Consider the following 57,671-nt stretch of genomic DNA (forward strand, 5'->3'; position numbering starts at 1 on the left):
AATGGTAATCCCTATATCATATTTATCCATTAACGTCGACAGTAGCTCTCTGACACTTGCTTCTATTTCTGCTTTCCCAGAGGTTAATGCATCATCAATTTTGGAGCTTCCTATAATACTACGAAGAGAAGCTGAAGTGGCATCACGTAATATCTCTTCTGGATTATCCGCATTATATAGATATTTTGAAGGCGTCGTAATCTTCCATTGAACAACAAGATCTGCTAGAACGATATTTTCATCTCCAGTAATCATCTTTGTTTCATTATCGAATTCAACAATTTCTCCATCTTTTTCTTCATAACCAAATTGTAAGCTAAACGTTTCCTTCGAAAGCTTCTCTACATTTTGAATAGGCCAAGGCATTTTAAAATGTAACCCAGGTTCTGTTATACCTTCTTCTACCTTCCCAAAGGTTAATATTACAGCCTGTTCAGATTCATCAACGGTATACCACGTCGTAAAAACAACAAAACTTAATACTATGATTAAAAATATTATACCTACCAGTGAATAAATTCTTTTTAAGCTAAGCAACAACCTTCACCTCTTTCCCTTTAATAAGAACAGTTAATTGATATACGAAATGTACGTGAAAAAGGTTTCAATAAAAAAGAAAAGGTGAAAGCGGGGTTAGCTTTCACCTTTTCTTTAGGTCCTTGGATGAAGGGGTTTTCCCTTACGATATTACAGAACAATTATTAAGGAATATTATAATAAATGTAAATGTACTGTAAAATTTGTATCCAAGTCACCTGTATTACTTAGGAATCTCTTTTAGTAGTTCAATAATGAAAGTGGTCCCTCTTCCAACCTTACTTTCCACTCGGATATTCCCTCTATGAGCCTCAATCAAATGCTTCACTATGGCTAAGCCTAGACCAGTACCACCGGAGTTTCTACTTCTTGCCCGATCCACTCGATAAAAACGTTCAAAGATTCTTGGAATTTCCTTTCGCTCGATTCCAATCCCCGTGTCTATTACCTTTATTCTTATCTTGCTTGTCCTCTCACGAACTTCAACCTTTACCGAACCCCCTTCTGGAGTGTAGGAAATGGCATTGGTTATTAGATTAATAAACACTTGTTTTAATCTATATACATCACCTTCAACAAAGATCACTTCTTCCTCTGCTTCAAATTGAAGGTCAATTTTCTTTTCAAGTGCCTTACCTGCTAATATTGGAAGAACTTCGTGTAACACATCAACAATATTTATTTTTTGAATGGACAATTGAAAACCTTGCTTCTCCATCTTCGAAAGATCTAATAAGTCTTGTATTAATGTTTGTAAACGATCGCTTTCTTTCAAGATAATCGTTAGGAAAGCCTCTAAAGTCTGCTTGTCCTCCATGGCTCCATCTAACAGGGTCTCAGAAAATCCCTTTATAGAAGTAATAGGTGTCTTTAGCTCATGTGATACATTTGCAACAAAATCTTTACGCATTTGTTCAAGCTTTTTAATCTCGGTGATATCATGGAAAACTAATAAAATCCCTTTCCAAACATCGTTTAAGCCGATAATTGGGACACCATAAACTTCAAAGTGTCTTCTCTCAATCCCTACAGGTACAATTAGTTGTTTTCTAATTTTGTGCTCAGTCATAAAAATTTCTTCGATTAAATCACAAATGTCTTTTTGGTCAATCACTTCGTAGTAAAGTTTTTCTAAATATTCATTTGATTCTACTTGAAAAATTTCTTTATACGTCCGATTGACCAAATTAATATAGCCACGGCTATCGATTAATATAAGTCCGCTTCCCATATTTTCAATCAAGGTCCCTAAGCGATCTTGTTGAATTTCCTTTGACTTCATGAGCTCCTGTAGGTTTCGTGCTAAAACATTAATTGAACTGCTAAGCATACCTGTTTCATCAGCATGATCCTCGTACGTTCTAGCACGATAATTTCCTTTCGCAAGCTCAATAGCTACATTGGTAGCTGATTCAATCGGCTTTGTGTACATGGTTGTTATTTTATAACCCAATAAAATAATGACAAATAACGCGATCCCGAGTGAAATCGTTAATATCCACCAGATCTGTTCGTATGCATTTTTTATTTCTGTTAGTTTCGTGCTTAATACAATGATTCCCTCAGTCTCACCATCAAAATCTACATTGTCCCAATAGTAGTGAAGATTATATCCTCCACCTACTTCAATGATTTCATCTTCTTTTTCTAATTGATTTTCGAAGATGGACTTAAGGACACTTTCATGCCTCTTATTACTCGTATTTTCAAGGGCGCCACTATCATAAACGACATTTCCGTTTTTATCTAGTATAGTAATTCGAGAACTTAGCGTATCACTAAAATCGTTGATTCTATCTTTAGAAATATGACCTATGCCACCAGTATCTTGAATATACGTAGAGACTAACTTTGTTTCCTGCTTCATCCTCCCATCAAAGGAATCAATATAGTATCCTTTGAACAATTGTCCTAACAATAGGCCTAACCCAATAAGAACAATGAAAATAAGCATAATTAGGGCAAACAAAAGTCTCGTTCGAAATTTTATCATTCTCCCTTAGGCTCCTCCATCTTATAGCCTAAGCCTCGAATCGTTTTTATATAAACTGGTTTTTTCGTATTTTGTTCAATTTTCTCTCTTAAGTGGCTAATATGAACATCAACAATTCGCGTGTCTCCTGCAAAATCATAGTTCCATACCGCACTTAGAAGCTGATCTCGTGTTAGAACTCTTCCTTTATGTCTTGCTAAATAGAGTAATAATTCGAATTCCTTGGGAGTGAGCTCCAGTAATATATCTCCAGAATACGCCTCGTACTGTTCAGGATAAATTTTCAGTTCTGCCACCTGAAGCACATCTTTTTCCTCTTCTTGTACCACAACTGGTTCTGGTTGTACTTGGGTTCTTCTAAGAATTGCTTTGACTCTCGCTACGACTTCTCTTGGACTAAACGGTTTTGTCATGTAATCATCTGCACCTAGTTCAAGTCCGAGAACTTTGTCAAACTCATCGTCTTTTGCAGTCAACATAAGAATAGGCGTCAAGATTTTTTGTTGACGAAGATGCTTACAAACTTCAATTCCATCAAGCTTCGGAAGCATTAAATCCAAAATAATTAAGTCTAGCTCCTGTTCCAAAGCAATATTTCGTCCTTCTTCCCCATCCGCAGCAGTTAACACTTCATAACCAGCCTGTTGTAAATTGTACTGCAGGAGCGTTACAATTGACTGCTCATCATCGACTACAAGCACTCTTTTTTCCATAAAAGCCTCCAAATTCACTTATTACCCCATCATCCACATCCATTATAATACATATTCATTTAATAAAGATAACAAAAAATTCATAAAAAAGAGACGTACTCTTAAAAAGCACGTCTCTTTCCTGTTAAAAATTTTCCAAAACATTACCATCTAATGCCTCAAGTTGATGAGGAGGACAAACTAAAAGGAGTCCTTTTAGTACTTGTTCTCCCTCTTCATTTTTTCCTTCAACTGTAATTTCAATTGTATGATTGCTTATACTTACTTCGGACACTTCAAACATGAAATCAATCATTTCATAATGATAAACTGGTTTCATATATTCAATTTCCTGTTTTAGGATATGACTACCTGGTCCTGGCAAATATTTTGATACAGCAGAAGTAACGATTCCGGTGAGCATAATGCTTGGTACCAGCGGCTTCTTAAAAGGAGTTTGTGAAGCATAATCATGCTGAATATACAACGGGTTCGAATCATTCGTTAGTCCAAGATATAGTAGTAAGTCCTTATCTTCAATCTTTTCTGTCAGGGAAAGTTTTTCTCCTCTAGAAATTTCATTAATTTTCCGGCCCATTTTTCTCTTTTTACCTAACAACATGGTGACGATACCTCCAATAAATGAAATCGTTCTCATATCGAATCTTATACATTTATTATAGCAAAAGCATAGAAGAACAAAAAATTCGGGGGAAAACCCCCGAATTTTCGATTTTATTATACTAAAACGTCCATAACATTTCGTACAGCAGCTGCTGATTTATCTAAAGCACTCTTTTCTTCATCAGTTAACTCAAGCTCAATTACTTGTTCTATTCCGTTAGCTCCAAGGATCGTTGGTACCCCAAGGTAAATACCTTTATATCCATATTCACCCTCAAGGTAAGCAATAGATGGGAGAACACGACGCTGATCTTTTAAAATTGCTTCACACATTTCTACTAGAGAAGCAGCAGGTGCATAGTAAGCACTTCCATTTCCTAATAGATTAACAATCTCTCCTCCACCTTTTCTCGTACGTTCAACAATAGCCTCTAAGCGTTCCTTCGGAAGTAATGTCTCAAGTGGAATACCACCAGCATATGAGTATCGAACAAGAGGAACCATATCGTCACCGTGGCCACCTAGTACAAAGCCAGTTATGTCTTTAACAGATAAGTTTAACTCTTGGGCCACAAATGTACGGAAGCGTGCAGTATCTAGAACGCCTGATTGACCAATGACACGATTTTTCGGGAAACCAGTTTCTTGGAAAACAGTATATGTCATCGCATCCACTGGATTTGTCAAAACGATAATCGTACAGTTTGGTGAGTACTTAGCTACTTCAGAAGCAACAGCTTTCATAACCTTTTGATTGGTTTGAACGAGATCATCGCGACTCATTCCTGGTTTTCTCGCAATTCCAGCGGTGATAACAACAATATCAGAATCCTTTGTATCTGCATAATCTGCTGTACCTGTAATATTTGCATCAAACCCTTGAACCGGACTTGCTTCAAGCATATCTAGAGCCTTTCCCTTTGTTGGATTTTCCATTTGAGGTATATCCAGCAAAACGACATCTCCAAGTTCTTTTTGTGCAAGTAGAAAAGCTGTTGTAGCTCCAGTAAAGCCCCCACCAATTACCGAGATCTTTTTACGCTTCATTGACATAACCTTTTCCCCCTACATTTTAAAAGTCATTGCCCTAAGTCACTTTTCATAAAGGTAAACAATTATAAAAAGGCTGTTCTAGAAAGAACAGCCTCTAGAACAAAATTATCCCATGTTCTTAATAAGCACATCTCCAAATTCTGAGCACTTCACTTCTGTTGCTCCGTCCATCAAACGAGCAAAGTCGTAAGTAACCACTTTAGAAGCGATTGACTTCTCCATTGAATCGATGATTAACTTCGCTGCTTCATTCCAGCCTAGGTGTTCAAGCATTAATACACCAGAAAGAATAACAGATGAAGGATTTACTTTATCTAATCCAGCATACTTTGGTGCTGTACCGTGTGTAGCTTCAAAAATAGCATGACCTGTTACATAGTTGATGTTTGCGCCAGGAGCAATTCCAATTCCACCTACTTGTGCAGCAAGTGCATCAGAAATATAGTCTCCGTTAAGGTTCATTGTAGCAACTACATCAAACTCACGTGGGCGAGTTAGAATTTGTTGAAGGAAAATATCTGCAATTGCATCCTTCACGATGATTTTCCCTTGAGCTTCTGCATCTGCTTGAGCTTGATTTGCTGCCTCTGTGCCTTGTTCATCTTTAATACGGTCATATTGTGCCCATGTGAACACTTTATCGCCGAATTCTCTCTCAACAAGCTCATAACCCCAGTTTTTAAACGCACCTTCAGTGAATTTCATGATGTTACCTTTATGAACAAGAGTTAGAGATTTACGTCCCTCTTTGATCGCATACTCAATTGCAGCACGAACTAGACGAGCAGTTCCTTCTTCAGACACTGGCTTGATCCCAAGTCCTGATGTTTCTGGGAAGCGGATTTTATTTACTCCCATTTCATTCTGAAGGAAAGAAATAAGCTTTTTCACGTCATCCGAACCTTTTGCATACTCAATACCAGCGTAAATGTCTTCCGTATTTTCACGGAAGATTACCATATCCGTATCTTGTGGACGTTTAACTGGAGAAGGAACTCCTTCAAACCAGCGAACTGGACGTAAACATACATATAAATCAAGCTCTTGGCGAAGAGCAACATTCAGTGAACGAATTCCGCCACCAATTGGTGTTGTTAAAGGCCCTTTAATAGCGATCAAATATTCGTTAATTAACTCTAACGTTTCGTTTGGTAGCCATTCTCCAGTTTGATTGAACGCTTTTTCACCTGCAAGTACTTCTTTCCATACAATCTTCTTTTCACCGTTATAAGCTTTTTCAACAGCAGCATCTAGCACTCTAGAAGCTGCAGCCCAAATATCAGGTCCCGTGCCGTCTCCTTCAATAAAAGGTACTACTGGATGATTTGGTACATTTAAAACTCCATTTGTTACAGTAATTTTTTCACCTTGCATAGTATAATTCTCCCTCCATTTTGTCTAACAAGATGTGCTCCACTTAAGGTCAATCAATATGTATAAAAGATTTCTATCCATAGCGGGCATCATCAGAATCAAAGGTTAGAGCCAAATGCCTCTAACCTCTCCTCTCTATTACAGCAATATTTTAGCTAAAAGTAAAATGCTGTATTCTATTTAATTTTATCCTCTTTGCTCAACCGCTACATATTTTTGCATTCCAGGACCAGTATAATCTGCTCTTGGACGAATCAATCGATTATTTTCATATTGTTCAAGAATATGAGCTAACCAACCCGAAACGCGGCTTACTGCAAAGATTGGAGTAAATAAATCGTGGTCAATTCCTAAGCTATGATATACAGAAGCAGAGTAGAAGTCTACATTTGGTGGAAGATTCTTTTCACCGGTTACAATGTTTTCAATTTTTGTAGACATTTCAAACCAATGTGGTTCGCCTGTTAAGTTAGTAAGTTTCTCTGCCATAAGCTTTAAGTGTTTTGCACGAGGGTCTCCTTTTCTGTAGACACGGTGACCAAAGCCCATGATTTTTTCCTTGTTCGCTAATTTGCCACGAACATAAGTATCAACATTCTCTAAGGTTCCAATCTCAGTTAACATCTTCATTACAGCTTCATTTGCTCCACCATGTAAAGGACCTTTTAATGCTCCAATAGCTGATGTTACACCAGAGTATACATCCGATAAAGTTGCTACACATACACGTGCTGTGAATGTAGATGCATTTAATTCATGATCTGCATGAAGGACAAGTGCCTTGTTAAAGGCTTCCACTGCAATTGGCTCTGGCTCTTTTCCTGAAAGCATATAAAGGAAATTAGCTGCAAAGCTTAAGTCTGTTCTAGGTGGAATTGGCTCCAACCCTTTTCGAATACGCGCAAATGCTGTCACAATTGCAGGCATCTTAGCTTGAAGACGAACTGCCTTGCGATAGTTTGCTTGCTCTTCCATTACATCGCTTTCTTCATCATACAAGCCTAATAGCGAAACAGCCGTTCGAAGTGCAGCCATTGGGTGTACTTCATTAATTGGATATAACTTAAAATGCTCAAGCACTTGTTTTGGTAGCTCTGCATTTACCGACAATTGGCTTTTTAACTCTGCTAGTTCTTGCTGTGTAGGAAGTCTTCTATGCCAAAGAAGATAGATTACTTCTTCAAAGCTGGCATTCTCTGCTAAATCATCAATATCGTACCCTACGTATGTTAGTGTATCATCAATGATTGAACTTACAGAGGAAGTCGTAGCTACTACCCCTTCAAGACCACGTGTTGCTGTCATATTGACCCTCTCCTTTACAAAGTGATTCGCTAACCCTTCTAAACTCTCTGAGTTATTAAAATATTAACATTATAGATAACTATAAGACTATAAATTTTTTCACACCCATAAAAAGGATGCGCTTACAAGTCCTATTATAAACAATTATCTGACATTTGTGAACGAAAACCGCCTAAAATGTGAAAAAATTAATATTTTATTAGAAAAACTTAAGCCTAGTAATTCATAATACTTATCACCTTTTAGAAGAGTTCAAAAAATTTCATTGCTAAATACGCGATACCCGCACCAATTAAAGGTCCTACAGCTACACCCTTAAAAAGAGAAACAGCTAAGATCGTTCCCAGCACAAGAGCGGTGGTAATGTGGGGATCCTTTGCTAAAAGTGTTATGCCACCTTTGGCTATTAACGCTACCGCCATCCCAGATATTAAAGCAATCCATGCATATGGCGATTTAAAGGCAGCCGTTAGGTCTTTAAAACCTATTTCACCACTTGCAATAGGAGCTAATACGGCGAAAGTGATTACCGTTACTCCCCAGTTAATTCCTTTTGATTGAATATAAGAAAATATTTTTGAATCCACACCAATTATTTTAAGTAACAATAGTACCCCAACGGCAATTATTAAAGATTGGTTTTTTGCGATCAAACCAATTAGTAATAAAATGAGCAAAAATAAGCTAGCTTGTGTTAGCAATCTCAAGGCCTCCTTCATATAGACGTTATTTTACCATAGGAAAACTCAGCAAATAAACAATCGAACCTCCTTGCTGAAAAGTCACTAGATTTGTCGAAAAATAAGTAAAACATTATTCTCCATAAACAAAACTTTCCATAATCTTCATACGTAGGTAAAATAAAGAGTAAGCAAGTCTACCATTCATTCTACTATTAGGAGGACGATTAATCTGAATCTCACCTATTTATTTAGAACTATGCGCTTTATGATCGTAATTGTTAGTGTACTTTTATCCGCTTTTATCCTAATCCAAATTTCAAAGGTTACATACCCTTTTATCATCGGCCTTTTAATTGCTTTTATGCTAAATCCATTTGTAAATTTTTTAGAAAGCAAAGGTCGGTTACCTAGAGCACTTGCTGTTTTAATAGGGATTATCTTTATTTTTGCTTTATTTGCAGGATTCATTACTCTATTAATTGCAGAAATTGTGTCTGGTGCAGACTATTTAGCTGATGTCGTTCCAAGACATTTAGATACTCTTATTAATTTTATTGAGGACTTTATCGCTGGTCAGATTATTCCTCTCTATAACCAATTAACAAGCTTATTTAATTCATTAGATACTGGTCAGCAGGACACTATCTTAACTAATATACAAAATGTAGGAAGAACAATTGGATCTACGATTGGAGATTTTGTACAAAGCTTCTTTGGAAATATTCCTAATATCCTATCTTGGTTTCCAAATGCTGCAACCGTAGTCATATTCTCCTTGTTGGCAACTTTTTTCATTAGTAAAGATTGGTATCGCCTGTCACGGTTTAGCAATAAGATCATTCCAAACCGTGCAAAAAGTAGCACAAAGAGGGTACTTGAAGACTTAAAAAAAGCACTATTCGGCTTTATAAAAGCTCAACTAACTTTAATTTCTATTACAACTGTGATCATCCTTATTGGGCTTTTGATATTACGTGTAGATTATGCGATTACCATCGCACTTGTAACAGGATTAGTCGATATTATTCCTTACTTAGGAACAGGTGCTGTGTTTGTTCCGTGGATTATTTATGAGGCAATTGCTGGAGAGATGAGTATAGCAATTGGTTTAGGAGTTTTATATATCATTGTGCTTGTCCAACGACAGGTCATGGAGCCAAAAGTATTATCTTCAAACATAGGTCTTGATCCTCTTGCAACATTAATTGCGTTATTTGTTGGGTTTAAATTAATTGGCTTTTTAGGGCTAATTGCAGGACCTGTTACCCTAGTCATCATCACAACCCTGCACCGAGCAAATGTATTTAAAGATGTTTGGTCCTTTATTAAGGGGAAAGAAGCATAAAAGTCCATTCTCCTGAGAATGGACTTTTCTTATTTAATAATCTTAATTCTTCCTTTATTCATCCAATTTTGGAATGCTTTGCTGAGTATGATTTTGAAGAATTTTCTTGTTGGAGGTGCTAGTAATAGGAAACCCGTTGCATCCGTTATAAAACCTGGAGTTAATAGGAGCGTACCTCCTATAATAATACAAACTCCGTCCAATAGTACATCGCCAGGCATTTGACCTGATTGTAGGAGATGTTGAGCCTTTCTAATCGTGTCTAGTCCTTGTTGCTTTGCTAGGTAGGCACCAAGCAAGCCGGTTAGAATGATAAGGGTTATGGTGGTCCAGATACCAATGGTTTTACCTGATAATAGCAAAAGACCGATTTCTGCTGCCGGTATAATAATTAAAAGTAAAACGATATAACGCAAAATAATCGCCTCCTAGTTGTCCTTTAATTATATGTGTATTCCTTACAAACAGCAAAAAAGAAGCAGCTATTAGGCTACTTCTTCTCTTCTTTTCTTTTACAGAACGCTTGCGTGACCGTTATAAATGACACCATGTGAAGCGTCAATTGTAATTTCTTGTCCATCCTTTAAGCTAGCAGTTGCACCTTCAGCGCCTACAATTACTGGAATTCCAAGGCTAAGTCCTACTACTGCAGCATGGCTTGTTAAGCCACCTTCTTCCGTAACTAACGCACGGCATTTCTCAATTGCTGGAACCATATCAGCATCTGAGCCAATCGTAACAAGGATAGAACCTTCTGTTACTTTTTCTAATGCTTCTTTCGCTGAGTTAGCAATCACAACTTTACCAAAAGCTGTTTTTCTTCCAATTCCTTGAGCTTTTAATACTACGTCACCAACAACATGGATTTTCATTAAGTTTGTTGTACCTTTAACATTTACCGCTCCAGCAGTAATTACTACTAAATCTCCGCGAGAAACGATACCACTGTTTAAGCTTTCCTCTACTGCTGTATCAAGCATTTCATCAGTAGTAGTGGCTTGTTTTCCGATTTGAGGATACACACCCCAAGCTAGTGATAAGCGACGAGATACACCGTCATCAGATGTAACAGCCACGATTGGAGCTTTTGGACGGTATTTGGAGATCATTCTAGCCGTATGACCACTTTCCGTAGGAGCAATGATCGCATTAGCACCCAGATTTAATGCTGTGTGTGCAACAGATTGTCCAATTGCATCTGTAATATTATGTTCATTGTCTTTGCTACGGTTAGATAAGATTTCTTTATGATCTAATGCAGATTCTGCACGAGATGCAATATTATGCATTGTTTGAACCGCTTCTACAGGATACACACCAGCAGCAGTTTCCCCTGAAAGCATAATAGCGTCTGTTCCATCAAAGATAGCATTTGCTACGTCACTTGCTTCCGCTCTTGTTGGACGAGGGTTACGTTGCATAGAATCAAGCATTTGAGTAGCCGTAATAACTGGCTTCCCTTGTGCGTTACATTTTTTAATTAAGCTTTTTTGAACAAGAGGTACCTCTTCTGCAGGAATTTCTACTCCAAGGTCACCACGTGCAACCATTAACCCGTCAGAGATTTCAAGAATTTCGTCGATTTTATCAACACCTTCTTGATTTTCAATTTTAGGAATAATGTGGATATGTGTTGCATTATGTTCCTCTAATAAACGGCGAATTTCTAATACATCTGATGCACGACGTACAAAGGAAGCAGCAATAAAATCAATTCCTTGCTCGATACCAAAAATAATATCGTTTGCATCCTTTTCTGTTATACCTGGCAGATTTACAGAAACACCTGGTACGTTTACACCTTTTTTATTTTTAAGTGTTCCCGTATTTAAAATTTTCGTATAAATTTCTCCAGCATTACGGTCAATCTTAGTTACTTCCAAGCCAATTAAACCGTCATCTAGTAAAATTTTTGATCCTTCGTGTACATCATCAATTAATCCAGGATATGTAATCGAGAATTTATCGACCGTTCCTTCTACCTCAGTCATAGAAACAATCACATGGTTTCCTGCAACTAACTCAATTGCACCATCTACCATATTATTTGTACGAATTTCTGGACCTTTTGTATCTAAAAGAATAGCAACCGTTTTTCCTGTTTTCTTTGCAGCTTCACGGATATTTCTAATACGAGCACCGTGTTCTTCATGGTCACCGTGAGAGAAGTTTAGACGAGCAACATTCATCCCAGCCTCAATCAACTGTGTTAATTTTTCTACGCTTTCACTTGCTGGGCCTATAGTACAAACAATTTTCGTTTTACGCATACACTTTTGGACCTCCTAATATTTTAAAAACGTTAAATGGATAGCTCTTTTGACAAGTTGAACATACTTTGATTTACCGTATGCTTTCTAGTTAGAATTTCAATGATATCGTGGTCAACGAGCTCATTCTTTTCAATACCTACTGCTCTTCCACCCTTGCCTTGTAACAATAACTCAACTGCAAATGCCCCTAGACGACTAGCAAGTACTCTATCTGCTGCAGTAGGAGACCCACCACGTTGAATATGTCCTAATACAGACACACGAGTGTCAAGGTCGGTTGCATCCTTGATTTTCTTACTGAATTCATTACCGCTACAAACACCCTCAGCAACAATGATGATACTGTGTTTTTTGCCACGCTCATGACCACTTCTCAAACGAGCTGCAATCTCATCCATGTCATACCCAACTTCTGGAATAATGATTGTTTCGGCTCCTCCTGCTAAACCAGCCCAAAGAGCAATATCGCCTGCATCTCGACCCATAACTTCAATGATAAAAGCTCGATCATGCGATGTCGCCGTATCACGAATTTTGTCAACTGCATCAATAACTGTATTTAGAGCAGTATCAAATCCAATTGTATAATCTGTACCTGGTATATCATTATCAATTGTTCCTGGCACACCAATACAAGGGAAACCTTGCTCTGTTAATGCTTTTGCACCTCTGTAGGAACCATCGCCACCAACGACAACTAAGCCTTCAATACCAAATTTCTTTAATTGCTCAATTCCTTTTTGCTGACCTTCTTTTGTTTTAAACTCCTCACAACGAGCAGAATAAAGCATGGTTCCTCCACGATGAATAATATCACCAACAGAACCTAGCTCTAATTTCTTGATATTTCCGTTAATTAAGCCTGAGTAGCCATTATATACACCATAGACTTCCATATCATGAAAAATTGCCTTACGAACGACCGCACGTACAGCTGCGTTCATACCTGGTGAATCTCCACCACTTGTTAACACACCGATTCTTTTCAATGCAAATCACCTCTGTATTGGATTGTTGAAGTATTATGTATAGTTAGAAGATGAATAATACGACATGTGATGCACTACTATTATTTACAGAATACCCGGGAATATTTCTAAAATACCATGAAGAAACAATGTTCTCAACTCTATCATAAACATAAAATCAATAGACGAAATAGTTTTTTTATTGAAAGCGCTTAATACGCTCGTTTTTTTCTAAAAAAGTTCATAATTCTATTTTTACTGTCATTTAATTGGAATTCTCGCTTAAAAAATAAGAAAGAGTGTGTCGAAACACACTCATCCATTTACACCTATATATTCGTGCAAAAATGTATATTTACCCATGTTCTTGTATTTTTCATATCTTAATGCAAGTAGTTCATCTTCATTTAGTTGTAACAACTGCTTTAAAGACTTTTGGATCGTCTCCCTAATGCTTTCGGCTTGAGCATTTACGTCTTTATGTGCTCCACCTCGAACCTCAGAAATAATTTCATCAATTACTCCAAGTTCCTTTAAGTCTGGTGCAGTGATTTTCATCGTTTCCGCTGCTTGTTTCGCAAGAGAGGCATCCTTCCACAGAATAGCTGCAGCTCCTTCAGGGGAAATCACTGAATACGTTGAGTTTTCAAGCATATGGATATGATCACCCACACCAAGAGCTAGAGCTCCACCACTTCCACCTTCTCCAATGACAATACAAACAATAGGTACGGTTAAGCTTGCCATTTCAAAAAGGTTTCTCGCAATCGCTTCGCTCTGACCTCTTTCTTCCGCAGCTTTCCCAGGATACGCCCCCTTTGTATCTATAAAGCAAATGATCGGACGATTGAATTTCTCCGCTTGCTTCATAAGTCTCAATGCTTTACGGTACCCTTCAGGATGTGGCATGCCAAAATTTCTGCGGATATTTTCCTTCGTATCTTTCCCTCGCTGATGACCAATAATAGTAACAGGCAACCCTTGGAATTTTGCTACTCCTGCTACAATGGCTTCGTCATCTCCAAAAAAGCGGTCCCCATGACATTCAATGAAATCAGAAAAGATAATGGATAAATAGTCAAGAGTAGTTGGCCTTGCAGGATGTCTCGCAATTTGCACTCTATCCCATGGCTTCATATTGTTATAAATATCTTTTTCAAGCTTTTGAAGTCTTGCCTCAAGCTTTTCAATTTCATCTGACAAATCCACGTCAGCACTCGCAGTAAATTCTTTTAATTCTGCAATTTTCTTTTTCAGCTCAACGACTGGTTTTTCGAATTCTAGTTCTCCAACCATTCTATTTCACCTCCAGGCGTATGAATATCAAGCAATGTTGAAATTTTCTCCCTCAAGTCACCTCTGGAAATAACCGCATCTAGCTGACCATGCTTTAAAAGAAATTCTGCTGTTTGAAAATCCTCAGGAAGCTCTTCTCTGATGGTTTGTTCAATAATTCTTCTTCCCGCAAATCCAATTAAAGCACCTGGTTCAGCGAAATTATAGTCACCAAGAGAAGCAAAGCTAGCAGAAACTCCACCTGTAGTTGGGTGTGTCATGATCGATATGATGAGATTCCCTTCGTCGCTAAACTTTTTAAGCGCAACACTCGTTTTGGCCATCTGCATTAAGCTCAATACTCCCTCTTGCATCCTTGCTCCACCTGATGCAGTAAAAATGATGAATGGAATCGATAGCTCACCTGCTTTTTCAATCGCTCTCGTAATCTTCTCACCAACTACAGAGCCCATGCTTCCCATTCTAAAAGTAGAATCCATCACGGCAACAACCGCGTCATTTCCTTCCACCTTACACACACCTGTAACAACAGCTTCATTTAAATTTGTTTTCTGACGATCTTTTTCAAGCTTTTCTATATAATCGGGGAATCCAAGCGGGTTCTCAGAAATCATATATCGATCAAGCTCAACGAAGCTTCCTTCGTCAACGAAGCTATTCAGCCTCTCTTTTGAATTCATCGGGTGATGGTATCCACAGTGAGCACAAACCTTAAGATTCTTCATTAGCTCCTTGGAATACATGATTTTCTTACAGCTTGGACACTTGGTCATTATCCCTTCTGGGACATCTTGCTTTGCAGCTTCGGTTGGTATTGTTGCATATTTTTTCTTCTTTGATTTTGTAAATAAGTCTTTAATCGGCAAGCTTAAACCTCCCCATATATTTCTAATAATCTCAGTGGTCAGACCACTATAACGAAAAATAATGCCTTATTATTCGAAGGCTCGTCTAGTTCTTTTTATCATGTTAGTATAATGTCACAGAAAATTCTGCAGATATTTGTCGTTAGTCATTCGACAGTTTTCGTAGTGAATAGTAGGCCCGAAGAACATCCGCCTCATTTCCACCTAGTAAGGCTTGAACGATTGCGGAGTAGAACGGATCCTTTCTCTCCATCTTCGGAAGCTTTAGTGCATCGTAATAATCATTTAATATCGACCAAATACGATAGAATAGATGATTATCTGCTAGCTCAACAATTTTTATAAAAAATTGATCGTCTGTAAACTCACAAGTTTCGATCCAATCTTTTAAATGTTCTAGTTGCTTTTCATTATTTCTTCGGAGAATAAGTCTTAAACAATCTAATTCGATTAAATATTTCGTTTCAATCACATCTTGTTTTGCTTTTGTATCTTGAAGCACAAATGTACCAAGAAGCTGCACAAGCTGGTTACTGCGAAAATCTCTTATAAAGGTACCTTCTCCTCGACGGGTCTCAATAAGTCCTAAAAGCTCTAAAGCTCTTAAAGCCTCACGAACAGAGGAGCGTCCTACATTAAGACGCTCACAAAGTTCTCGCTCTGATGGAATTTTATCACCCGGTGTTAAGCCATCTTGTTCAATCATATTGCGAAGCTGTTTAACAATTTCTAGATAAACCTTTGAGCCTCGTTCCACTGGTTCAATACTCACTTTAAGATCACTCGCTCTTTCCAATAACGGAAAGCTGGCTAGTTCTCGCCTTAATCTCCAGCGGGTCAACCTTCATTCTGGCTACACCTGTTTCCATAGCTGCCTTCGCAACTGCTGCTGCTACCTCAGGCGCTACTCTCGAATCAAATGGTGCCGGAATAACGTAATCAGCGCTTAGCTCATCTTCTGTAACAAGACTAGCAATTGCTTCTACCGCTGCCACCTTCATTTTTTCATTTATATGAGTGGCTCTTACGTCTAAAGCACCTCTGAAGATTCCAGGGAAAGCTAGTACATTATTTACTTGGTTTGGGAAGTCAGAACGTCCTGTTCCGATAACCTTCGCCCCAGCTTTTTTTGCTTCTTCAGGCATGATTTCCGGTGTTGGATTCGCCATAGCGAAAATAATTGGATCCTCATTCATTGTTTGAATCATTTCACCCGTTAAAGCACCAGCAACGGATACTCCAATAAACACATCTGCCCCTTTTAATGCGTCTGCAAGACTACCTGTTTCTTGATTACGATTTGTATATTTAGCTATTTCATTTTTAATGTCGTTCATTCCAAACGGTCTACCTTCATATATAGCCCCTTTAGTGTCACACATAATAATATCCCGTACACCATAGGTATATAGAAGTTTCATAATAGCAATCCCTGCTGCACCAGCTCCGTTAGCTACAACTTTGATTTCATTCATCGATTTGCCAACTAGCTTTAACGCATTCACTAAGCCAGCAACTGTAACGATTGCTGTACCGTGCTGATCATCATGAAATACAGGTATATTTGTTTCCTTTTTTAGCCTCTCCTCAATCACAAAGCAATTAGGAGCAGCAATGTCTTCAAGGTTTATTCCCCCGAATGTTGGTTCTAATAACTTGACGGTCTCAATAATTTTTTCGACGTCGGTTGTACCTAAGCAGATTGGAAATGCATCAACTCCTGCAAAGCTTTTGAACAAAACAGCCTTTCCTTCCATTACCGGAAGTGCCGCTTCTGGACCGATGTTTCCTAGTCCAAGGACAGCTGTTCCATCAGAAACAACAGCAACCATATTCCCTTTCATCGTATAATCATAGACCGTTTCAGGCTTGTCATAAATTTCTTTACAAGGCTCGGCCACTCCTGGCGAATAGGCAAGGCTTAGATCATTTGCATTCCTAACTTGAACTTTTGATTTTGACTCGAGCTTACCCTTGTTTACTCTGTGCATATGTAATGCTTCTTCACGTAAAGTCAAAATGCATTCCACCCCTTAGTTAAAATAACTTTCTTTTCTCCATCCCCATTTAGTGGTCAGACCACGTATACTTACAACAATACAACAATATAACATAATACAAAAGGATGTAAAGGCTAATTATTTCAAAATGACATTATCTGAACCTAGGAGCGATTGGATTTCACTTAAGAGTACCGTTGTGGGTTGTACATAATCCTCTTTACCAAGCCTGATACTTTTCCTAGTTTCTTCGTAGTAAAGAATAACAGGTGTTCCTCCACTATATCTGTTTAACAATTTCTTTAATGTGTGCAAGAATTCACCTTGTTCTTGATGCTTTTGTATTTTTAGGTATAGTACGTTTTTACCTTCCACCGCTTCTTCGTTTTTAACTACTTCCTTGGCCGATGATATAATGAGTTGCTTTCCTCCATTTCGTTCTTCGATCTTCCCGTCAAAAATCACAATATTTCCTTGTTGTAAGAGAATCGAATATCTTTTAAGAACAGTAGGAAACACAACCGCCTCCATATCACCACTTTGATCCGATACAGTCAAGAAAGCCATGGTTTCTCCCTTTTTTGTACGGATTTTCTTCATTTCAGTAATATAGACCAAAACCCTTACATTTCTTCCTTCGTTCGAAATGGTGGAAATCGCCATTGCTTGTTCCAACTTTGCTTCTCTCTCATAGATCGAAACGGGATGGTCCGAAAGATATAAGCCTAGTGCCTCTTTTTCCTGTCTTAGTTTATCTTCAGCTCTTATCGGATCAACGTTTACATACTTTGGTTTCAGGAAAAATTCATCATCTGAAAATAAATCCCCTTGCTGAGCGTCATCCGGATTTACCAACTGTGCATGATCTAAAGCAACGTCAAGGCTAGCCAACAGTACGGCACGGTCTTCTCCGAATTCATCAAAGCTACCGGAATGGATGAGCGATTCTAATGCCTTGCGGTTCACCGATTTAGCTGACACTCGAATACAAAAATCAAAGAGGTCCGTAAATTTCTTGCTCTTTCTAGCAGTGAACAAGCCTTTTAAAGCAGCAACACCTATCCCCTTTATGGCTGTAAGACTATATCGAATCGCATGATTTTCCACTAAGAAGGTATAGCCGCTTTTGTTAATGGATGGCGGCAAAATTTGAATACCCATTTCTCGACATTCTTTTATATATTGAGCAATTTTTGATTCATTCCCTATACTTGAGGATAATAAGGCCGCCATAAAATACACAGGATATTTCGCTTTTAGGTATGCAAGTTGATACGCAATTACACTATATGCAACCGCATGGCTCCTGTTAAATCCATAGTTTGCAAATTTTACGATAAGATCATATACCTCATTGGCAATGCTTGTCTCATACCCTTTTGTGATTGCTCCTTCAACGAAATGCTGTCTTTCTTTATCAAGAATTTCTTTTTTCTTTTTTCCAACCGCTCTCCTCAATAAGTCAGCCTCACCTAAGCTAAAGCCCGCCATCGTTGAAGCAATTTGCATGATTTGTTCTTGATACACGATGATTCCATACGTATTTTCAAGAATTGGCTTTAAATCTTCATGCAAATATGAGATATGTTCTTTCCCATGCTTTCTATCAATAAACATCGGAATATTTTCCATAGGTCCGGGACGATATAAAGCATTTACCGCAACTATATCTTCAAAATTTGTTGGCTTTAACCGTTTTAATACGTTTCTCATCCCTTCAGACTCTAATTGAAACACACCCGTCGTTTCTCCACGGCTTAACATGGAATACGTATCCTGATCATCCAAAGGGATCGTTTTTATATCGAGATTGATCCTTGCTCTCTTTTTTATCACATCAATAATAGATTCTATGAGAGTTAAATTCCTTAAGCCCAGAAAATCCATTTTTAATAGTCCAACCTCTTCCAGATCATCCATCGCATACTGAGTTAGATATACAGATTGACTGCCCTCACTTATGGGGACCGTGTTAACTAGAGGTTCTTCAGAAATGACTACCCCAGCTGCATGGGTGGAAGTGTGCCTTGGAAGCCCCTCTAACTTTACTGCTGTCTCAAACAGTCTTTGGTTTGTAGAAGATTCATTGACAAATGCACGGAGCCTTTCCGACTGAGCGTAGGCGTCTTTTAATGAAATTCCCAGTTGCGAAGGTACCGTTCTTGACAGACCTTCAAGCTCCTTTGTATTCAATCCAAAGGCTCTTCCAACATCACGAAGGGCCGCTTTCGCTGCCAACGTACCAAAAGTAACGATTTGAGCCACATGTGCTTCTCCGTACTTGTTAGCAACATACTCTATCACCTCATCGCGGCGATGATCTGGAAAATCGATATCGATATCAGGCATTGTGATACGTTCTGGATTTAAAAACCTTTCAAATAACAAATCGTATTTTAACGGGTCTACATCCGTAATGTACAACACATATGACACCAATGATCCTGCTGCCGAACCTCTACCTGGACCCGTTAATATATCCTGATCACGTGAAAACCTCATAAAATCCCAAACAATTAAAAAGTAATCAGCAAATTTCATTTTCTTTATTACGCTTAATTCGTATCGTAACCGATCTGTGTGTGAATCGGTTACATGGCTGTACCTTTCAGTAAGTCCTTTCATGCAAAGCTTTTCTAACAATCCTTCTGCGGTTTCACCCTCTGGTGTTGGGTACTTAGGAAGCTTTTGCTTATGTAGCTCAACCATAACATTACATTCTTCAGCAATTCGCCAAGTATTTTCTAACGCTTCAGGGAAATCTGTAAAAAGTTCAACCATCTCTGAGCTCGTTTTTAAATAATATTGGTCTGTCTCCAAACGTTCCCTGTCATCATCCTGTAACTTCTCCCCATTCTTTATGGCTAACAAACACTCATGGGCAAATGAATCAGATTGTTGTAAATATCTAACATTATTTGTAACGACTGTTGGTACCGAATGAGAGTTCCCTAGAGCAACCACTTTGTTTAAAAGACTTGTTTCAGCAGGAACGTTATGATTTTGTAAGGACAGATAAAAGCTATCTTCTCCAAATATATGTTTATATAACTCCACACATTTTTCTGCTTGTTCTTCGTTATTCTCTATTAAATACGATTCGATTTCTCCCTCACGGCCAGGAGAAATCGCAAATAATCCCGTTGCGTAATGTCTAAGCCATTTTAATGGAATACCTTCCTTTGACTTCGTTTGTACAACACTAGAAATTTTCATTAAGTTTTGGAAACCCACTTGATTTTTTGCTAAAAGTACAAGCGGGTACGCCCTATTGGAAATTATTTCACTTTGAACATCCACTGTAAGCCCAATGATCGGTTTCATCTCATGCTTTAAGCATTGCTTATAAAAGGTAACTGCACCATGCATGACATTATAATCAGTTAATGCGAGCATCGTAAATCCCTTTTCTTTTGCTCCCTTTACCAATTGTTCAACGGAAGCTGTGCTTGATAATAAACTAAACGCACTTTGCACTTGAAGGTGAACAAAAGACATATATATCACACCCTAACTGCTTCATTCTTCTTTTATTATATGGGCATAGACGAAAAAAAGAAAATATGTTCGCTTCATGATAGCTCATATTTTTTTAAGTTTGTCCATATGATGTATCAATACTTATATATTGTGAGGATGATTGTTGTGAGCGAACAACCGTATATATCGATTTTAATAGATGCCTATTTTATAGCTCTAGGTGTTTTATTAGGCGGGGCACTCATCGGTGGGCTATCTGCATTCTTGACCGGAAAACCAATGCTAACGGAAATTTACCGAATATCTACTTCGATACGGATTTGGGCAATTATTGCTGCGATAGGCGGAACATTTGACACGGTTTATAGCTTTGAAAAAGGTTTCTTAGATGGAGGTACGAAGGATATCTTTAAACAATTCCTGCTCATTCTTACTGCTATGGGTGGTGCACAAACGGGAGCAACGATCATTAACTGGTTAACTCAGGAGCATATTTAATATGAGAATCCCGCCTTTCTACCGACTTCGTGCTGTCCAGCAGTTTATTGCAGGAATGGCGTTAGGTGGAGTAATCAGTTGGTGTGTATTTCTTTATATTTACGGAGATTGGCAAGAAACCTACTCAAAAGAGCTGAAACAGCAAGAAGAACGTATAAAGGATTTAGAAAAAGAAAAGAATATTTGGCAAAATGATTACCGTGAACTAAATAAGAAAAACGAAGAACTTCTCATCGTCCAAGATATTAAAATTAAAATTATAGTGAATCAAAAATACGAATTAGATTCCTTTAGCATTTATGAGGTGGAAGAAGCCATTAAAGAGGATATCAATCCATTATTAAAGATGGATATAGATACTGCTTATAAAAGTAGTGATTGGGTTAAAAAGGTCATTGAAAATCGAACACACAAGATAAATGATAAAAGATACCAATTAAAAGTAAAGGAAATTGTGTTTTATACTACTTTATCCATTCAACTTGAGATGCAATTAGCCAATAATTAGGGTAGGAACAAAACTAAGTTCCTACCCCTTCTTTTACTTACAAACTTCTTCAATATCTTTCATGACATGTGGTACTTCATCCCATGAATAGATGGAGGCTCCAGCTGCGAGAGGATGGCCTCCACCTTTATATTTCTTTGCAATGCCATTAATAACCGGACCTTTTGAACGAAGGCGAACCCGAATTTGATCATTTTCCTCAATAAAGAAAGCCCATGCTTTAATTCCTTGTACACTTCCTAGAGCACTTACAAGAAGAGAGGCATCTGCTGCTCTTACATCGTATTTAGCAAGCAGTTCCTTTGGAAGGATCATGGATGCAACACCATTTTCGTTCATTTCAAAATTTTGAAGGACATAGCCATTCAACTTAACAACATTCATTGGTAGTTCGTACATTCCGTCATAAACTTCTGTACGAGAGAAATTATATTTTATCAACTCGCCAGCATATTGGAATGTTCGATCATTCGTACTTGGGTAAAGAAATCTCCCCGTATCTCCAACAATTCCTGCATACAATAATCTAGCTGCTTGATCTGACATTTGTAAGCCCTTTTCTTGACCATACAAATAAAGTTCATAAATCATTTCACTTGTTGAGCTAGAAGTCGTATCAACCCAGACAATATCTCCGTATGGATCCTCGTTTGGATGATGGTCTATTTTGATCAATTTGTCTCCAGAGAGGTATCTTTGGTCACAAATACGCTCTTGATTAGCGGTATCTGTCACAATAACTAGAGCCCCATTATATGTATCATCACTTATTTCATCAAGCCTTCTCAAATATTGTAAAGACCGCTCCTCTTGTCCAACTGTGTAAATCGTTTTGTCCGGGAAAGAAGCCTTTAAAACTTCTGCCAGTCCCCCTTGTGACCCATACGCATCCGGATCTGGACGAACATGTCGATGGATAATAATGGTATCGTACTGTTTAATCGTTTCAATTATTTGATCTTTCATTGCTAATCTCCTTTTTTCCTAATACTCTCTTTTTAACACAAAAAGAGAAAAAGTAGAAATTATTTTATATACAAGGTAGAATAATGGAAGAATGTCGAAGCTTGGAGGAATGATATGCCTATTTTTGTCATTATCATTGTAGTATCTATTATGTTTTATATCTTTTATAAAATCCAATTCTTTCGTTCCAACCGCCCGGCAGAAAAGAAATGGATTTCCGCAAAAAGCAATATTGCTCTAGGACTATTTATTGCATCCTTTGGAATGAATCGTATCATGATTTCTCAATCCACTGTAGTGTATATCATTGGAGCTATTTTTATCGCCCTTGGAGCATACAATATTTGGGGTGGAGTAAAAGCTTATAAGTATTTCCTTCCTCTTGCAGCAAAGGAAGCTACTGAATTAAAAAAGCATATGTAAGAAGGGGAGTTGTTCATTTATAGAACAACTCCTTTTTCCTAGTGTCGATCAATCAGCTGACACATCATCATCGCCTTACCAACTAATACATTTTCGTTATATACTTCCACATCGACCTTCCCGAATTTACGTCCAACCTCTAGCACTTTCGGATAAATTTCTAATACACTATCCATTTGAACTGGTTTTAGAAAATATATCGTCATATTTTCAACGACTAGATCACCTTTTTTATATCCTCTTAGAACACCATTAGCTGCCTCTGTCACAATAGTAGTGAACACACCATAAGAAATCGTCCCAATCGAGTTTGTCATTTGAGGACTTACTTCACAGCGGAGAACGTCCTCGTTCTTTGTTTTTCCTTTCGTGACTACAAGCTGATTTGTAACGATGTCATCAATCGTTTCTCCGACTTGAGGCTGTCGTTGAATCATTTGTAGAGCCTTTAGTACATCCTGTCTGCTAATGATTCCCTCTAGGCGATTATTGTCGTCAACAACTGGAAGGACCTCGATTCCTTCCCATACCATCGAGTGGGCACAGGAGGCAACACTCGTTTTTCCAGTAACAGTCATCGGATTTTTTGTCATGATTTTTTCAATGCTTGTAGTATCTGCAATTCCCATAACGTCCTTTGAAGTAACCATCCCTTGCACCTTCATTTGGTGGTCGACTACTGGAAAACGACTATGCTTTGTTTCACGATTTTTTTCATGCCAATCTTCAATCGTATCCGTTGTTTTTAAATAGATTGTCTCGTTAATCGAAGTTAAAATATCTTCAACAAGTACAATTTCTTTCTTTATTAACTGATCGTAAATTGCACGATTAATCATTGCAGCAACCGTGAAGGTATCATAGCTAGTTGAAATAATTGGCAACTGGAGATCATCGGCCAACCTTTTCACTTCATCCTCCGTATCAAATCCACCAGTGATGAGCACGGCAGCTCCAGCATTCAACGCATACTCATGAGCTTTTGTCCGGTTCCCTACAATGAGTAGATTGCCTGCACCTGTGTAACGCATCATTTGTTCAAGCTTCATCGCACCAATGACAAACTTATTTAACGTTTTATGTAAACCCGCACGTCCACCGAGAACTTGTCCATCAACAATATTTACTACTTCAGCAAATGTCAGTTTTTCAATATTCTCTTTTTTCTTTCTTTCAATTCGAATCGTTCCGACACGTTCAATGGTACTCACATAACCTTTATTCTCTGCATCCTTTATGGCACGATACGCTGTTCCTTCACTCACATTAAGCGCCTTGGCAATTTGCCTTACTGAAATTTTTTCACCTATCGGTAGTTCATCAATATATTGAAGAATTTGTTCATGTTTTGTAGCCAAGACCTTCACCCTTTATAAATTCTGTATTTTCTATTAGTTTGGTATTTATCCTTTTATTATAAAGCGTGAAGGGGCTTGATTACAATTTGATTTCTCTTTGCAGATGGGTAATTAGTAGGCTCGCACTTTTTTTCGAACCTGTTTTTTTGATAATTGGGCATGAGTACTGGCTTTCTTCTTAGGCGTATACATGATGGCCGACAAATTTCCAGCGATTACGAAGATGGCTAATAGTAACCATGCCATGGAGAACACACCTGACGAGCCTGTGTTATACGCTGATAATTGTGGTACTCCGTAATAGAGCATCACACCACATGATAGCAAACAAAATAAATATCGATTTTTTTTCATAGTTAGATCTCCTTTCTTGTCCAATTAGTAAAAATGTATGCAAAAAAATAAAAAGTAGTCGATGAATTCGCCTATGACGATTCACCGACTACTTTTTCTATAATTCTATTGACTGACCTACTTCAAGCACAACTCCAACTCCTGTTGGAAGCATGTTAACAAATGCTTGTGGATCTTGCTTAAGCAATGGGAAGGTATCAAAGTGAATGGGTACAACCTTCTTCGCTTGGAGAAGTTCTGCCGCATAAGCAGCATCGTCAGGTCCCATTGTAAAATTGTCCCCGATCGGCAGGAAAGCTACATCAATTTGATTTCGGTCTCCAATTAGTTTCATATCTGAAAATAGTCCTGTATCCCCAGCATGGTAAATTGTCTTTCCGTCAATCGTTAGAAGGACACCGGCAGGCATGCCAAGGTAAACGATTTCATTTTTCTCGTTTATGTACCCTGACCCGTGAAATGCCTGGGTTAGCTTTACTCTACCAAACTCGAAATTAAATCCTCCTCCGATATGCAATCCGTGTGTTCTTACCCCTTTTGAACTTAAATAATCTGCCATTTCTGCTGTTCCGATTACTAGCGCATTATTCTTTTTCGCCAGTTCAACGGTATCCCCAAGATGATCATTATGTCCATGAGTTACAATTATCACATCTGCTTTTACTTCCCCTACTTTTAAATCGGTTGCTGGGTTTCCATTAATAAAAGGATCAAAAAGAATTCTCGTTCCGTTTGCCTCAACTAAAATAACTGAATGTCCATGAAAGCTAATCTTCATTTCTCCACACTCCTTTTGACTTTTCAATTTCCTTATACCCATATTGTACTATCAATATAAGTTTACTTTCAAAAGTAATGTTGTTACTCTAAATTTATAGTAAAGGGGGAATAATTGTGACTAGTAAACTGAACACAATAGCTGAATGGCTTAAACAAGAACAAATTGACTTTTGCTTTTTAACTAACCCTGACAGTGTGTTTTATGTAAGTGGATTTTTAAGCGATCCCCATGAAAGACTACTAGGTGTAGGTATTTTCCAAAGTGGAGACCCATTCCTTGTTTGTCCTTCTATGGAGAAGGAAGATGCGAAGAAGGCAGGCTGGGGCTATGATATTATCGGATATACGGATATTGAAAATCCATGGACATTGATACATAAGCTTTGTAACGATCGAACGAATTCTGTAGAAAAAATTGCAATTGAAAAAGAACATATGAATGTGGAGCGCTACGAGCTTATTCGTTCCCTATTTCCACAAGCCACCTTTCTTCCTGCAGAGGAAAAGCTCCGCAAATTACGGATGGTAAAAAGCGAAAGTGAAATTGCTGCGATTCGCGAGGCATGTGCCCTAGCTGATTACGCAATTGAAGTAGGTTGTTCTGAAATTGCGGAAGGGAAAACAGAACTTGAAGTATTAGCAGCCATTGAATATGAATTAAAGAAAAAAGGTGTTTCAGAGATGTCTTTTTCTACCATGGTTTTGACGGGGGAAAATGGAGCTTCTCCTCATGGAAACCCTGGATTGACTAAAATGAAAAAAGGCGATCTTGTTCTTTTTGATTTAGGAGTCATTGTTGACGGATACTGCTCAGATATTACTCGTACCGTTGCTCTAGGTGATATTAGTGACAAGCAAAAAGACATTTATGATACCGTATTAAAAGCTCAAGCCGCAGCTATCGAAGCTAGTAAGCCTGGTGTCACTTGTCAATCGGTCGACCTTACTGCAAGAAATATTATTTCAAACGCCGGTTACGGTGAATATTTTCCTCACCGACTCGGTCACGGGCTAGGAATAAGTGTTCATGAATATCCATCTCTCACTGAAACGAATTCGCTTCTGCTTGAAGAAGGCATGGTCTTTACGATTGAACCAGGAATCTACGTTCCTGGAGTAGCGGGTGTCAGAATTGAAGATGACGTTCTTGTTACCTCCAATGGGGTTGAGATATTAACAAAGTTTCCAAAAGAATTACAAATAATAAGATAAAGAAAAGCTCCTTGAATATTTTTCAAGGAGCTTTTCTTGTATTCTATTTTTCTAATAGTTCACGAGAAGCTGCATATTCTAATCCATGAGCTTCCGCCACAGCTTCGTATGTAACATACCCTTCAAGGGTATTGATTCCTTTTAATAATGCTTCATTTTCAAGACAAGCTTTTTTATAGCCCTTGTTTGCAATTTGAAGTGCATAAGGTACCGTTACATTTGTTAAAGCCATCGTTGAAGTACGTGGTACTGCGCCTGGCATGTTTGCTACAGCATAATGCACAACGCCATGCTTTTCGTATGTTGGCTTATCATGTGTGGTAATACGGTCAGTCGTTTCAAAAATACCACCTTGGTCAATGGCAATATCAACTACAACCGAGCCTGGTGACATCGACTGAATCATTTCTTCTGTCACAAGCTTAGGCGCTTTCGCTCCTGGTATTAACACAGCACCAATGACTAAGTCGGAGCTTTTTACTTCTTCAGCGATATTGTAGTGGTTAGACATAAGAGTCGTCACATCACTGCCGAAAATATCATCAAGCTGACGAAGTCTATCAGGACTAAGATCGATAATCGTGACACTTGCACCTAGCCCAATCGCCATTTTTGCTGCATTTGTTCCTGCAACTCCACCACCAATGATGGTTACTTTTCCTCTATTCACACCTGGCACACCAGCAAGAAGAATTCCTTTCCCGCCATGTACCTTCTCTAGGAATTGAGCACCAATCTGTGTAGCCATTCGTCCAGCTACTTCACTCATTGGAGTTAATAGCGGAAGGCTTCCATTGGAAAGTTGGACCGTTTCATAGGCAATTCCAACTACTTTGTTTTCGATTAATGCCTTTGTTAATTCTGGCTCTGGAGCTAAATGTAAATATGTAAATAAAATCAATCCTTCTCGGAAATACTGATATTCCTCTCGAAGTGGTTCTTTAACTTTCATTACCATATCCATCGACCACGTTTCTAAAGCGCTTTCAACAATGATAGCACCAGCATCCACATAATCAGCGTCACTAAAACCTGATCCAAGACCAGCCCCTGTTTCAATATGTACTACATGCCCAAACTTCACTAAATTAATAACACCAGCAGGAGTCATAGCGACTCGATTTTCGTTGTTCTTTATTTCTTTAGGAACTCCAATACGCATGCCTTACCCTCCAAAATATGTAATCAGTGATCATGAAGCCGATAATAAATATACCACTTTTTTATTATAGGAATAAAGAGATTTCTGTCATCCTTTGACATAATTTCCTGTTATAATGGTCATAATTTCATTTTTAAAGGATAGGTAATCAATGGAACGATTCGAAATATTTCGTAATGCAATCATTCGGTTTTGGAGAAACACACATATTACTCAATTTTTATTATTACTTCTTCTAGTTTTTGTATTATTTGCTATTCTTTATTTTGCTTTCATCGCAAGCCAAGCAAATGTACAAACCTTAAAGGAAGGGTTAAAACAATCAACAGTTATTTACGACAAGGACGGAGACGTGGCTACAGAGATTAGCACTAATCGTAACAAAGGCGTGGAGATTTCAGATCTCCCTGATTATGTTGGCAACGCAGTTGTTGCTATAGAGGATCACCGTTTCTATAAGCATAATGGATTTGACCTGAAAGGTATTACTAGAGCATTCTTTAAAAATTTACTGGCTGGTCGTATTACGGGAGGCGGTAGTACATTAACCCAGCAATTAACCAAAAATGCCCTACTCTCCCCTGAGAGAACGTATAAAAGAAAAATTGAAGAATTATTCCTAGCCCTTGAAATCGAAAAAAAATACGAAAAAGATGAAATCCTTCAGATGTATATGAATCAAGTATACTTTGGACATGGGGCATGGGGGATTGATCAAGCAGCTGCCAAGTATTTTAATAAAAGTGCTAGTGAATTAACTATTAGCGAAGCCGCATTGCTTGCCGGACTTCTTCAGGCACCTTCTGCACGTAATCCATTTCAAAATTACGATGCTTCTATTGAACGCAGAGATGTTGTACTCGCAGAAATGAAGGAAAATACATTTATCACAGAGCAGGAGTATAAAGAAGCCATAGGAGAAAAGATTGTTCTTGAAGAAGGTGGCGACAGCTTTCTAGATCGAAAATATCCTTCCTATACGGATGCGGTTCTTGACGAAGCGATATCAAAATATGGTTTAACACAGGAAGAAATCTTAACTAGAGGGTACAAAATTTATACGGAAATGGATCAAAACCTTCAATCATCTCTTGAAACCATCTATTCAAATAACAACAATTTTCCAAGAGGCAAGAACGATGCGATTGTTCAAAGTGGTTCTGTACTTCTAGATCCCTCGACTGGTGGGGTAAGAGCCCTAGTTGGAGGACGTGGAGAATCCGTTTTCCGTGGATTTAATCGGGCGACCCATTTAAAGGCACAGCCAGGATCGACATTAAAGCCATTAGCTGTTTATACCCCTGCACTAGAAGAAGGATACACCTTATCCTCCGTGTTAGAAGATAAGCAGCAAGCATTTGGTGACTACCAACCCGAAAACTATAATAAAACATATGCAGGTGAAGTCCCTATGTATGTTGCGATACAGGAATCTCTGAATCTCCCAGCCGTTTGGCTTTTAGATCAAATTGGATTAAAAAAAGGAATAGAATCGTTAAATAAATTTGGCATTCCTCTCCAAGAAGAGGATGAACATTTGGCAATTGCACTCGGAGGAATGAACGAAGGTACCTCTCCACTCCGATTAGCGGCCGCTTATTCCGCCTTTGCCAATAAGGGAAAACGCGCTGATGATCATCTTATAACAAAAATAGAAGGTCCAACAGGGAATATTATCGCCGAACATAAAAAAAAGGTCGTACAAGTGACAACCAAAAAAGTCGCGAATGAAATGACCTCCATGCTTTTAAATGTTGTGGAATCAGGAACAGGTACCGCTGCACAGATTAATGGCTCACCTATTGCTGGGAAAACAGGTTCCACCCAGCTAAGCTTTTCAGGCGTTGATGGAACAAAGGATCAATGGTTTGTCGGGTATACTCCTGACCTAGTGGGTGCCATCTGGATTGGTTATGATCAGACCGACCAAGACCATTATTTATCCGGTTCAAGTTCAGAAACAGTCGTTCCAATTTTTAAGAAGATTATGGAGACGGCCATTCCATATACGGATCAAACCTCCTTTACCGTGAAGTCTGTTAATGCTAGAATGCAAGGCGAACAAGATGCGGAAGAAACTCAAGAAGCGATTAAGGAAAAAGCTGAAAAGATTGAGCAAGTAATTAAAGAAGAGAGCTCAAAATGGAGCCAAGTGATAGATAAAATGAAAGAAGATTTAAAAACAGCCGGACAATTGTTAAAAGAAAGACTACAAGAACTAAAGCAATAGTTTTGATTAAAAAAGGAAGCCAAAGGGCTTCCTTTTTTCATTACTACTCCGACTCATTCCCAATCATGCTATCATACTTTTCATTGTCAAACTGACCGTTAGGCTGATCAATGACACCACTATTATAGGCATCCATAATTTGTGCACTAACGCTGCTCTCGCCTTGCTGGTCGTAAATATAATGCGATTGCCCTTTAATCTCTTCCTTTTTCATTGATTATGAGCTCCTTTAAAGTGTATTTTCCCGCCTATATTATTTTTCGAAAATTTGCTACAGATATACATGAATTGGGTATTGTATAATAAAAGTAAAGGAGGAGATGAACATGAGTCTTACGTATAAGAAAATATTAGTTGCTGTGGACGGTTCTAAAGAAGCAGAGTGGGCTTTTAAGAAATCAATCGAAGTGGCCAAACGGAACAATGCAACTATTTTATTAGCTCACATCATCGACACTCGAACTTTTGCAACCGTTGAAGCATATGACCGTACGATTGCGGAACGAGCAGACAAGTTTGCTACGGAGCTTATGGAAAGCTACAAAGAGCAGGCATTGAATGCAGGCGTTCAACATGTAACCTACGAGATCGATTATGGTTCTCCAAAGGTGAAAATTCCTAAAGACTTAGCTAAAAAGCATGAAGTGGATTTAATTATCTGTGGAGCAACAGGATTGAATGCGGTAGAACGATTTTTAATCGGAAGCGTTTCCGAACATATTACCCGTTATGCACGCTGTGATGTTTTGGTTGTACGTACAGAAAAAGAATAAATAACGCAGAAAAGCACGCTATTAGTCATTAGCGTGCTTTTCTTGCTTTATCTTTGATTTTGCTTTAACGATGGCCTCTTCGACCTGAGCAAACCCTGTTCCACCTGCTGAGTTTCTACGTTTTACTGCAGTGACTGGGTTTAACACCTCATATATATCATTTTCGAATAATGGATTTGCTTCCTTATATTGTTCGAGTGGTAAGTCAGCCAAATAACATTGACTTTGAACGCATGTAAGCACTAGCTTTCCTACGATTTCATGAGCTTCACGGAACGGAATTCCTTTCCCTGATAAATAATCAGCAAGCTCTGTAGCATTAGAGAAGTCCTGCTTTGTAGCAACTTCCATTTCGTCCGCATTCACTTTCATGGTTTCAACCATTCCAGCAAAAATCTTCAATGAGCCAGTAATGGTCTTTACCGTATCGAACATGCCTTCTTTATCTTCCTGCATATCCTTGTTGTAAGCAAGCGGCAGACCCTTTAAAACCGTTAACAAACCAAAAAGATTGCCATATACTCTTCCTGTCTTCCCACGGATTAACTCAGCCATATCAGGATTTTTCTTTTGCGGCATAATGCTAGATCCAGTCGTAAAGCTATCATCAAGCTCAATAAAGCGAAACTCTTGACTTGACCATAAAATAAACTCCTCAGCAAGTCTTGATAAATGCATCATCAAGATTGAGCTTCCAGACATAAATTCCAATATAAAATCTCGATCACTAACAGCATCTAAACTATTCTCATAAATACTAGAAAACTCTAGTAGGCTAGCTGTAAGTTCACGGTCAATAGGAAATGTAGTTCCGGCTAAAGCACCTGCACCTAGTGGAGATTTATTAATTCTCTTAAGACTTTCTTGGAATCTCTCTTTGTCACGCTCAAGCATCCAAAAATAGGCAAGCAAATGATGAGCAAATGAGATAGGCTGCGCTCTTTGTAAGTGTGTATAGCCTGGCATGACCGTTTCCACATGCTCTTCAGCCTGTACTAACAGACTTTGCTGCAGTCCTTCAATCAGTTCAACAACATGCAAAGTTTCTCTTCGTAAGTACAAATGCATATCTGTTGCCACTTGGTCATTTCTACTTCTTCCTGTGTGGAGCTTTCCACCAACAGGACCAATTAATTGGATAAGCTGACTCTCAAGATTCAAGTGAATATCCTCTAATTCTACGGAGAATTCAAGCTCATCATTGATTGCCTTTTCTTGTAAAACCTTTAGCCCATCTGTGATTTGAGCTGCTTCCTCGTGCGATATAATACCGCACGAAGAGAGCATACTTACATGTGCTAAACTACCTTGAATATCTTCTAAGACTAGCTCTTTATCAAAGGAAATGGAGGCTCCAAATTCGTCTACCCATTCCTCTGCTGTTTTAGTAAAGCGTCCTCCCCAAAGCTTTTTCACACAGTCACCTTCTTTTGTTGCACTTGAGATTGTACCTTAGTTGGCAGACCCCATAGCTGAATAAAACCAACCGCAGATTGATGATCAAACTGATCTTCTGCTGTATACGTTGCTAATTTTTCATCATACAAGGAGTACTCTGACTTTCTTCCTTCAACAATCGCATGACCTTTAAATAGCTTCACACGAACGGTACCTGTTACATGCTTTTGCGTTTCCTTAAGGAATGCTTTTAAAGCAGTAGTTAGTGGAGAGAACCATAGTCCATCATAAATCACTTCAGCAATCTTTTTGCTAATAATAGGCTTAAAATGAGCTACTTCCTTCACAAGTGTTAAGTCTTCAAGCTCTTTGTGTGCTTTTAATAATGTCATTGCTCCTGGGCACTCATACACTTCACGTGATTTAATACCCACAAGTCTGTTTTCTACATGGTCGATACGACCAACACCATGCTTACCAGCCAATCCATTTAATTCTAATATAAGTTCAGAAAGTGGGTAGCTTTTTCCGTTTAGGCTAACAGGAACTCCACTAACAAACTCAATTTCAACGACATCCGCTTGATCTGGTGTTTGCTCAAGTGGCAATGTAATATCGTATGCACCTTCAGGTGGTGCTGCCCAAGGATCTTCTAATACACCACATTCAGCTGCTCTACCCCAAAGATTTTGGTCAATTGAATATGGGCTATCTAAGTTAATCGGAATTGGAATTCCGTTGTTCTTTGCATACTCAATTTCTTCTTCACGAGACCAGCTCCACTCACGTACTGGAGCAAGAACCTTTAAATCAGGGTTTAACGCAGAAATGGATACTTCAAAACGAACTTGGTCGTTTCCTTTTCCTGTACAACCATGCGCTACCGCAACTGCTCCTTCTTGCTCAGCAACTTCAACTAATTTTTTCGCGATTAGTGGACGAGATAGTGCTGATACAAGAGGATACTTATCTTCGTACATCGCTTGTGCTTGCAGTGCAATTAATGCATATTCATGCGCGAATTCTTCTTTTGCATCAATTACGTACGATGATACCGCACCCACCTGCAATGCTTTCTCTTTAATAAAATCTAAATCTTTACCTTCTCCTACATCCAAACAACACGCAACTACTGCGTACCCTTGATCTTGAAGCCACTTTACTGCTACTGATGTATCTAATCCTCCTGAATAAGCAAGAACAACTTTTTGAACTGACATGGTAATCCTCCTAATATCGAATAAATATTCAAATGATTTATATTTTTATACTTTAATAATATGTATACAAATGTAACAAGTTTTCTTCTTATTTTCAATACTTATTCTTAAAAATGTATAAAAATTTATTAAAATATTTATAGAGCTTCCTTCTGGAAGGCATGAATGGACTGTAGTAGAATGATTATTAGATGAAACGGAGGAGCTCTCAATGGAAAAACACTTTGAATTAAATGAGAGATTAGGAATCAAGCTCCCTACTTTGCATAAAAACTGGGAGGATTATACCTTTCATACACAGCAAAGCATTCTGTTGGAGTGGGAGAAAATAAGGGGACATATTCCTGATCGAATAGCAGAACTAGAAGAACATATTAATAAGAAGCAAGCCTCTTTATCAGATGAAAGTGATTTTCAGAAATCATGCCAATTAAATACCGAAATCGCTGAACTCGCTTCCATAATTAATGATTTATGGCTATGGTATCGAACAAACCAGGATATCGGTGGGAAAGCTCACCATTAAAAAGAACCTTCAGACGCCTGAAGGCTCTTTTATTCTTTATTATTTATTATATATTCTAGCGTGTTTGAATGATCGTTTCTCAATGCATCAATAATTTCCTCATCAGGCTGGACTAGAGGCACCTTTTCTTTTCCTGATTTTTTATAAATCGATCTCACCTCAGATCGAGAGTCTACTACCTTCCACACATCATTTACCTTCCTGATTGACAAATCAATAATCCCTAAATGATTCCCCCAATATCCAGCTTGAACTAATGGAGTATTATGGATGGTGCCTTTTTCAATATTGATAAATTGTTGCTGTAAAAAATAATCATCGTTAGGAAATAGAGAGTGGCTATGACCATATAGAATGGCATCAATTCCTTCCACTTCTGATAATGCCATTACACTATTCTCACTTTTGTTTACTACACCCTCATCAGCAGCCAGACCAGCATGGGCTAGAACAATAATGATATCAGCACCTTTCCCCTTCATAATCGGTATGAAATGCTTAGCTGATGACACCATGCTTTTTATTTTTATTTTCCCCTTAAAATGCTCCTCATCCCACTTTGCTGCAATAGGAGTAATTAACCCAAGTACACCGACCTTGATATTTTGCTCAACCCCCATTGTATCTTTAAACCTTTTATCTAATATGAGGTACGGATTAAAATAGTTGATATCATCAAATGAGTGTAAATTATGGTCTTCCACATAAATATTAGCATTCACATATGGAAAATCAGCTCCCCGTAAGCTCGTTTGCAAGAAGTTTAATCCGAAATTAAACTCATGATTTCCAAGTGTTGCCCCGTCATATCGGAGACGATTTAATGCCTTAAATGCTGGATGGATAAAGCTTTGGTCAAATTGATACGTTTTAGAAGCAAGCTCAGCTAATGCACTTCCTTGAATTAAATCACCATTATCAAATAGAAGCACATTTTTTGCTTCCTTTCTTGCTTCTTTAATCAAACTTGCCGTCCTCGCAAATCCGAATTCCACTGTTTCTTGATTGTTTCGATAATCATAATCCATCATATAACTATGTAGATCTGTCGTCTCCAGAATACGTAGATCGATTGACGGAGGAACTGGCTCTTCTATTGCGATCACTTGCTCAGCAGGTGATGCAATAAGAAAGGCAATAATAACGAAAAAGAATAAATTTCTCATCTACCCACCTTCTACTGTAAGAAGTGATTGATTTATTACTCTTCCCAAACTACCCTTCATTTAACCAAAAAAAGTGAGAACTAACGTCTCACTTTTTCACAAATCTTTTTTTAGTTCTCTCACTATATGGCCGAGCTCTGGCAAGATTAATTTATTCATCGCAAGCCCTACTGCCCCTGTTGAACCTGGAGTAGAAAAGATCGCTTTATTTTGAATAACACCAGCAATCGCTCGAGATAAAATAGCAGCAGAGCCGATGTCCTCTGTATAGCTAAGCATTCGAAACAATTCCCCAAACCCACTTATTTCTTTTTCAAAAAGCGCTTGAACCGTTTCAATCGTTACATCACGTTTCGCAATACCAGTACCGCCATTTGTTAATATGATATCGACCCTGTCATCGATACAGCCCCGAAGAACTTCCCTTGTAATTTCCTCTCGTGAATCTTTAACAATCACGTAATCTCCAATCACATGACCATTTTCCTTCAATAAGGATATCATGAGCTGACCACTTTTATCGGTTTCCACTGTTCTTGTATCACTCACGGTAATTACTTTACATGTTACAGAGCGTGGTGCAGTTTGCTTGTGCTCATCTTTACTCATCGTAGGTATTCTCCTTTTCTCCTAGATAACGCAATTGATAATAGGAGTGAGCAAAATCCGTAACTTTCCGTGTTAATTGATAATTGCTCCCTGCCCCAATGGCCATGGATAGGAGAGGAATTCCTTGAAGGGTCTTATTTTTAAAGAAAAGAATCGCAATCGATTTAAAGATCTGCTTCAGAGGTTGTTCCATCCATGTAATATCTGTAAGTTCTTCTTTTCCCTCATAAAAGTATTCTCTATGTTTCCCGATATCCTGCTTTAATTCCTCCCAGCTATACACCTGCATCCGGACAGGAAGGGTTGCAGCATGAAATACTTTCAATGAATTCATCATTTCAAATGGAGTATTAACTTCGTAACCATAGGTCATAGCAATTAGTTGAATCACTCTAAGATTTATGACTGTAACTGCAGGAAGATCCACACCCAATAAAAGAGCCCCACCAGTTCCAGACATTCCTCCTTGAGCAAAGGAATAAAGTCTATGTCTCGAAATTTGTTGTTCAGCAATGTACTGGAGTTGATCGATGCTTAAATGTTTCAAATCCTCAATTTGTGTAATACTTTGGTCGAATACCCTTCCAGCTGATAGGATTCGCTCTTTTGCATCGAACTGAAGTTGGCTTCCTTGAATTAATGCATGTAAATGGAATAACCAGCTATCTAAGGCTATGTAAAACTGCTTCTGTGTTTCTTCTGGTAATAGGGAAAAAACTCGCTCTACGTATTTATCATACGTTACTTCAAGATCATTAGGAGAATAGCTGTAAAGACTCTCTTCCCATTCTTTAATCGAGGCCATCACTTGTTTTTCACGACTTGTTAAAGCCATTGCCTTCCCTCCTTCTTAACTAGCTTAAGTATAGCATACTCATTGTTTTTGGAGAAAAAAGCAACAGGCAAATGCCTAATCAGCATTTGCCTGTGTATAAAAATATTATTGAGCTAATTTTACAACATCACGTGCAATCATAACTTCTTCATTCGTAGGAATGACGATTACTTTTACTGGAGAATGCGGATAGTTAATAAACGCTTCTTCTCCACGTGTCTTGTTTAGAGCTGGATCCCAATATACACCCATAAACTCTAAGCCCTGAAGTACACGTGCACGAATTGCCTGGCTGTTCTCACCAATACCTGCTGTAAAGATGATTGCATCAACACCATACATGCGAGATGCATAAGAACCAATATACTTGTGGATTCGGTTACCGAATACTTCTAACGCTAATTCCGCACGTTCATTCCCTTTCTCAGCTTCCAACTCGATATCACGAAGGTCACTTGAGAATCCAGATACTCCTAACATTCCACTCTTTTTATTAAGGATATCTAATACTTCATCAGCACTGTTTCCTGTTTTTTCCATAATGAAAGGAATTAACGCCGGGTCAATATTTCCTGAACGAGTTCCCATTGTTACACCAGCAAGTGGAGTGAAGCCCATAGATGTATCAATAGACTTACCACCTTCAATCGCTGCAATACTTGCACCGTTACCTAAGTGACAAGAGATTAAGCGAAGCTGTTCAAGTGGACGACCTAATAGTTCTGCTGCACGCTCTGACACATACTTATGTGACGTACCGTGGAAACCATATTTACGAATGCCATATTCTTTATAGTACTCGTAAGGCAAGCTGTATAAGAAAGAGCTTTCTGGCATTGTTTGATGGAAGGCTGTATCAAATACAGCAACGGCCGGCACATTTGGAAGTACCTGTTGGAAAGCACGAATTCCAGTAATATTAGCTGGATTATGAAGAGGTGCTAGCTCTGACAAATCTTCAATCTTACTTAACACTTCATCTGTTATTAAAACTGAGTCATTGAATTCTTCCCCACCATGAACGACACGGTGACCAATACCATTTATCTCATCAAGTGACTTAATAATTCCAGATTCAGTTAGCTTATTTAAAAGCATTTTAACTGCAACAGCATGATCAGGAATATCTGTAACCTCTTCAACCTTTTCACCATTTACAGAAATCGTGAAAATAGAATCCTTAAGACCAATACGTTCAATTAACCCTTTTGTGATAACATCTTCATTCGGCATTTCGAATAATTGAAATTTCAGTGATGAACTTCCTGCGTTAATCGCAATTACCTTTGACATATTATAAGTACCGCTCCTTTTTTAAAGAAACTCTCAATACGCTAATACAAATATATTTTGCACTAAGACGCTCGTTTCTATCTCTCCATTCCCCATTTAATCACTGCCTCACATACATTTCAAGAACAAGCTAATTTTGGTATCGGTTACAGAATAAAGTAATTATATTCTGAAAATAAGGCAAAAAACCGATAGCCTTTTTATTAGCTATCGGTTCCCTATTATTTGTTCTCTTTTATCCATATATCAATGTTTCTAAGCATTCGCTCCACATCTTGTCCTTTGGAAAGTGTCGGTATGTTTACAAGAAGTACCTGCTTAGGCGGCTTAATCTCCCCACCTAGTTTTTGCAGGATTAAAATGCTTTTTGCTGCTTGTTTATTTTTAAACATTGTCATTGGTAATTGCAGGATTCCTTGGATATGAGCCTGTTCCTTTAAGAAAGCATGAAGCTTAGGCGCCTCTTCACTTTCAAATAAACCATTGGGGATAATAAAAAATAAATATCCGCCAGCCTTCGTATGTTTCACACTTTGCTCAATAAACAAATGATGGGCGTATGAATGCCCTTCAGATGACTTTAACTGATAATCTTGTGCTCGAACATCATTTGGATAATAGCCAACTGGTAAATCAGCCACGACTGCATCAACAGGATCAATAAATAGCGGTTCTAAACTATCCTGATTGAACAATTCAATTTGATGTTCTTGAAGGTTTGCATTCACGAATGAAAGATGGATTAATAAATCGTCTATGTCTACTCCAATCGCAGTTACCTTTTTATTCACTTGATGATTCATCACCGTCGTTAGTAAGTTCCCAGTACCAACCGCTGGGTCAAGCAATCGGAAGTTTGTCGATTGGACAAACTTATCCACTAAATAACCTACCAACATTCCTACGGCATCTGGAGTCATCTGATGGTTCGGTTGTACACTTTCCTTCATCCCTTTTAATATAGCTAATTGATACGCCTTACGTAATTCCTCAGCTGAATATTTATCCGGACGAAACGCTTCGTAGCTTTTCTTTAATCTCTTAAGTGTTAATTCACTTAACTCTTCTTGTAAGACTGATTGTTGAAATAGGTTTTCACCAGTTTCAGCTAATGCCTCTAGGTATGTACAATTTAGCTCCTCCTGTAAAATAGAAGCCGTCTCATTAAACAATGTAAATAAATCTTCTAAAGTAGAAGGTGACATATTTCTTCCTCCTGAAAAAATTCATATCTTCTATTGTATCTAGCATGGGGAAAGAAGGCAATTTTAAAGAGATGTAAAAAAGCCTCGAAGGTGATCGAGGCTTTCTTATATTTATTATTGTGCTGCTCTCGCTGCTTCCACTGCTGCTTCATAGTTTGGATGATCTGTTGCTTCACTTACGTACTCCACGTAAGTTACTTTGTCATTAGAGTCAATAACAAAAACCGCACGAGCAAGAAGGCGTAATTCTTGGATTGCCACGCCATATGCTTCTCCAAAAGAAAGATCTCTATGGTCAGAAACTGTTTGTACCTTATCAATCCCTGCTGATGCACACCAACGCTTCTGTGCGAATGGTAAGTCAACGCTAACTGTTAGAATTTGCACATTATCTAACTTCGCTGATTCTTCGTTAAAACGACGAGTTTGTGCATCACATACTCCTGTATCAATCGATGGTACGACACTGATTAGACGAACTTTACCATTGCTATCAGCTAATGTCACTGGTGATAAATCATTAGCTAAAACTGTGAAATTAGGTGCTGTGTCACCCACTTTAACTTCTTGACCTAATAGTGTAACTGGATTCCCCTTAAAAGTAATTGATGCCATAAAAAAATTCCTCCCATTCCAGAATATGTACACAAAAATCATAGCCCGTTCAACTTAATTTTGCAAATAATTACGCTTATCTTTCAAAGAAAAAGGTTAACTCCCTAACAGGAAGTTAACCCGTTACTATTATATTTGTAAATCATGCTTTGGACCTTCATAATCACTTGGATTTGGCTGTTGGCTTCCGTCACTACCTTGATCCTTATTTTTTGACATCATTTGTTGAATTTTGTCCACTGCTTGAGGAGCCAGATCCAAAATCTTTTCATATAAATGTGTACTCTCATCAAGGTGAACCATTTTTACCTCTTTGGAATTAACAATTAGGAAGGCAATTGGAGTAATAGAAACTCCGCCACCACTACCTCCACCAAATGGGTGCTTTGAAGCTTCTTCCTTACCGTTATCAAGAGTAAACTCACTACCACCTGCTGCGAATCCAAAGCCAACCTTTGAAACAGTTAAGATTACACTGCCATCAGGGGTTTCAACTGGATCACCAATGATTGTATTTACATCAATCATTTCCTTTAGATTTTCCATTGCTGTTGTCATTAACCCTTGTATTGGATGCTCAGACATATAAACTCCTCCTTATATGGGTTTAGATTTTTCATTAGATAAAGTAGATAACGGCTTTGTTTTAAAAGTAGGCCGTCCACCCTTCCAAAATTTAATCAGTTTAATTCCTGCTAACATAGCATGCCCGATACGAAATTGAATCATACATGTAAAGGTCGTTTGAGATATCGGCATTTGAAAGTGAGGGGTAACGGTTATTTGCGGAAGATTCCTCATTCGCATATAGGTACTTAGAACGCCAATAAGACTCCCTTTTGCTGCCCAGCATGCCCCAGTAATCATCCCCGTATATGCAGCATTTCCAACACCTATAACTGAGTCCCATTTTATATCTGTAATCGTTACTTTTTTTAGAAACTTGCGTACTATACTATGTAACCCCACAACATGCTTTATTAAAGTTTCGTAATCTTTAAAGCTATCCAAGATCTCTTTTGGTGTAAACTTACTGGTTTCTTCATCCTTCACTTGTTCTTTTGCACCGGGCTCTTTTTTTGTTTTTACAACAACTGTGGGTGAATCATCATCTATTTGAATGACTGGAATTTCAAGTTTGTATTGAATAAGACCAAATAAAGCTTTGAATTTAATTCTTAAATGGTCATCGTCTTGTCCATGATAGAAGTGGATAAACACCTTTAGTTTTAAAAAAATGATAAGCAAAAATAAAAGCAATAGTATGATTAGGATTAAAAGTAGCCACTTCATTACTCTCACACCCTTCCGCCTACCATTATCGACAATATACAAAAAAATAAACCTGCCAACGGATTTGTTGACAGGTTTATTAATTATTGTTCGTGAACAACAGTAGTCTCTGCAAATAGATCATGTATTCCTTGCTTTTTAGGAAGAAACGCTACAAGCACATATAAAATAAAGATAAACGTGGAAATAAATCTACCAATCCACTCCCGAAAAAGTACCGTGCTCCACGTTAGCTTTTCACCGTGTAAATGAATAACCCGTAAACCAAAAACCATTTTTCCTATTGTTTGACCGAAGAATTTTGTCATTAATACAAAATATCCATAAAACGTGAGAGCCGTAGCGATTGTAATTGGAGCAAAAAAGTTACCACTATGCAAGTCTAAACCTATGGCTCGAAAGATCGGATTGATGAGGATTCGATCGATGCTTCCAATCACAAGAAGATCTAATAAGTATGCCCAAAATCTCATCCAAAAGCCTGCGAACCGTGCATTCGAGAATAGGGTATACCCTGCTTGAGAGGGAGCTGGTTGTTCCTCCCATTCCATTCGTTCCTTATCTAATTGATTGTTATCCATATTGTCACCCTCCTTATTCCGCATACATATACATCAGTCTTGGAGAATTAGGCTGTGACAATAGCTTCATTAGACCAGTCATCTCTAAATCTTTCCCAACCATTTTACTAGCTGCCATACTGAATATTGAACCAAAACCAAAGTTCTCACTGTAGCTAACTACCTGTGCTCCAGCTAATTTTTCATTTTTCTTCATAGCTTCTGTAACATCTTCAAAATATCCAAAATCATCAATTAAACCAATTTCTTTCGCTTGCCTTCCATCATAAATTCGACCATCTGCAATCGTTCTTACTTCTTCCTCAGACAATCCTCTGCCAGAAGCAATTACATCCACAAAACCTTCGTATGAGTTGTTAATCATCGTTTGAAGGATATTTTTTTCCTCTTCCGTCATCTCTCTCGAAGGACTCATAATGTCCTTAAATTCACCACTTTTGATCGTTACAAATTCCACACCGTATTTTTCTGCTAATCCTGCATAATTGACTCCTTGCATAATTACTCCTAATGAGCCTGTTAACGTTTCAGGACTTGCGTATATCTTATCGGCAGGAGCAGAAATATAATACCCGCCTGAAGCTGCCATCGAACCCATTGATACATAAATTGGTTTTTTTGTCTCTTCAGAGATTTCTACGAGCTTGTCATGAATCTCTGCACTTTCAACCACGCCGCCACCAGGTGAATTGACCTTTAAAATAATACCTTTCACATCTTTATCTTCTTTTACATGTTCCAAGTTCTCCATAAAAGCTGAATGATTATATCCAGGTGACTGGAAAAATGACGTTACATCCCCCGTATCTTGAATCGCTCCATTTACTTCTAGCACAGCAATTTTCTTTGCTGCATTTCCTTCCTCAATTACTTCTTCGATAAAAGGTTCCTCTGTGGCCGAAAACACCTCTGTCCATGAGCTCTCGATATTGCTAAAAGCCATCGAAGAGAGTGCATTTGTCACCCACGAAATAAATAATAATACCGCAGCAATCACTATTGCTGCCCAACGCTTTCCATTCATCTATGATCCTCCTTTTTCCGCTTCCTCTACTATTACGGTTCTCCTTTTAAAATGTTTCAAAAACAGGTAAACTAAATTCCATAGCCTACATTTTAACAAATTAAAGATATAATGGTAAATTTAAAAATTGTCTGGAGGAATTTACAATGCCTAACCGTCGAAATATTTTTTTATATCACAAAAAAGATTCGGATATGTTAGAAACGGTTTCACCACTTTATGAGCTTGCAGCTAAACAAGGGTTTACGGTAGTCAAAGACCACAAAGACGCAAATATTATCGTAAGTGTCGGTGGAGATGGAACATTCCTACAAGCAGTTAGAAAGACTGGCTTTCGTGAGGACTGCCTATATGCTGGTATTTCCACAAGTGAAAGTTTAAAAGTCTATTGTGATTTCCATATCAATGAAACAGATAAAATGATTGAGGCTATGACAAATGAACAAATTGAAGTAAGACGCTATCCAACCATTAATGTTTTGGTGGATGGACAAATGTCGTTCCAATGTTTGAACGAGTTTAGTATTCGCTCCTCTATTATTAAGACATTCGTTCTAGAAGTATTTATTGATGATCTTCATTTCGAAACCTTCCGTGGAGACGGGATGATCGTTTCCACACCAACAGGAAGTACAGCATACAGCAAATCGGTCAATGGAGCAGTTGTAGACCCATTCCTACCGTCGATCCAAGTAAGTGAGCTTGCGTCCTTAAATACGAATTATTACCGTACGTTAGGATCTCCCTTTATCTTAAGCGGTGAAAGAAAGCTTTCTTTAAGAGTCGTACAAGATGGAAACGATCACCCAACAATGGGAATGGACAATGAAGCCCTCAGCTTACAACATGTCGAGAGAGTGGATATCCAACTTAGTGAAAAGAGAATTAAAACGGTGAAACTAAAGGACAATTCATTCTGGGAAAAAGTGAAGAGAACATTCTTATAATTGAATTTCGGGGGCTTTGGACAAGCCCCCATTTAGGAGGTTATCAATTGATCATAAAACAAAGAACGGTACCGAAAGAACTCTTGATTTTAAGGTACTTGGATAAACGAATGAAATTATTAGAGGTTGATCGGCTTGAAAAATTGGAAAAAGGGTATGCCGGAGAATTGCAGTGGGATTCCCTAATAACTAGTGGACTATCATCCTCCAATTATTTAATGATGAATGATTTATTACTTACAAATAGTGGTGGCCATACATTTCAAATTGACTCATTACTCTTGAAAAGGAAGTTTATCATTTTTGAAGTGAAAAATTATGAAGGAGAATATTTTTTAGAAAATAATCGTTGGTATACGCTTTCGAAAGTGGAAATCCAAAGCCCCCTCATACAACTCCAGCGAACCGAAATCGCCTTTAGAAGATTATTGAAAGACCTAGGCATAAACATCCCCGTTGAAGCTTATCTAGTATTTGTAAACCCCGAGTTCACTCTCTTTCATGCACCCATTCATTCTTCTATGTTACTTCCAAGTCAATTAAATCGGTTTATACAAACTGTAAATCGCGATAATTTTGGTATTACTGCTCAGGACGAAGCTCATGCAGAGGAAATTATTTCATGCCATTTGGATAATAACCCATTTGAACGATTGCCTAATTATAGTTATCAAGAGTTAACAAAAGGAATTCCTTGTTCCTTATGTGGATATTTTCTATTTCCATTTAGTCAATCCTATATATACTGTAAATCTTGCGGTAATAAGGAATCAGTTGAAGCAGCTGTACTAAGAAGCGTTGTCGAATATAATAAACTGTTTCCTGATAAACAGTTAACTACTAATGGTGTATCTGACTGGTGCGGAGAGGTTGTGTCGGAAAAATCTGTACGACGAATACTAAAGAAACAATTTATTAGTCAAAGCTCGAAGCGATACACTTACTTTATTTAGACCTGTTTTTTCGTTGAACCTAGCAATCTTCTTTCTATCTTACCGCTTCACCTTTTTTTCCACTCAACGGAGCAATTAGAAATCCTCTATTTGACCATTTCACCTGCTTTGCCCCTCAACCGGGCAGTTAGAGCGCTTCTATTTGACCAATTCACTTGTTTTACCACTCAACCGGGCAATTAGAACTCCTTTATTTAACCGCTTCACCTGTTTTACCACTCAACCGGGCAATTAGAACTCAATTAACTTATCCGTTTATAGCACAAACACAGATAAAAAGCTGACTGCCAAGCAGTCAGCTTCTCCTTTTCCCATCATGCCCCAAATCTTTTTCGGACAGGTCCCAGTGTGTTTGCAAATAGTTTCGTTTTTGATAATGAGTAAATGGTAAGAGCGGACCAGATAAAGACAAATGCTTGTAAGTGGTGCTTGGTAAAGTGCTCACCGTATACAAGAACACCTAACAATAAAGTGATTGTCGGTGCAATGTATTGGAGCAAACCAAGCATGGATAGCGGAATCTTTTGAGCACCTTTTGCAAAATACAGAAGCGGCAAGGCAGTCGCTGCTCCAGCTCCGACCAATAAAAGATCAGTTGATACAGAACCTGATAATAATGCATGCTCCCCATTTAAAAATAGAAAAACCATATAGGCTAAGGCAAACGGGGTAACAACCATTGTCTCTAGTGTTAGCCCCACAGCAGAGTCTACTTTAATCATTTTTTTCGCTAGTCCATAAACTCCGAATGAAAGAGCTAGAACGACCGAAATCCATGGGAATTTCCCATATGAAAGACCTAAAATAAGAACTCCAATTCCAGCGATAATAAAGGACGCGTACTGAGTGGGAGAAAGCTTCTCCTTTAAGAAAATAACTCCTAACAATACACTAACCAACGGATTAATATAATAGCCAAGACTCGCTTCAATCATTTGATGATGATTTACTGCCCATATATAGATAAACCAATTGGTACTAATTAAAAAGGATGCGATAATTAGTGCATACATTTCTTTGCGATTTTGCTTAAAACTTTTTAGGACGGAATATAAATTTCCGATCTTTTTTGAAAAAAATAAAACCACCATCATAAATGCGAAGGACCAAAAGATACGATTGGCTAAAATATCTTCTGCGTTCACATGATCAAGTAGCTTCCAGTAAATCGGTAAAATTCCCCATATTAAATACGAAAGGCCCGCTTGAAACGCACCTGTTTTTATTTCATTTCTCTCCATGAGTACCCTCTATTCTTTCTAGACTCGAAACATTTACTTATTATAAGGGGAAAATTCAAATCATGCTATACATTTTTTTCAAAAAAAAAGAGAAGAACTTGGATTCTTCTCTCTGACTTATTATTTAATTTTGACCTGCCAGCTCCTGCTCTTTCTTTCTTAACTCGACTCTGCGGATTTTTCCAGAGGTTGTTTTCGGCAATTCTTTGATAAAGTCAATTTTCCTTGGATATTTATATGGGGCTGTTAACTCTTTGACATGGTTCTGAAGAGTGCTAATAAGCTGTGGATTTTTTTCATCTATTCCTTCCTTTAGAACGACAAACGCTTTTACGATACTTCCTCGTACTTCATCCGGACTTGCTACTACAGCGCATTCTTTCACAAAAGGATGCTTCACAAGAGCGTCTTCGACTTCGAACGGCCCAATCGTATAACCAGAACTGATAATAATGTCATCGCCTCGGCCTTCAAACCAGAAATATCCGTCTTCATCCTTCTTCGCTTTGTCACCAGTTATATAGTAATTTCCACGGAACTGCATGGCGGTTCTTTCGGCGTCTTTGTAATAATTTTTAAATAGGGCTGGGGTATCGACATGGACCGCAATATCACCAACTTCTCCTATCTCACAAATCTCACCGTATTCATTAATAATTTCCACACTATTTCCTGGGGTCGGTTTCCCCATCGAACCAGCTTTCAATGTCATTCCTTTTGTAATTCCTACAAGTAATGTGTTTTCCGTTTGACCATATCCGTCACGAACATCAAGCCCGAAATGCTTTTTAAACGTGTCAATCACATTTCTATTTAATGGCTCACCCGCAGACACCGCGCTATGAAGGTTACTTAATTGATACTCATGAATATTTTCTACCTTTGCCATCAGGCGGTATTCAGTCGGAGTACAGCAGAGTACATTTATTTCGTAATCTTGTAATAAGGTCAAGTATTTGCTTGGATCAAACTTTCCATTGTAAACAAAGCCAGTTGCTCCTGAACCTAACACTGATAAAAACGGACTCCAAATCCACTTTTGCCATCCAGGTCCTGCCGTTGCCCACACACGATCTCCTTCTTCAATACATAACCAGTTAGGAGCTGCAGTTCTCAGATGAGCGTAAGCCCAGCCATGCGTATGAACAACCCCTTTTGGATTCCCCGTCGTTCCTGAAGTATAAGATAAGAAAGCCATATCATCACTTCTTGTAGATGCTAATTTGAGCTCTGCAGAAGTCGTCTTCATTTCTTCTTCTAACGTCTTCCACCCATCTGCTTTTCCACCAATGACAAAACGAGGGATACCGCTACACTCATCTATCTCACTAAATTGGTCAATATAAGGATAATAGCTTACAACTGCCTTTACGTCTCCATGTTGAATACGGTATTGTAGGTCCTTCGTACGCAGCATTTCAGAGCTTGGAATAACGATAAGTCCAGCTTTAAGTGCCGCAATATATACCTCATAGGCTTCAATTAATCTAGGCACAACAATAAGAACAACATCGCCTTGTTTTAAACCCTCATTTAAGAAAACGTTTCCAATTTTATTTGCATTCACTAATAAATGTTGATATGTGATTTGCTGTTTACGTCCCTGCTCATCTTCCCAAATAAGAGCAACTCTTTCGTGATCGTCAGAAAATCGTTCCATTTCACTTACTAAATTATATTTTTCAGGTGCTAGTAAATCTTCTCGTTTCACTGCCTCTCCCCCTAAAATATTTTCTATGTAATGTCCCTGATGTCACACATGTTATTATACAAAATTATTGAAAGATTTAAAATTATTTTATAACAAATAAAAGAGGCACCCCGGTTAAGGGAATGCCTCTGTAGCCATTTCTCTATTTAGTTGAAGTGATTATTGTCTTCCGCTCATAGATTGTTGAGCAAAAGAAACTAGGCGTTTTGTAATTTCTCCACCAACAGATCCGTTAGCACGAGAAGTTGTTTCAGCACCTAAGTTAACACCAAACTCAGTAGCGATTTCGTACTTCATTTGGTCGATAGCTTGTTGAGCACCTGCTACAAGTAATTGATTTGAATTGTTGTTGTTTGCCATGTGAATCACCTCCTTGTGAGTATAGAATGTGTCAAACACATGGCCTTCATTCAAATAATTACTTGGAAATTGTTCACAATTACGTTAGAATAATTCTCCAAATACTTGATCCTTTTTATTGTTATCTGGTTTTATTTGTATGGTTTCAATTTTATCAACCGCTTCTTGAATCAACTGCTCAAAGTCTACAAAGCTTTCGTAGTATTGAACCTTTTCAAGCTTTGGCTTTGTTTTGGGTGCTGCAGGGACAAAGACGGTACAGCAGTCCTCATAAGGCTGAATCGAAATATGATGGGTATCAATCCTTTTTGCAATATCGATTATTTCGGATTTATCCATAGTGATTAAAGGTCTTAATATTGGAGTAGATGTCACATCATTGATTGCTAGCATACTTTCTAAGGTTTGGCTTGCCACTTGGCCTAAGCTTTCTCCCGTAACGATGGCTAATCCTTCAAATCTGCGGCGAATTTCATCTGTTATACGAAGCATCATTCGTCTAGTTGCCGTCATTGTATAGTTTTCAGGTATTTGTTTTTGTATAAGCTGTTGAATAGCCGTAAAAGGAACGATATGGAGAGTAAAGTAACCGCCATTTAGTAATGACAACTTTTCTGCCAATTCAACTACCTTTTGTTTGGAACGCTCACTTGTAAAAGGGGGACTAAAGAAGTGAACAGCCTCTATTTCAACCCCTCTTTTCATTGCCATATAACCAGCAACTGGGCTATCTATTCCACCTGATAGCATCAACATGGCCTTCCCACTAGATCCGATAGGCATTCCACCTGCCCCCATAATCGTTTCGATTGAGAGATAAACAGCTTCTGTACGTACCTCAACCTGAACGTCAATGGTTGGATTTTTCACATCTACCTTTAGATCAGGGACATTTTGTAAAATGTGAGAACCAAGAGCATAATTTAGTTGGCCCGTATCAAGAGGATATTCCTTATTCGCACGTCTTGTCGAAATTTTAAAAGTATCTCCTACTTTATATTTGTTTAAGAATAATTGTAAAGCCGCTTCCTTAATTTCCTCAAGCTCCAAGCTGGTCTTAATGACCGGACTAAAGGATTGAATGCCGGGAAGGATTTTTAACTTTTCAATAATTCCCTCACCATTTTCCCCATTTAACAAAATATACATACGGTCCCTAGTTGTCTCAATAATGATGTTTGGAAATTCTGTTAGTGCACGCTTTGCACTTCTTTTCAATTTTTCTACAAACTTCGTACGATTTCGGCCCTTTGTTGATATTTCACCGTACCTTATTAAAATTCGATCGTAATTCATTAGTGCATAACCTCTCTTAGTTCAGTAACTGTTGTTTGTATGATTGAAATCGCCTTGCTCGCCTCTTCAAGAGTGTTTTCATACGATAAGCTCATGCGAATCGCACTTTCTGCGACGTCCTTTGAGACATTCATAGCCAATAGCGTATGGCTTACAGCCTTCTTTTTTGAAGAACATGCACTTGTCGTCGAGACGATTAACCCTTTCTCTTCTAACGCATGTACAAATACTTCTCCTCTAAATCCTTTTACAGAGAAATTTATGATATGAGGAGCTCGCCCCCTGCTTGGAGTATGAATGACAACATCTTCAAGCGTTTGTAGTTCTTTAAGAAGATAATATTGAACTTTGGATATTTGACTTAACTTTGTTTCATAACTTTGTAAAGTTAGTCTCAATGCTTTTGCCATTGAAACAGCACCAGCAACATTCTCCGTCCCACTTCGGAGCTTCCATTCTTGATTTCCTCCTGAAAAAAGTGGAGAAATTTGGACCCCCTCACGAACGACTAACACTCCTGCTCCCTTTAACCCATGAAATTTATGTGCTGATATCGAGCAAAGATCAATATGATGTTTTTGAATATCGAGTGCTACTTTTCCAACCCCTTGTACATAATCCACATGAAATAATATTTTTGAATATCCTTTAAGCATGTTGCCGATTTCTTCAATAGGCTGAATTGTACCAACCTCATTATTTACATGCATGATCGACACTAATATCGTATCGTGACAGATGGCATCCTCAATATCGGAAACAGACACTCTACCTTCCTTATCAACTGGAATGACCGTTATTCGAAACCCTAGTTCCATCAGCTGTTGAAACGCCTCTCTTACGGAAGCATGTTCAACCGCTGATGTAATAATATGTTTCCCTCTGTTTCGATACATAAGAGCTGTACCTTTAATTGCTAGGTTATTGCTCTCCGTACCTCCGGATGTAAAGTAAACCTCACTCGGATTTACTTGTAATAGCTCACCTATTTGTTTTCTAGCTTGAGCTAATAGACTTTCCGCTTCTACACCTAATCGATGAATAGACGAAGGATTGCCAAAAAAATCACTTGAAACTTTTACAAATGAATCCACAACTTCTGGATATGGTTTTGTTGTTGCACTGTTATCAAAATAAATCATGTCTTAAGACCCCTTTATCTTACCAATCACGGGTAAACTCAACTAATAATGTTATCATATAAATGACAATCAGGAAAACGAATAGGAAAAGACCGCTTCAAAAAAAGCGGTCTTTTCCTATTAAACCTCTACCTTTTCTTGTAATAAAGCTTCAATTCGCTTTAATGCACCAGGCTCTACTTCCTCAATGGAGGTTGCAGCAACTTCCAGTGCTGCTTGATAATCATAGCTTCTAAAAGCAATTTCCGCATCTACCAAAGCTTTTTGTACAGCCGGATAACTGCTCCGGTATCTATTACCATACTGTATAACCTTTTCAGATAGGAGAACCGTCTCAATGAGCTGAGAGGTATGGTCATATACTTTATCTACCGTCATAACAGCCACCTCTAAATATTTTTGAACGGTAGGTATATTTAATGGCTTTTCTTCTAGCTTTGTTTTTACATTAGAAATGCTCTCTCTCGCATCCTCTAATAAATAACGATATTCTTCTGGAAGACCTGGAATATTGCTTTTATTTACAAGACGAATGCAATCAGCAATTTTTTTGGAAAGTTCAACTACTGTCTCCCGTGCGGCAATTTCATCTTTTCTAAGTGTTTGCAGTCTTTCAGCGTATTCTTTTTGCTCTAGAGTTAATTTTTCAAGCTCGAGCTTTAACTCAGCTAGCTCATCCTTTAGTATCGTAAGAGCCGTTTCATCAGCTACAATTTTGTGTTCTAGTACTTCAAAGCGTTTCATTAACTGAGCAAGTTTCTTTTCAAACTGTGCTTGCCCTTCTACTTCACTCTCTTCAAGGTGATAACTTTGCTGTACTTCCTGCACTTCAAACTTCAGTACATTATTTTCTTCCTTTACTGCAAATAACATGCTTCTCGTTGGCTCTTCGTTTTCTATAACAAACCGTTTGGCATTAACCTCTTGTTCCAATAGATCATAAATAACTTCAATTTTTTCCTTTACTTCATCTATTTTCTTTTGAAGCTCATCAATCTCGGTTTGTTCAATTAACTCCAAACATACATTTACTTCTGAATGAAGTTTTTCTAACTCCTCTTCAAAATGAAGATGTTCTAGCGGATAGCTTTGATTCTGCATCTCACGGAATCCGTCTCTCAGATTCTCAATTTCTGAAGGAATACTTGATTGGCATTCTATGAGTAAATTTGGAATAGCATCCATCTTCTTGCTCAATTCATCTGTCTTTGACTGAATTAAAAGCACAACCTCACGAGCTTGCAGATAATCGCCGTTTTCTGTTCTTTCCTCAAAATTAGTAAAACATGCTACTATTTCATCCAGAAGGATTTCTAACTTAGCTTCTGCACGTCCAAAATTATGACGATGTGCAAGTAGAGTTTTTCGGCGCTCACGATACACCTCTTTTAACTCTTCAATTTCTATTCTATTTTTCTCTTCACTTCCAACCAATTCATTGATTTCGTCAAGTAACTTTTGAATTTTATCTTCCGTTTCTTTTAAATGAGAATCAATGGCACGCTGAACCTGTTTTGCTTTATTAAAGCGGTAGCGGTCAATGTATTCCTCCGCATCAAATAGATACTCTTCTACCTCTGGAAGCTGACTGGTTACGATGTCATCCCAATCATTTCTCCAGTTCTCGAATAGCTCTTCAGTTTCTCCCGTCATATTAAGCTGTTTTACCTTGGACATTTCATCAAGGACTGGGCGATTCGTAATATCTATTTTCCAGTTCTCCAGACGGTCAATTTCTTTATAAAGCTTTTTTTTCATCGTATATCCAATCACGTACAGAGCTAGTAAAAGAACTAAGCCCCCGATTATGTACTCCATGTTAAGCCCCCTGTTCTCATCCGAGCTACATTTATGTTATCTATATAAAGGTTCATATAAATGTATTTTCAATGCTCTTATGATACCATGTAAACGACATTTTTTGACTATTAATTTCAAATTTTTTGTACTAAAATTTATTTACAATCACTTTAGCTACATCACATCTCTCTTTTCGACAAATACTGCAAAATTCATAAACAAGGAGGCTTTCTCATCATGCGTGATGGTCATGTCCATTCAAAGTTTTGTCCCCATGGTTCGAAAGATGCTTTTCAAACCTATATTGAGCACGCAATAGAACTTGGAATTACCACTATCTCATTTACGGAACACGCTCCTCTTCCAGCTGGCTTTACCGATCCAACCCCCCTTCAAGACAGCGCTATGAAAATGGAGGATTTACCGGCATATTTAGAAGAGCTAGCTGTTCTAAGAGAAAAATATAAAGGAAAGATTACCATACATACAGGTTTAGAAGTAGATTTCATTGAGGGATTTGAAAGTGAAACAACAGATTTTCTAAACAAATACGGTCCCTCTCTGACTGATAGTATTTTGTCAGTCCATTTTTTAAAGCATGAAGGAGAATATGATTGTTTAGATTATAGTCCTGACGTATTTGGTGATATGATTAAGCGCTATGGTGGGATAGAAAACGTATATGAAGCCTACTACCGAACGCTTTTGCTGTCCATAAAATCCAATTTAGGAAGTTATAAACCTAAGCGTATCGGACATATAACTTTAGTGAATAAATTCCAAAAAAAATATCCTTGTCCAGTTAGCTTTAACAAGGAGATACAAAGTATTTTGATAAAAGTGAAACAAAAAAACTACGAGCTCGATTATAACGGAGCTGGAACAGCAAAGCCGTTATGTCGGGAACCTTATCCGCCAACAGCGATAGCTAACCAAGCCATTCAATTAAACATTCCGATGGTATATGGATCGGACGCTCATCAAGCGAAGGAACTCCTACAAGGGTATGAGCAATTACTTAGGAGTTAAAACGATTAAAACACTAATTCCTTTGGATGGTGGGGAGTTAATACTCCTTCAATCCAGTTATTGATTTCACCAATATATTTCTGTGTAAAATACGGTTCATGAGGAAAAACATGAAGAACCTCTGAGAGATAATGAGTATTTAGAAAAGGCATGGATAAAAGTGATTTGAGTTGGACAATAGTAAAAGTGACAGACACTTGTCTGAACTCTCCTGTTATGATTCCTTCCTCAATGACAGCCTTAAAATAATACTTTTCCTTTGCAAAGTACGTACTCATTATTTCTCGAACCGTTTGCGAATCAATGGACATTTCTCTTAATATTAATCTTGTCAGCTGCATGTTCTCCGTGTGGTAATTAATAATGCTTTCAGCCATTTTCTGAAGTGTTGCCTTTGCTCCTTGGTCAATACATAAAAATGCTGATTCAAGCTCTGCAATATACGTTTCAAAATACTTTAAAAAGCAATACTCAAGTAGACCATGTTTATTCTGGAAATAGTAGGAGATGTTAGAGACGTTGCTGTTTGCCTTTTGGGCAATATCTCGAATCGTTGTTCCTGAAAACCCCTTCGTGTTAAAAAGATAAATTGCTGCCTCGACAATGGAATCCTTTGAATTTTTCTTCATTTGGAACCACCTCCATCTCTTAATCACAGAAAATAGCCTTATGTATAACATTCTTTATTCGACATTTGTTCTCCTGTATAAAAAACTCGACAAAGTCTTCATATTTTCGCTAAAATATGATAATTACCTATGTGTTTGGAGGGAAGGAAATGTTTGAAGTAAAGCATTACGAAGGAACGAGAGAGGAAAATTATCGTCTATTAATAAAACAACTGAAGGCCCTTCTAGAAGGCGAAACGAACTCGATTGCCAATTTAAGCAATGCGTCATCTCTTTTAAATCAATTTTTGTCTGACGTCAACTGGGTTGGTTTTTACTTAATGGACGGGGACAAAGAATTAGTGCTAGGACCATTCCAAGGCCTGCCTGCATGTGTAAGAATTCCTCTTGGTAGGGGTGTTTGCGGAACTAGTGCGAAAGAAAGAAAGACGATTTTAGTTGAGGATGTTCATCAATTTCCTGGTCATATTGCATGTGATGCAGCTTCTCAATCAGAAATTGTTGTTCCCATGATAAAAGAAGGACAACTTCTGGGAGTTCTAGATATAGATTCACCTAGCAAGAACCGTTTTGACACTTTAGATCAAAAAATGCTTGAGCAATTTATTGATGAATTAATTAATCACTTATAAAAGAGGCAGATGGTCTGCCTCTTATTTATATAAAGCGTTCAAAGCTTGATCCAAATCTTCCTGAATATCTTCCCATGCTTCTAACCCGACCGATAACCGCATCAAATTATCTTGTATCCCCATCTTTTCTCTCTCTGCTTTCGGAACAACTGAGTGGGTCATCGTTGCTGGGTGCTGTATTAAGGTTTCCGCATCACCTAGACTAACAGCAATCTTTATTAACTGTAACTGGTTCATAAACTTCTGTGCTTCTTCCACCCCTCCATGCAAAGTAAAAGAAAGTAATCCGCCTGCCTGACGCATTTGCTTTTTCATGATTATATAGTCTGGATGCTTACTATCCCCTGGGTAGAATACTTGATTCACCGCCACATGCTCACTTAAAAACGAGTGAATCTTCCTAGCATTCTCACAATGCCGATCCATTCTTACCGGCAAGGTTTTCAACCCTCTTAATAGTAACCAAGCATCAAACGGCGAAATAATTCCTCCAATATCTTTTTGTGTGGTCATTGCCATTTCTTGAAGGAAATCACGCTTTCCAACAACGATACCAGCAATCACATCCCCATGCCCACATATATATTTAGTTGCACTATGAACGACAACATCGCAACCAAGCTCAAGAGGTGTCTGTAAATAAGGAGAACAAAACGTATTATCAACAACAACAGGAATCCCTTTTTCTTTTCCAACTGCAGCAATCATTTCTAGGTCAACAAGCTTCATGGTTGGATTGATTGGGGTTTCCACATAAATGCACGTAGTTTCGGGCTTGATGGCTTGTAAAAGCTGTTCCTTTGTTTCCATCTCTGAAAAGGTATATGTGATTTGATATTTATGATTAAGCATCTTGAGCAAACCAAAAGTACATCCGTACACACCTTGAGAACAGAGAACATGGTCACCTGCTTTCGTAAGAGAAACTAATACAGCCGACACCGCAGCCATACCTGAACCAAATGCTAGAGCGGCTTCCCCTTTCTCAATTGCTGCCATTCTCTCTTCAAGTATAGAAACTGTTGGATTACCTAAACGGGAGTAAATATATCCTGAATCTTCTCCAGCAAACCTCTTTTCCCCTTGCTCTGCAGTTGCAAAGCAATACGTAGATGTCTGAAAAATAGGCGGAACTAAGCTGCCTTCAAATGAACTAGCATCATAGCCATGATGAATCACTTCTGTTTCAATTTTAAAAGATTTTTTCTCTCCCATATGCTCCTCCTCCTTTTGTAAACGCTTACACTTTTATCATGAATCTCTCTTTACTAGCATATGTGATACCTTTCCAATTGGAAAGTAAAAAGGAGCTCGAAATTTGAGCTCCTTTTTTAAGGTGATGTTACCTTTTCTTGAACCACAACTCGATCCTTGCCCGTATCCTTTGCTATATAAAGGGCTGTGTCCGCTCGCTTGAACAAGTTTGTAAAGTTATCTGGATTGTCCACATTCCAATACGAAACCCCACAGGAAATGGTTATTGATGGTTTAGATAATTCCCTTACTTTATCTACTAATCGGTTTGCAATGCTTATTCCCACTTCAAGTGGGATACGTGGTAGATAAACAGCAAGTTCCTCTCCACCCCAACGGGCACCAATATCACTTTCTCTTATATTACTTTTTATAATATCCGCAACTTGGATAAGGATTTCATCTCCAACTTGGTGTCCATATTTATCGTTAACACCTTTAAAATTATCAATATCAATTAAAAGGAAGGTTCCTTGCTGATCTTCATCAAGTGATTCATGAACCTTTGCATCTAAATAGTTCCTTGAGTACAGCTTCGTTAAATGATCTGTAACAACCATTTTCTCTAATTCTTCTCTAAGCATAGAATTTGTAAAAGCTAAGGTAGAATGATGAATTAATGACTGCATTAACTTAAAGGTCTCGAAAGAAAAATGATACGGCTCAGTATGCATAACGAGAGCTATCCCTTTAATTACTCCGGATTGTACCATTGGAACCGCCATAATGGAACGATATTGTTTTACATCATGATCGAGGTTTATTTCTACATCTCCAATAAAAATGGAATCATGTTCTCTCTTCAACCTCTCGACTACGTATTGAACGTATGCCATGGACGCTTCCGTATCAAAAAATGGTGTCGAACCTGCTAATACGCTAATTGGTCTCAAATCCGATGATAGCAATACAAAGCAAACCTCTTCCGCATCAAACGACTGAACAATTTGTTCCGTCATGTACGACATCGTTTCGGTCAATCGCAAATTAGAATTTAAACGATGCGAAGTCTCATTGATCAATTGAAGGTCAGCAATTAATCGTTTTGATTGCTGATAGAGCTGTGCATTTTCAAGCGCAGAACCAGCGGTATTTGCTAATAGTTTTATAAACTCCACTTCGTTACTTGGAAACGTCAATGTGTCTGGAGCAATAACTTGGAGTACTCCGTATACACCTTGTTTTCCTTTTAAAGGTGCATAAAGAACGGAACGCCGTTCGTTCAAAGAATCCTCCATTTGGATCGTACCAGTAACATAGGCTTCCATCGCTGCTAAATTTTCACTATCATATTCCAAATCCTTAATTGGCAGTTCGCTATGATTATCATTATCATGAGACAGCATTAAGTAGTACGTAAAACTCGGATATACTTCTTGAAGCGTATAGATAATCTCACCTAGCACAGCATCCATATCCATTGTAGAATGAAATTTTTCATTCACACGAAATAGCTGTTTATAACGTTTCTCTTCCATAACAATTTTGTATAATTCTTGAGCCTTCTGTACAAATGACGAGCACACAATCGCAAATTGTTCAAACCACTCTTGGTTAGAAGGGGTAATAGATGATTGATTCCCTTTTAAGCATAAAACACCTAAATTCCTGCCCGATTTCGCAAGTGGAATAAGTACTTGGTAGTCCTTAAAGCTCATGTCTGTTGGGGAAAAATCTATCGTTTTCAATGAACTTAACCAGCCACTTGAATCGTTGGATAGTATATCCCCCATTTTGTTTTCGTTTGTAGAAACTTCAAAGGAAAATTGGTTATTCCAAGCATGACAAATGAACAAAGTAACTTCATCAAGCTCGAACATTTTTTGAATCGTTTTAAGCATAGTCTTTAAAACATTTTGATAGTGAAAAACTCCTGACTCCGTGTCAATTAGATCAAAGAACTGACTTTTAAGTGTTTCAATTGATTTATCAGTAAGAAATCTCATTACGTCATCACCTAATACCTTAGCTGGCATGAAACCATTTGATCCCATCCCGCATGAAATATATATTAATTTTTCATTCTGGAAATTATTATCTCTTGATCAGTAATAACAAGCCACAGGGAACCGTCCTTTGATAAGGGAAATAGTTGGTAAATTTCCCTCTCTCCCACATCCAACTGCTTGTCTCCCAATTGAACGATCGTGCGTCCATCT

The 57,671-nt window shown here is 38.1% G+C and carries 56 protein-coding genes (2 of these 56 cut by a window edge); 12 read left to right on the forward strand and 44 right to left on the reverse strand.

The genetic code is table 11. From position 1 onward, the window contains the following. From hflK to ACGLXV_RS02390, 8 genes are all read right to left on the reverse strand, one after another. On the reverse strand, positions 1-537 hold the 5' portion of the coding sequence (gene hflK / locus ACGLXV_RS02355; RefSeq protein WP_391557335.1) for an FtsH protease activity modulator HflK. Its footprint begins 429 nt before the window's first position; only the first 537 of its 966 coding nucleotides appear in the window; its start codon is at positions 535-537; its stop codon lies off the left edge, out of view. Positions 538-760: 223 nt separating this feature from the next. After that, on the reverse strand, positions 761-2,530 hold the full coding sequence (gene pnpS, locus ACGLXV_RS02360) for a two-component system histidine kinase PnpS (RefSeq protein WP_391557336.1): 1,770 nt from the start codon (positions 2,528-2,530) through the stop codon (positions 761-763). Continuing rightward, positions 2,527-3,243, reverse strand: coding sequence for a response regulator transcription factor (locus tag ACGLXV_RS02365; protein WP_119709360.1), 717 nt, complete (start codon positions 3,241-3,243; stop codon positions 2,527-2,529). The genes pnpS and ACGLXV_RS02365 overlap by 4 nt, the downstream gene beginning before the upstream one ends. A gap of 124 nt (positions 3,244-3,367) precedes the next feature. Then, the gene (locus ACGLXV_RS02370; RefSeq protein ID WP_119709361.1) at positions 3,368-3,844 is read right to left on the reverse strand and encodes a MaoC/PaaZ C-terminal domain-containing protein; all 477 of its coding nucleotides are present in this window, start codon (positions 3,842-3,844) and stop codon (positions 3,368-3,370) included. A 116-nt stretch (positions 3,845-3,960) separates the two neighbouring features. Then, complete coding sequence (gene mdh, locus ACGLXV_RS02375; protein WP_119709362.1) at positions 3,961-4,899, reverse strand: malate dehydrogenase; 939 nt, start codon at positions 4,897-4,899, stop codon at positions 3,961-3,963. Between the two features lie 105 nt (positions 4,900-5,004). Then, positions 5,005-6,273, reverse strand: a complete 1,269-nt coding sequence (gene icd / locus ACGLXV_RS02380; protein WP_119709363.1) for an NADP-dependent isocitrate dehydrogenase — start codon at positions 6,271-6,273, stop codon at positions 5,005-5,007. 186 nt (positions 6,274-6,459) lie between these two features. Beyond that, on the reverse strand, positions 6,460-7,578 hold the full coding sequence (gene citZ, locus ACGLXV_RS02385; protein WP_119709364.1) for a citrate synthase: 1,119 nt from the start codon (positions 7,576-7,578) through the stop codon (positions 6,460-6,462). Positions 7,579-7,820: 242 nt separating this feature from the next. Then, entirely contained in the window at positions 7,821-8,279 is a 459-nt protein-coding gene (locus ACGLXV_RS02390; protein WP_391557337.1) for a DUF441 domain-containing protein, read from the reverse strand. Positions 8,280-8,526: 247 nt separating this feature from the next. Here ACGLXV_RS02390 and ytvI point away from each other — a divergent pair, with 247 nt between their 5' ends. Beyond that, positions 8,527-9,606 carry a sporulation integral membrane protein YtvI gene (gene ytvI / locus ACGLXV_RS02395; RefSeq protein WP_391557338.1) on the forward strand — a complete coding sequence of 360 codons (1,080 nt, stop codon included), beginning with the start codon at positions 8,527-8,529 and terminating at the stop codon, positions 9,604-9,606. Positions 9,607-9,635: 29 nt separating this feature from the next. Here ytvI and ACGLXV_RS02400 read toward each other — a convergent pair whose 3' ends face one another. The 8 genes from ACGLXV_RS02400 to dnaE form a co-directional block, all read right to left on the reverse strand. Continuing rightward, complete coding sequence (locus ACGLXV_RS02400) at positions 9,636-10,022, reverse strand: FxsA family protein (RefSeq protein ID WP_391557339.1); 387 nt, start codon at positions 10,020-10,022, stop codon at positions 9,636-9,638. Between the two features lie 96 nt (positions 10,023-10,118). Next, positions 10,119-11,876 (reverse strand): pyruvate kinase, encoded by a 1,758-nt coding sequence (gene pyk / locus ACGLXV_RS02405; protein ID WP_391557340.1) that lies wholly within the window; start codon positions 11,874-11,876, stop codon positions 10,119-10,121. 32 nt (positions 11,877-11,908) lie between these two features. Beyond that, on the reverse strand, positions 11,909-12,868 hold the full coding sequence (pfkA, locus tag ACGLXV_RS02410) for a 6-phosphofructokinase (RefSeq protein WP_119709369.1): 960 nt from the start codon (positions 12,866-12,868) through the stop codon (positions 11,909-11,911). A 294-nt stretch (positions 12,869-13,162) separates the two neighbouring features. Then, positions 13,163-14,143: an acetyl-CoA carboxylase carboxyl transferase subunit alpha gene (gene accA, locus ACGLXV_RS02415; protein ID WP_391557341.1), complete on the reverse strand. Its 981-nt coding sequence runs from the start codon at positions 14,141-14,143 to the stop codon at positions 13,163-13,165. Continuing rightward, positions 14,128-15,009 carry an acetyl-CoA carboxylase, carboxyltransferase subunit beta gene (accD, locus tag ACGLXV_RS02420; RefSeq protein ID WP_119709371.1) on the reverse strand — a complete coding sequence of 294 codons (882 nt, stop codon included), beginning with the start codon at positions 15,007-15,009 and terminating at the stop codon, positions 14,128-14,130. The genes accA and accD overlap by 16 nt, the downstream gene beginning before the upstream one ends. Before the next feature lie 142 nt (positions 15,010-15,151). Then, the gene (locus tag ACGLXV_RS02425; protein ID WP_391557372.1) at positions 15,152-15,715 is read right to left on the reverse strand and encodes a FadR/GntR family transcriptional regulator; all 564 of its coding nucleotides are present in this window, start codon (positions 15,713-15,715) and stop codon (positions 15,152-15,154) included. Positions 15,716-15,788: 73 nt separating this feature from the next. Then, a complete protein-coding gene (ystJ, locus tag ACGLXV_RS02430; RefSeq protein WP_119709372.1) occupies positions 15,789-17,027 on the reverse strand; it encodes an NADP-dependent malic enzyme in 1,239 nt (412 codons plus the stop codon). Between the two features lie 120 nt (positions 17,028-17,147). Next, positions 17,148-20,507, reverse strand: a complete 3,360-nt coding sequence (dnaE, locus tag ACGLXV_RS02435) for a DNA polymerase III subunit alpha (protein WP_391557342.1) — start codon at positions 20,505-20,507, stop codon at positions 17,148-17,150. 138 nt (positions 20,508-20,645) lie between these two features. Between dnaE and ytrH the strand changes: the two genes are divergently transcribed. Next, positions 20,646-20,987 carry a sporulation membrane protein YtrH gene (gene ytrH, locus ACGLXV_RS02440; protein ID WP_160546715.1) on the forward strand — a complete coding sequence of 114 codons (342 nt, stop codon included), beginning with the start codon at positions 20,646-20,648 and terminating at the stop codon, positions 20,985-20,987. A 1-nt stretch (position 20,988) separates the two neighbouring features. Then, positions 20,989-21,495 carry a sporulation membrane protein YtrI gene (gene ytrI, locus ACGLXV_RS02445; RefSeq protein ID WP_391557343.1) on the forward strand — a complete coding sequence of 169 codons (507 nt, stop codon included), beginning with the start codon at positions 20,989-20,991 and terminating at the stop codon, positions 21,493-21,495. 33 nt (positions 21,496-21,528) lie between these two features. On the opposite strand, the gene ACGLXV_RS02450 is transcribed toward ytrI, so the two are convergent. Further along, positions 21,529-22,461, reverse strand: coding sequence for a DHH family phosphoesterase (locus ACGLXV_RS02450; protein WP_119709375.1), 933 nt, complete (start codon positions 22,459-22,461; stop codon positions 21,529-21,531). Between the two features lie 114 nt (positions 22,462-22,575). Between ACGLXV_RS02450 and ACGLXV_RS02455 the strand changes: the two genes are divergently transcribed. Then, on the forward strand, positions 22,576-22,884 hold the full coding sequence (locus ACGLXV_RS02455; protein ID WP_391557344.1) for a YtpI family protein: 309 nt from the start codon (positions 22,576-22,578) through the stop codon (positions 22,882-22,884). 38 nt (positions 22,885-22,922) lie between these two features. Here ACGLXV_RS02455 and ACGLXV_RS02460 read toward each other — a convergent pair whose 3' ends face one another. The 3 genes from ACGLXV_RS02460 to ACGLXV_RS02470 all read right to left on the reverse strand — a co-directional run bounded on the left by ACGLXV_RS02460 (position 22,923) and on the right by ACGLXV_RS02470 (position 25,374). Further along, on the reverse strand, positions 22,923-24,242 hold the full coding sequence (locus ACGLXV_RS02460; RefSeq protein WP_119709377.1) for a CBS domain-containing protein: 1,320 nt from the start codon (positions 24,240-24,242) through the stop codon (positions 22,923-22,925). 111 nt (positions 24,243-24,353) lie between these two features. After that, the gene (locus ACGLXV_RS02465) at positions 24,354-24,596 is read right to left on the reverse strand and encodes a hypothetical protein (protein ID WP_391557345.1); all 243 of its coding nucleotides are present in this window, start codon (positions 24,594-24,596) and stop codon (positions 24,354-24,356) included. Positions 24,597-24,693: 97 nt separating this feature from the next. After that, a complete protein-coding gene (locus ACGLXV_RS02470; RefSeq protein WP_119709379.1) occupies positions 24,694-25,374 on the reverse strand; it encodes a metal-dependent hydrolase in 681 nt (226 codons plus the stop codon). A 116-nt stretch (positions 25,375-25,490) separates the two neighbouring features. Between ACGLXV_RS02470 and ACGLXV_RS02475 the strand changes: the two genes are divergently transcribed. Next, entirely contained in the window at positions 25,491-26,588 is a 1,098-nt protein-coding gene (locus tag ACGLXV_RS02475; protein WP_391557346.1) for a M24 family metallopeptidase, read from the forward strand. A 43-nt stretch (positions 26,589-26,631) separates the two neighbouring features. On the opposite strand, the gene ald is transcribed toward ACGLXV_RS02475, so the two are convergent. Beyond that, positions 26,632-27,750: an alanine dehydrogenase gene (ald, locus tag ACGLXV_RS02480; RefSeq protein ID WP_391557347.1), complete on the reverse strand. Its 1,119-nt coding sequence runs from the start codon at positions 27,748-27,750 to the stop codon at positions 26,632-26,634. Positions 27,751-27,901: 151 nt separating this feature from the next. Here ald and ACGLXV_RS02485 point away from each other — a divergent pair, with 151 nt between their 5' ends. Next, a complete protein-coding gene (locus ACGLXV_RS02485; RefSeq protein WP_391557348.1) occupies positions 27,902-29,980 on the forward strand; it encodes a transglycosylase domain-containing protein in 2,079 nt (692 codons plus the stop codon). Between the two features lie 43 nt (positions 29,981-30,023). Here ACGLXV_RS02485 and ACGLXV_RS02490 read toward each other — a convergent pair whose 3' ends face one another. After that, complete coding sequence (locus tag ACGLXV_RS02490) at positions 30,024-30,194, reverse strand: hypothetical protein (protein WP_162927794.1); 171 nt, start codon at positions 30,192-30,194, stop codon at positions 30,024-30,026. 112 nt (positions 30,195-30,306) lie between these two features. Here ACGLXV_RS02490 and ACGLXV_RS02495 point away from each other — a divergent pair, with 112 nt between their 5' ends. Then, positions 30,307-30,753 (forward strand): universal stress protein, encoded by a 447-nt coding sequence (locus ACGLXV_RS02495; protein WP_119709383.1) that lies wholly within the window; start codon positions 30,307-30,309, stop codon positions 30,751-30,753. A 21-nt stretch (positions 30,754-30,774) separates the two neighbouring features. Here the strand turns inward: ACGLXV_RS02495 and argH are convergent, their stop codons facing one another. Both argH and ACGLXV_RS02505 read right to left on the reverse strand, forming a co-directional pair. Further along, entirely contained in the window at positions 30,775-32,169 is a 1,395-nt protein-coding gene (gene argH / locus ACGLXV_RS02500) for an argininosuccinate lyase (protein ID WP_391557349.1), read from the reverse strand. Beyond that, positions 32,166-33,371: an argininosuccinate synthase gene (locus tag ACGLXV_RS02505; RefSeq protein WP_391557350.1), complete on the reverse strand. Its 1,206-nt coding sequence runs from the start codon at positions 33,369-33,371 to the stop codon at positions 32,166-32,168. The genes argH and ACGLXV_RS02505 overlap by 4 nt, the downstream gene beginning before the upstream one ends. 211 nt (positions 33,372-33,582) lie before the next feature. Between ACGLXV_RS02505 and ACGLXV_RS02510 the strand changes: the two genes are divergently transcribed. After that, on the forward strand, positions 33,583-33,897 hold the full coding sequence (locus ACGLXV_RS02510) for a hypothetical protein (RefSeq protein ID WP_119709386.1): 315 nt from the start codon (positions 33,583-33,585) through the stop codon (positions 33,895-33,897). Positions 33,898-33,926: 29 nt separating this feature from the next. On the opposite strand, the gene ACGLXV_RS02515 is transcribed toward ACGLXV_RS02510, so the two are convergent. From ACGLXV_RS02515 to sppA, 10 genes are all read right to left on the reverse strand, one after another. Further along, positions 33,927-35,063, reverse strand: a complete 1,137-nt coding sequence (locus ACGLXV_RS02515; protein WP_391557351.1) for a metallophosphoesterase — start codon at positions 35,061-35,063, stop codon at positions 33,927-33,929. A 96-nt stretch (positions 35,064-35,159) separates the two neighbouring features. Further along, on the reverse strand, positions 35,160-35,672 hold the full coding sequence (locus tag ACGLXV_RS02520; protein WP_391557352.1) for a MogA/MoaB family molybdenum cofactor biosynthesis protein: 513 nt from the start codon (positions 35,670-35,672) through the stop codon (positions 35,160-35,162). Continuing rightward, positions 35,665-36,507, reverse strand: a complete 843-nt coding sequence (locus tag ACGLXV_RS02525) for an EcsC family protein (protein ID WP_119709389.1) — start codon at positions 36,505-36,507, stop codon at positions 35,665-35,667. The genes ACGLXV_RS02520 and ACGLXV_RS02525 overlap by 8 nt, the downstream gene beginning before the upstream one ends. A gap of 105 nt (positions 36,508-36,612) precedes the next feature. Beyond that, positions 36,613-37,800 (reverse strand): acetate kinase, encoded by a 1,188-nt coding sequence (locus ACGLXV_RS02530; RefSeq protein ID WP_391557353.1) that lies wholly within the window; start codon positions 37,798-37,800, stop codon positions 36,613-36,615. 221 nt (positions 37,801-38,021) lie between these two features. Next, a complete protein-coding gene (locus tag ACGLXV_RS02535; RefSeq protein WP_119709391.1) occupies positions 38,022-39,005 on the reverse strand; it encodes a class I SAM-dependent methyltransferase in 984 nt (327 codons plus the stop codon). A gap of 114 nt (positions 39,006-39,119) precedes the next feature. Next, positions 39,120-39,620 carry a thiol peroxidase gene (tpx, locus tag ACGLXV_RS02540; protein ID WP_391557354.1) on the reverse strand — a complete coding sequence of 167 codons (501 nt, stop codon included), beginning with the start codon at positions 39,618-39,620 and terminating at the stop codon, positions 39,120-39,122. Between the two features lie 129 nt (positions 39,621-39,749). After that, positions 39,750-40,205, reverse strand: a complete 456-nt coding sequence (gene ytfJ / locus ACGLXV_RS02545; protein ID WP_119709393.1) for a GerW family sporulation protein — start codon at positions 40,203-40,205, stop codon at positions 39,750-39,752. A gap of 12 nt (positions 40,206-40,217) precedes the next feature. Beyond that, positions 40,218-40,913, reverse strand: a complete 696-nt coding sequence (locus ACGLXV_RS02550; protein ID WP_391557355.1) for a DUF2953 domain-containing protein — start codon at positions 40,911-40,913, stop codon at positions 40,218-40,220. Positions 40,914-40,996: 83 nt separating this feature from the next. Then, positions 40,997-41,464 carry an RDD family protein gene (locus tag ACGLXV_RS02555; RefSeq protein ID WP_391557373.1) on the reverse strand — a complete coding sequence of 156 codons (468 nt, stop codon included), beginning with the start codon at positions 41,462-41,464 and terminating at the stop codon, positions 40,997-40,999. A gap of 43 nt (positions 41,465-41,507) precedes the next feature. Next, positions 41,508-42,518 (reverse strand): signal peptide peptidase SppA, encoded by a 1,011-nt coding sequence (gene sppA / locus ACGLXV_RS02560; RefSeq protein ID WP_391557356.1) that lies wholly within the window; start codon positions 42,516-42,518, stop codon positions 41,508-41,510. A 146-nt stretch (positions 42,519-42,664) separates the two neighbouring features. Between sppA and ACGLXV_RS02565 the strand changes: the two genes are divergently transcribed. Next, complete coding sequence (locus ACGLXV_RS02565) at positions 42,665-43,465, forward strand: NAD kinase (RefSeq protein ID WP_391557357.1); 801 nt, start codon at positions 42,665-42,667, stop codon at positions 43,463-43,465. 47 nt (positions 43,466-43,512) lie between these two features. Further along, positions 43,513-44,418, forward strand: a complete 906-nt coding sequence (locus tag ACGLXV_RS02570; protein WP_391557358.1) for a nuclease-related domain-containing protein — start codon at positions 43,513-43,515, stop codon at positions 44,416-44,418. Between the two features lie 314 nt (positions 44,419-44,732). Here the strand turns inward: ACGLXV_RS02570 and rarD are convergent, their stop codons facing one another. From rarD to ezrA, 6 genes are all read right to left on the reverse strand, one after another. Next, positions 44,733-45,659 carry an EamA family transporter RarD gene (gene rarD / locus ACGLXV_RS02575; RefSeq protein WP_391557359.1) on the reverse strand — a complete coding sequence of 309 codons (927 nt, stop codon included), beginning with the start codon at positions 45,657-45,659 and terminating at the stop codon, positions 44,733-44,735. A gap of 124 nt (positions 45,660-45,783) precedes the next feature. After that, the gene (gene mbcS, locus ACGLXV_RS02580; protein ID WP_391557360.1) at positions 45,784-47,370 is read right to left on the reverse strand and encodes an acyl-CoA synthetase MbcS; all 1,587 of its coding nucleotides are present in this window, start codon (positions 47,368-47,370) and stop codon (positions 45,784-45,786) included. A 159-nt stretch (positions 47,371-47,529) separates the two neighbouring features. After that, entirely contained in the window at positions 47,530-47,730 is a 201-nt protein-coding gene (locus ACGLXV_RS02585) for an alpha/beta-type small acid-soluble spore protein (RefSeq protein ID WP_119709401.1), read from the reverse strand. 84 nt (positions 47,731-47,814) lie between these two features. Next, positions 47,815-49,026, reverse strand: a complete 1,212-nt coding sequence (gene thiI / locus ACGLXV_RS02590) for a tRNA uracil 4-sulfurtransferase ThiI (protein ID WP_391557361.1) — start codon at positions 49,024-49,026, stop codon at positions 47,815-47,817. After that, entirely contained in the window at positions 49,026-50,168 is a 1,143-nt protein-coding gene (locus tag ACGLXV_RS02595; RefSeq protein WP_391557362.1) for a cysteine desulfurase family protein, read from the reverse strand. Before ACGLXV_RS02595 ends, thiI begins: the two co-directional genes overlap by 1 nt. Positions 50,169-50,288: 120 nt before the next feature. Then, positions 50,289-51,986: a septation ring formation regulator EzrA gene (ezrA, locus tag ACGLXV_RS02600; protein ID WP_391557363.1), complete on the reverse strand. Its 1,698-nt coding sequence runs from the start codon at positions 51,984-51,986 to the stop codon at positions 50,289-50,291. Between the two features lie 219 nt (positions 51,987-52,205). On the opposite strand from ezrA, the gene hisJ reads away from it, so the two are divergent. After that, positions 52,206-52,997: a histidinol-phosphatase HisJ gene (hisJ, locus tag ACGLXV_RS02605; RefSeq protein WP_391557364.1), complete on the forward strand. Its 792-nt coding sequence runs from the start codon at positions 52,206-52,208 to the stop codon at positions 52,995-52,997. A 5-nt stretch (positions 52,998-53,002) separates the two neighbouring features. Here the strand turns inward: hisJ and refZ are convergent, their stop codons facing one another. Continuing rightward, positions 53,003-53,626, reverse strand: coding sequence for a forespore capture DNA-binding protein RefZ (gene refZ / locus ACGLXV_RS02610; protein ID WP_119709406.1), 624 nt, complete (start codon positions 53,624-53,626; stop codon positions 53,003-53,005). A 149-nt stretch (positions 53,627-53,775) separates the two neighbouring features. Between refZ and ACGLXV_RS02615 the strand changes: the two genes are divergently transcribed. Further along, positions 53,776-54,258 (forward strand): GAF domain-containing protein, encoded by a 483-nt coding sequence (locus tag ACGLXV_RS02615; RefSeq protein ID WP_119709407.1) that lies wholly within the window; start codon positions 53,776-53,778, stop codon positions 54,256-54,258. A 21-nt stretch (positions 54,259-54,279) separates the two neighbouring features. Here the strand turns inward: ACGLXV_RS02615 and megL are convergent, their stop codons facing one another. The 3 genes from megL to ACGLXV_RS02630 form a co-directional block, all read right to left on the reverse strand. Further along, positions 54,280-55,473, reverse strand: coding sequence for a methionine gamma-lyase (megL, locus tag ACGLXV_RS02620; RefSeq protein WP_391557365.1), 1,194 nt, complete (start codon positions 55,471-55,473; stop codon positions 54,280-54,282). Positions 55,474-55,589: 116 nt separating this feature from the next. Beyond that, positions 55,590-57,458 carry a sensor domain-containing diguanylate cyclase gene (locus ACGLXV_RS02625; RefSeq protein WP_391557366.1) on the reverse strand — a complete coding sequence of 623 codons (1,869 nt, stop codon included), beginning with the start codon at positions 57,456-57,458 and terminating at the stop codon, positions 55,590-55,592. A 65-nt stretch (positions 57,459-57,523) separates the two neighbouring features. Then, a protein-coding gene (locus ACGLXV_RS02630) for a hypothetical protein (RefSeq protein ID WP_391557367.1) crosses the window boundary here: on the reverse strand, positions 57,524-57,671 show its final stretch. The gene runs 437 nt beyond the window's last position; the window shows 148 of its 585 coding nt (coding positions 438-585); the start codon falls outside the window, past its right edge; the stop codon is at positions 57,524-57,526.

It is taken from the genome of Robertmurraya sp., assembly GCF_036676585.1.
Classification (GTDB): Bacteria; Bacillota; Bacilli; order Bacillales; family Cytobacillaceae; genus Robertmurraya_A.

Excerpts from the sequence above, each read along its gene's own strand:
- pnpS (WP_391557336.1), bottom strand. The coding sequence starts at position 2,530 with ATGATAAAATTTCGAACGAGACTTTTGTTTGCCCTAATTATGCTTATT.
- ACGLXV_RS02365 (WP_119709360.1), bottom strand. The coding sequence starts at position 3,243 with ATGGAAAAAAGAGTGCTTGTAGTCGATGATGAGCAGTCAATTGTAACG.
- ACGLXV_RS02370 (WP_119709361.1), bottom strand. The coding sequence starts at position 3,844 with ATGTTGTTAGGTAAAAAGAGAAAAATGGGCCGGAAAATTAATGAAATT.
- mdh (WP_119709362.1), bottom strand. The coding sequence starts at position 4,899 with ATGTCAATGAAGCGTAAAAAGATCTCGGTAATTGGTGGGGGCTTTACT.
- icd (WP_119709363.1), bottom strand. The coding sequence starts at position 6,273 with ATGCAAGGTGAAAAAATTACTGTAACAAATGGAGTTTTAAATGTACCA.
- citZ (WP_119709364.1), bottom strand. The coding sequence starts at position 7,578 with ATGACAGCAACACGTGGTCTTGAAGGGGTAGTAGCTACGACTTCCTCT.
- ytvI (WP_391557338.1), top strand. The coding sequence starts at position 8,527 with ATGATCGTAATTGTTAGTGTACTTTTATCCGCTTTTATCCTAATCCAA.
- pyk (WP_391557340.1), bottom strand. The coding sequence starts at position 11,876 with ATGCGTAAAACGAAAATTGTTTGTACTATAGGCCCAGCAAGTGAAAGC.
- accA (WP_391557341.1), bottom strand. The coding sequence starts at position 14,143 with ATGGTTGGAGAACTAGAATTCGAAAAACCAGTCGTTGAGCTGAAAAAG.
- ACGLXV_RS02425 (WP_391557372.1), bottom strand. The coding sequence starts at position 15,715 with ATGATTGAACAAGATGGCTTAACACCGGGTGATAAAATTCCATCAGAG.
- dnaE (WP_391557342.1), bottom strand. The coding sequence starts at position 20,507 with ATGTCTTTTGTTCACCTTCAAGTGCAAAGTGCGTTTAGTTTATTATCA.
- ytrH (WP_160546715.1), top strand. The coding sequence starts at position 20,646 with ATGATTGTTGTGAGCGAACAACCGTATATATCGATTTTAATAGATGCC.
- ytrI (WP_391557343.1), top strand. The coding sequence starts at position 20,989 with ATGAGAATCCCGCCTTTCTACCGACTTCGTGCTGTCCAGCAGTTTATT.
- ACGLXV_RS02450 (WP_119709375.1), bottom strand. The coding sequence starts at position 22,461 with ATGAAAGATCAAATAATTGAAACGATTAAACAGTACGATACCATTATT.
- ACGLXV_RS02455 (WP_391557344.1), top strand. The coding sequence starts at position 22,576 with ATGCCTATTTTTGTCATTATCATTGTAGTATCTATTATGTTTTATATC.
- ACGLXV_RS02465 (WP_391557345.1), bottom strand. The coding sequence starts at position 24,596 with ATGAAAAAAAATCGATATTTATTTTGTTTGCTATCATGTGGTGTGATG.
- ACGLXV_RS02470 (WP_119709379.1), bottom strand. The coding sequence starts at position 25,374 with ATGAAGATTAGCTTTCATGGACATTCAGTTATTTTAGTTGAGGCAAAC.
- ald (WP_391557347.1), bottom strand. The coding sequence starts at position 27,750 with ATGCGTATTGGAGTTCCTAAAGAAATAAAGAACAACGAAAATCGAGTC.
- ACGLXV_RS02485 (WP_391557348.1), top strand. The coding sequence starts at position 27,902 with ATGGAACGATTCGAAATATTTCGTAATGCAATCATTCGGTTTTGGAGA.
- ACGLXV_RS02490 (WP_162927794.1), bottom strand. The coding sequence starts at position 30,194 with ATGAAAAAGGAAGAGATTAAAGGGCAATCGCATTATATTTACGACCAG.
- ACGLXV_RS02495 (WP_119709383.1), top strand. The coding sequence starts at position 30,307 with ATGAGTCTTACGTATAAGAAAATATTAGTTGCTGTGGACGGTTCTAAA.
- ACGLXV_RS02505 (WP_391557350.1), bottom strand. The coding sequence starts at position 33,371 with ATGTCAGTTCAAAAAGTTGTTCTTGCTTATTCAGGAGGATTAGATACA.
- ACGLXV_RS02510 (WP_119709386.1), top strand. The coding sequence starts at position 33,583 with ATGGAAAAACACTTTGAATTAAATGAGAGATTAGGAATCAAGCTCCCT.
- ACGLXV_RS02515 (WP_391557351.1), bottom strand. The coding sequence starts at position 35,063 with ATGAGAAATTTATTCTTTTTCGTTATTATTGCCTTTCTTATTGCATCA.
- ACGLXV_RS02520 (WP_391557352.1), bottom strand. The coding sequence starts at position 35,672 with ATGAGTAAAGATGAGCACAAGCAAACTGCACCACGCTCTGTAACATGT.
- ACGLXV_RS02525 (WP_119709389.1), bottom strand. The coding sequence starts at position 36,507 with ATGGCTTTAACAAGTCGTGAAAAACAAGTGATGGCCTCGATTAAAGAA.
- ACGLXV_RS02530 (WP_391557353.1), bottom strand. The coding sequence starts at position 37,800 with ATGTCAAAGGTAATTGCGATTAACGCAGGAAGTTCATCACTGAAATTT.
- ACGLXV_RS02535 (WP_119709391.1), bottom strand. The coding sequence starts at position 39,005 with ATGTCACCTTCTACTTTAGAAGATTTATTTACATTGTTTAATGAGACG.
- tpx (WP_391557354.1), bottom strand. The coding sequence starts at position 39,620 with ATGGCATCAATTACTTTTAAGGGGAATCCAGTTACACTATTAGGTCAA.
- ytfJ (WP_119709393.1), bottom strand. The coding sequence starts at position 40,205 with ATGTCTGAGCATCCAATACAAGGGTTAATGACAACAGCAATGGAAAAT.
- ACGLXV_RS02550 (WP_391557355.1), bottom strand. The coding sequence starts at position 40,913 with ATGAAGTGGCTACTTTTAATCCTAATCATACTATTGCTTTTATTTTTG.
- ACGLXV_RS02555 (WP_391557373.1), bottom strand. The coding sequence starts at position 41,464 with ATGGAATGGGAGGAACAACCAGCTCCCTCTCAAGCAGGGTATACCCTA.
- sppA (WP_391557356.1), bottom strand. The coding sequence starts at position 42,518 with ATGAATGGAAAGCGTTGGGCAGCAATAGTGATTGCTGCGGTATTATTA.
- ACGLXV_RS02565 (WP_391557357.1), top strand. The coding sequence starts at position 42,665 with ATGCCTAACCGTCGAAATATTTTTTTATATCACAAAAAAGATTCGGAT.
- rarD (WP_391557359.1), bottom strand. The coding sequence starts at position 45,659 with ATGGAGAGAAATGAAATAAAAACAGGTGCGTTTCAAGCGGGCCTTTCG.
- ACGLXV_RS02585 (WP_119709401.1), bottom strand. The coding sequence starts at position 47,730 with ATGGCAAACAACAACAATTCAAATCAATTACTTGTAGCAGGTGCTCAA.
- thiI (WP_391557361.1), bottom strand. The coding sequence starts at position 49,026 with ATGAATTACGATCGAATTTTAATAAGGTACGGTGAAATATCAACAAAG.
- ACGLXV_RS02595 (WP_391557362.1), bottom strand. The coding sequence starts at position 50,168 with ATGATTTATTTTGATAACAGTGCAACAACAAAACCATATCCAGAAGTT.
- ezrA (WP_391557363.1), bottom strand. The coding sequence starts at position 51,986 with ATGGAGTACATAATCGGGGGCTTAGTTCTTTTACTAGCTCTGTACGTG.
- hisJ (WP_391557364.1), top strand. The coding sequence starts at position 52,206 with ATGCGTGATGGTCATGTCCATTCAAAGTTTTGTCCCCATGGTTCGAAA.
- refZ (WP_119709406.1), bottom strand. The coding sequence starts at position 53,626 with ATGAAGAAAAATTCAAAGGATTCCATTGTCGAGGCAGCAATTTATCTT.
- ACGLXV_RS02615 (WP_119709407.1), top strand. The coding sequence starts at position 53,776 with ATGTTTGAAGTAAAGCATTACGAAGGAACGAGAGAGGAAAATTATCGT.
- megL (WP_391557365.1), bottom strand. The coding sequence starts at position 55,473 with ATGGGAGAGAAAAAATCTTTTAAAATTGAAACAGAAGTGATTCATCAT.
- ACGLXV_RS02625 (WP_391557366.1), bottom strand. The coding sequence starts at position 57,458 with ATGAGATTTCTTACTGATAAATCAATTGAAACACTTAAAAGTCAGTTC.